Annotated in this window: 56 protein-coding genes and 1 tRNA gene (2 of these 57 only partly in view); 45 read left to right on the forward strand and 12 right to left on the reverse strand. The window is 65.9% G+C overall.

What is annotated here, in order from left to right; all coding sequences use genetic code 11:
• The 3 genes from ACY48M_RS02975 to ndk all read left to right on the forward strand — a co-directional run.
• Positions 1 to 679, forward strand: partial view of a bifunctional folylpolyglutamate synthase/dihydrofolate synthase gene (locus ACY48M_RS02975; RefSeq protein ID WP_462818751.1) — the 3' portion only. Its footprint begins 716 nt before the window's first position; 679 of the gene's 1395 nt are visible here — the last part of the coding sequence; the start codon falls outside the window, past its left edge; its stop codon occupies positions 677 to 679.
• Positions 676 to 1062: a DUF4233 domain-containing protein gene (locus tag ACY48M_RS02980; RefSeq protein WP_462818752.1), complete on the forward strand. Its 387-nt coding sequence runs from the start codon at positions 676 to 678 to the stop codon at positions 1060 to 1062. Before ACY48M_RS02975 ends, ACY48M_RS02980 begins: the two co-directional genes overlap by 4 nt.
• A 67-nt stretch (positions 1063 to 1129) precedes the next feature.
• A complete protein-coding gene (gene ndk, locus ACY48M_RS02985; protein WP_462819245.1) occupies positions 1130 to 1546 on the forward strand; it encodes a nucleoside-diphosphate kinase in 417 nt (138 codons plus the stop codon).
• Positions 1547 to 1576: 30 nt separating this feature from the next.
• Here the strand turns inward: ndk and ACY48M_RS02990 are convergent, their stop codons facing one another.
• Entirely contained in the window at positions 1577 to 2392 is an 816-nt protein-coding gene (locus tag ACY48M_RS02990) for a vitamin K epoxide reductase family protein (RefSeq protein WP_462818753.1), read from the reverse strand.
• A 460-nt stretch (positions 2393 to 2852) separates the two neighbouring features.
• Between ACY48M_RS02990 and ACY48M_RS02995 the strand changes: the two genes are divergently transcribed.
• The 4 genes from ACY48M_RS02995 to ACY48M_RS03010 all read left to right on the forward strand — a co-directional run bounded on the left by ACY48M_RS02995 (position 2853) and on the right by ACY48M_RS03010 (position 8887).
• Entirely contained in the window at positions 2853 to 5522 is a 2670-nt protein-coding gene (locus ACY48M_RS02995; RefSeq protein ID WP_462818754.1) for an Rne/Rng family ribonuclease, read from the forward strand.
• 65 nt (positions 5523 to 5587) lie between these two features.
• On the forward strand, positions 5588 to 6616 hold the full coding sequence (locus ACY48M_RS03000; RefSeq protein ID WP_462818755.1) for a permease: 1029 nt from the start codon (positions 5588 to 5590) through the stop codon (positions 6614 to 6616).
• Positions 6617 to 6704: 88 nt separating this feature from the next.
• Entirely contained in the window at positions 6705 to 7454 is a 750-nt protein-coding gene (locus ACY48M_RS03005) for a TIGR03943 family putative permease subunit (RefSeq protein WP_462818756.1), read from the forward strand.
• A complete protein-coding gene (locus ACY48M_RS03010) occupies positions 7451 to 8887 on the forward strand; it encodes a hypothetical protein (RefSeq protein ID WP_462818757.1) in 1437 nt (478 codons plus the stop codon). Before ACY48M_RS03005 ends, ACY48M_RS03010 begins: the two co-directional genes overlap by 4 nt.
• Positions 8888 to 8920: 33 nt before the next feature.
• Here ACY48M_RS03010 and ACY48M_RS03015 read toward each other — a convergent pair whose 3' ends face one another.
• Positions 8921 to 9196, reverse strand: a complete 276-nt coding sequence (locus tag ACY48M_RS03015) for a DUF4031 domain-containing protein (RefSeq protein WP_462818758.1) — start codon at positions 9194 to 9196, stop codon at positions 8921 to 8923.
• A gap of 240 nt (positions 9197 to 9436) precedes the next feature.
• Between ACY48M_RS03015 and rplU the strand changes: the two genes are divergently transcribed.
• The 13 genes from rplU to ACY48M_RS03080 all read left to right on the forward strand — a co-directional run bounded on the left by rplU (position 9437) and on the right by ACY48M_RS03080 (position 19516).
• Positions 9437 to 9745: a 50S ribosomal protein L21 gene (rplU, locus tag ACY48M_RS03020; RefSeq protein ID WP_462818759.1), complete on the forward strand. Its 309-nt coding sequence runs from the start codon at positions 9437 to 9439 to the stop codon at positions 9743 to 9745.
• A gap of 28 nt (positions 9746 to 9773) precedes the next feature.
• Positions 9774 to 10031, forward strand: a complete 258-nt coding sequence (rpmA, locus tag ACY48M_RS03025) for a 50S ribosomal protein L27 (protein WP_108516841.1) — start codon at positions 9774 to 9776, stop codon at positions 10029 to 10031.
• A 110-nt stretch (positions 10032 to 10141) separates the two neighbouring features.
• Complete coding sequence (gene obgE, locus ACY48M_RS03030; protein WP_462818760.1) at positions 10142 to 11698, forward strand: GTPase ObgE; 1557 nt, start codon at positions 10142 to 10144, stop codon at positions 11696 to 11698.
• Positions 11695 to 12528, forward strand: a complete 834-nt coding sequence (proB, locus tag ACY48M_RS03035) for a glutamate 5-kinase (RefSeq protein WP_462818761.1) — start codon at positions 11695 to 11697, stop codon at positions 12526 to 12528. The genes obgE and proB overlap by 4 nt, the downstream gene beginning before the upstream one ends.
• Before the next feature lie 22 nt (positions 12529 to 12550).
• Complete coding sequence (locus ACY48M_RS03040) at positions 12551 to 13819, forward strand: glutamate-5-semialdehyde dehydrogenase (RefSeq protein WP_462818762.1); 1269 nt, start codon at positions 12551 to 12553, stop codon at positions 13817 to 13819.
• Positions 13820 to 13864: 45 nt separating this feature from the next.
• Positions 13865 to 14065, forward strand: coding sequence for a hypothetical protein (locus tag ACY48M_RS03045; RefSeq protein WP_462818763.1), 201 nt, complete (start codon positions 13865 to 13867; stop codon positions 14063 to 14065).
• A gap of 14 nt (positions 14066 to 14079) precedes the next feature.
• A complete protein-coding gene (gene nadD / locus ACY48M_RS03050) occupies positions 14080 to 14688 on the forward strand; it encodes a nicotinate-nucleotide adenylyltransferase (protein ID WP_462818764.1) in 609 nt (202 codons plus the stop codon).
• Positions 14685 to 16310 carry a hypothetical protein gene (locus ACY48M_RS03055; protein ID WP_462818765.1) on the forward strand — a complete coding sequence of 542 codons (1626 nt, stop codon included), beginning with the start codon at positions 14685 to 14687 and terminating at the stop codon, positions 16308 to 16310. Before nadD ends, ACY48M_RS03055 begins: the two co-directional genes overlap by 4 nt.
• A 38-nt stretch (positions 16311 to 16348) precedes the next feature.
• Complete coding sequence (gene rsfS / locus ACY48M_RS03060) at positions 16349 to 16750, forward strand: ribosome silencing factor (protein ID WP_462818766.1); 402 nt, start codon at positions 16349 to 16351, stop codon at positions 16748 to 16750.
• Positions 16747 to 17724, forward strand: coding sequence for a hypothetical protein (locus ACY48M_RS03065; protein ID WP_462818767.1), 978 nt, complete (start codon positions 16747 to 16749; stop codon positions 17722 to 17724). The genes rsfS and ACY48M_RS03065 overlap by 4 nt, the downstream gene beginning before the upstream one ends.
• Positions 17725 to 17793: 69 nt before the next feature.
• Positions 17794 to 17867, forward strand: a tRNA-Ala gene (locus tag ACY48M_RS03070).
• 127 nt (positions 17868 to 17994) lie between these two features.
• Positions 17995 to 18792: a transglutaminase-like domain-containing protein gene (locus ACY48M_RS03075; protein WP_462818768.1), complete on the forward strand. Its 798-nt coding sequence runs from the start codon at positions 17995 to 17997 to the stop codon at positions 18790 to 18792.
• Positions 18793 to 18799: 7 nt separating this feature from the next.
• A complete protein-coding gene (locus ACY48M_RS03080) occupies positions 18800 to 19516 on the forward strand; it encodes a protein-L-isoaspartate(D-aspartate) O-methyltransferase (RefSeq protein ID WP_462818769.1) in 717 nt (238 codons plus the stop codon).
• A gap of 30 nt (positions 19517 to 19546) precedes the next feature.
• Here ACY48M_RS03080 and ACY48M_RS03085 read toward each other — a convergent pair whose 3' ends face one another.
• Complete coding sequence (locus ACY48M_RS03085; RefSeq protein WP_462818770.1) at positions 19547 to 21058, reverse strand: SDR family NAD(P)-dependent oxidoreductase; 1512 nt, start codon at positions 21056 to 21058, stop codon at positions 19547 to 19549.
• A 98-nt stretch (positions 21059 to 21156) separates the two neighbouring features.
• Here ACY48M_RS03085 and ACY48M_RS03090 point away from each other — a divergent pair, with 98 nt between their 5' ends.
• Positions 21157 to 23676, forward strand: coding sequence for a DEAD/DEAH box helicase (locus ACY48M_RS03090; RefSeq protein WP_462818771.1), 2520 nt, complete (start codon positions 21157 to 21159; stop codon positions 23674 to 23676).
• A gap of 85 nt (positions 23677 to 23761) precedes the next feature.
• Positions 23762 to 24232 (forward strand): hypothetical protein, encoded by a 471-nt coding sequence (locus tag ACY48M_RS03095; RefSeq protein ID WP_462818772.1) that lies wholly within the window; start codon positions 23762 to 23764, stop codon positions 24230 to 24232.
• Between the two features lie 15 nt (positions 24233 to 24247).
• Here the strand turns inward: ACY48M_RS03095 and ACY48M_RS03100 are convergent, their stop codons facing one another.
• A complete protein-coding gene (locus ACY48M_RS03100) occupies positions 24248 to 24631 on the reverse strand; it encodes a hypothetical protein (RefSeq protein ID WP_462818773.1) in 384 nt (127 codons plus the stop codon).
• 157 nt (positions 24632 to 24788) lie between these two features.
• Complete coding sequence (locus tag ACY48M_RS03105; protein WP_462818774.1) at positions 24789 to 26624, reverse strand: glycoside hydrolase family 15 protein; 1836 nt, start codon at positions 26622 to 26624, stop codon at positions 24789 to 24791.
• A 29-nt stretch (positions 26625 to 26653) separates the two neighbouring features.
• Between ACY48M_RS03105 and ACY48M_RS03110 the strand changes: the two genes are divergently transcribed.
• Positions 26654 to 28072 (forward strand): glucose-6-phosphate dehydrogenase, encoded by a 1419-nt coding sequence (locus tag ACY48M_RS03110; protein ID WP_462818775.1) that lies wholly within the window; start codon positions 26654 to 26656, stop codon positions 28070 to 28072.
• Here ACY48M_RS03110 and ACY48M_RS03115 read toward each other — a convergent pair.
• Positions 28040 to 29080 carry an App1 family protein gene (locus ACY48M_RS03115; RefSeq protein ID WP_462818776.1) on the reverse strand — a complete coding sequence of 347 codons (1041 nt, stop codon included), beginning with the start codon at positions 29078 to 29080 and terminating at the stop codon, positions 28040 to 28042. The genes ACY48M_RS03110 and ACY48M_RS03115 overlap by 33 nt on opposite strands.
• A 176-nt stretch (positions 29081 to 29256) precedes the next feature.
• Here ACY48M_RS03115 and ACY48M_RS03120 point away from each other — a divergent pair, with 176 nt between their 5' ends.
• Entirely contained in the window at positions 29257 to 29901 is a 645-nt protein-coding gene (locus tag ACY48M_RS03120; RefSeq protein ID WP_462818777.1) for a TetR family transcriptional regulator, read from the forward strand.
• 30 nt (positions 29902 to 29931) lie between these two features.
• Here ACY48M_RS03120 and ACY48M_RS03125 read toward each other — a convergent pair whose 3' ends face one another.
• Positions 29932 to 30612 (reverse strand): DedA family protein, encoded by a 681-nt coding sequence (locus tag ACY48M_RS03125; protein WP_462819246.1) that lies wholly within the window; start codon positions 30610 to 30612, stop codon positions 29932 to 29934.
• On the reverse strand, positions 30609 to 31436 hold the full coding sequence (locus tag ACY48M_RS03130; protein WP_462818778.1) for an aminotransferase class IV: 828 nt from the start codon (positions 31434 to 31436) through the stop codon (positions 30609 to 30611). Before ACY48M_RS03130 ends, ACY48M_RS03125 begins: the two co-directional genes overlap by 4 nt.
• Before the next feature lie 120 nt (positions 31437 to 31556).
• Here ACY48M_RS03130 and ACY48M_RS03135 point away from each other — a divergent pair, with 120 nt between their 5' ends.
• The 5 genes from ACY48M_RS03135 to holA all read left to right on the forward strand — a co-directional run bounded on the left by ACY48M_RS03135 (position 31557) and on the right by holA (position 39134).
• Positions 31557 to 32327, forward strand: coding sequence for an SGNH/GDSL hydrolase family protein (locus ACY48M_RS03135; RefSeq protein WP_462818779.1), 771 nt, complete (start codon positions 31557 to 31559; stop codon positions 32325 to 32327).
• A gap of 97 nt (positions 32328 to 32424) precedes the next feature.
• Positions 32425 to 34938, forward strand: a complete 2514-nt coding sequence (gene leuS, locus ACY48M_RS03140; RefSeq protein WP_462819247.1) for a leucine--tRNA ligase — start codon at positions 32425 to 32427, stop codon at positions 34936 to 34938.
• A gap of 89 nt (positions 34939 to 35027) precedes the next feature.
• On the forward strand, positions 35028 to 35657 hold the full coding sequence (locus ACY48M_RS03145; protein WP_462818780.1) for a ComEA family DNA-binding protein: 630 nt from the start codon (positions 35028 to 35030) through the stop codon (positions 35655 to 35657).
• Positions 35658 to 35662: 5 nt separating this feature from the next.
• Complete coding sequence (locus ACY48M_RS03150) at positions 35663 to 38050, forward strand: ComEC/Rec2 family competence protein (protein WP_462818781.1); 2388 nt, start codon at positions 35663 to 35665, stop codon at positions 38048 to 38050.
• A 49-nt stretch (positions 38051 to 38099) separates the two neighbouring features.
• Positions 38100 to 39134, forward strand: coding sequence for a DNA polymerase III subunit delta (holA, locus tag ACY48M_RS03155; protein ID WP_462818782.1), 1035 nt, complete (start codon positions 38100 to 38102; stop codon positions 39132 to 39134).
• 125 nt (positions 39135 to 39259) lie between these two features.
• Here holA and rpsT read toward each other — a convergent pair whose 3' ends face one another.
• The gene (gene rpsT / locus ACY48M_RS03160; RefSeq protein WP_462818783.1) at positions 39260 to 39520 is read right to left on the reverse strand and encodes a 30S ribosomal protein S20; all 261 of its coding nucleotides are present in this window, start codon (positions 39518 to 39520) and stop codon (positions 39260 to 39262) included.
• 284 nt (positions 39521 to 39804) lie between these two features.
• On the opposite strand from rpsT, the gene lepA reads away from it, so the two are divergent.
• The 3 genes from lepA to hemW are packed head-to-tail and all read left to right on the forward strand — an operon-like array spanning position 39805 to position 43552.
• Complete coding sequence (gene lepA, locus ACY48M_RS03165) at positions 39805 to 41655, forward strand: translation elongation factor 4 (RefSeq protein WP_462818784.1); 1851 nt, start codon at positions 39805 to 39807, stop codon at positions 41653 to 41655.
• Positions 41655 to 42308 carry a DUF1990 family protein gene (locus ACY48M_RS03170; protein ID WP_462818785.1) on the forward strand — a complete coding sequence of 218 codons (654 nt, stop codon included), beginning with the start codon at positions 41655 to 41657 and terminating at the stop codon, positions 42306 to 42308. Before lepA ends, ACY48M_RS03170 begins: the two co-directional genes overlap by 1 nt.
• A gap of 2 nt (positions 42309 to 42310) precedes the next feature.
• Positions 42311 to 43552, forward strand: a complete 1242-nt coding sequence (gene hemW / locus ACY48M_RS03175; protein WP_462818786.1) for a radical SAM family heme chaperone HemW — start codon at positions 42311 to 42313, stop codon at positions 43550 to 43552.
• Positions 43553 to 43561: 9 nt separating this feature from the next.
• On the opposite strand, the gene ACY48M_RS03180 is transcribed toward hemW, so the two are convergent.
• Both ACY48M_RS03180 and ACY48M_RS03185 read right to left on the reverse strand, forming a co-directional pair.
• Positions 43562 to 43966: a DUF4870 domain-containing protein gene (locus tag ACY48M_RS03180; protein WP_462818787.1), complete on the reverse strand. Its 405-nt coding sequence runs from the start codon at positions 43964 to 43966 to the stop codon at positions 43562 to 43564.
• A gap of 76 nt (positions 43967 to 44042) precedes the next feature.
• Positions 44043 to 44411, reverse strand: coding sequence for a DUF4870 domain-containing protein (locus ACY48M_RS03185; protein WP_462818788.1), 369 nt, complete (start codon positions 44409 to 44411; stop codon positions 44043 to 44045).
• Between the two features lie 186 nt (positions 44412 to 44597).
• Between ACY48M_RS03185 and hrcA the strand changes: the two genes are divergently transcribed.
• The 12 genes from hrcA to ACY48M_RS03245 all read left to right on the forward strand — a co-directional run bounded on the left by hrcA (position 44598) and on the right by ACY48M_RS03245 (position 55833).
• Positions 44598 to 45620: a heat-inducible transcriptional repressor HrcA gene (gene hrcA / locus ACY48M_RS03190; protein ID WP_462818789.1), complete on the forward strand. Its 1023-nt coding sequence runs from the start codon at positions 44598 to 44600 to the stop codon at positions 45618 to 45620.
• 75 nt (positions 45621 to 45695) lie between these two features.
• The gene (gene dnaJ, locus ACY48M_RS03195; RefSeq protein ID WP_462818790.1) at positions 45696 to 46799 is read left to right on the forward strand and encodes a molecular chaperone DnaJ; all 1104 of its coding nucleotides are present in this window, start codon (positions 45696 to 45698) and stop codon (positions 46797 to 46799) included.
• A 6-nt stretch (positions 46800 to 46805) separates the two neighbouring features.
• Positions 46806 to 47534, forward strand: coding sequence for a 16S rRNA (uracil(1498)-N(3))-methyltransferase (locus ACY48M_RS03200; RefSeq protein ID WP_462818791.1), 729 nt, complete (start codon positions 46806 to 46808; stop codon positions 47532 to 47534).
• Between the two features lie 37 nt (positions 47535 to 47571).
• On the forward strand, positions 47572 to 47928 hold the full coding sequence (locus ACY48M_RS03205) for an HIT domain-containing protein (protein ID WP_462818792.1): 357 nt from the start codon (positions 47572 to 47574) through the stop codon (positions 47926 to 47928).
• Between the two features lie 61 nt (positions 47929 to 47989).
• Positions 47990 to 48940, forward strand: a complete 951-nt coding sequence (locus tag ACY48M_RS03210; protein WP_462819248.1) for a PhoH family protein — start codon at positions 47990 to 47992, stop codon at positions 48938 to 48940.
• A complete protein-coding gene (ybeY, locus tag ACY48M_RS03215; RefSeq protein ID WP_462818793.1) occupies positions 48937 to 49401 on the forward strand; it encodes an rRNA maturation RNase YbeY in 465 nt (154 codons plus the stop codon). Before ACY48M_RS03210 ends, ybeY begins: the two co-directional genes overlap by 4 nt.
• Entirely contained in the window at positions 49398 to 50699 is a 1302-nt protein-coding gene (locus tag ACY48M_RS03220; protein ID WP_462818794.1) for a hemolysin family protein, read from the forward strand. Before ybeY ends, ACY48M_RS03220 begins: the two co-directional genes overlap by 4 nt.
• Positions 50696 to 51607, forward strand: a complete 912-nt coding sequence (gene era, locus ACY48M_RS03225) for a GTPase Era (RefSeq protein WP_462818795.1) — start codon at positions 50696 to 50698, stop codon at positions 51605 to 51607. Before ACY48M_RS03220 ends, era begins: the two co-directional genes overlap by 4 nt.
• Positions 51608 to 51727: 120 nt before the next feature.
• Complete coding sequence (locus tag ACY48M_RS03230) at positions 51728 to 52942, forward strand: sensor histidine kinase (protein ID WP_462818796.1); 1215 nt, start codon at positions 51728 to 51730, stop codon at positions 52940 to 52942.
• Positions 52935 to 53600, forward strand: coding sequence for a response regulator (locus ACY48M_RS03235; protein ID WP_462818797.1), 666 nt, complete (start codon positions 52935 to 52937; stop codon positions 53598 to 53600). Before ACY48M_RS03230 ends, ACY48M_RS03235 begins: the two co-directional genes overlap by 8 nt.
• Before the next feature lie 80 nt (positions 53601 to 53680).
• Entirely contained in the window at positions 53681 to 54442 is a 762-nt protein-coding gene (locus tag ACY48M_RS03240; protein WP_462818798.1) for an ABC transporter ATP-binding protein, read from the forward strand.
• Positions 54439 to 55833 (forward strand): ABC transporter permease, encoded by a 1395-nt coding sequence (locus tag ACY48M_RS03245; RefSeq protein ID WP_462818799.1) that lies wholly within the window; start codon positions 54439 to 54441, stop codon positions 55831 to 55833. Before ACY48M_RS03240 ends, ACY48M_RS03245 begins: the two co-directional genes overlap by 4 nt.
• 3 nt (positions 55834 to 55836) lie before the next feature.
• Here ACY48M_RS03245 and ACY48M_RS03250 read toward each other — a convergent pair whose 3' ends face one another.
• Complete coding sequence (locus ACY48M_RS03250) at positions 55837 to 56454, reverse strand: hypothetical protein (protein ID WP_462818800.1); 618 nt, start codon at positions 56452 to 56454, stop codon at positions 55837 to 55839.
• A 214-nt stretch (positions 56455 to 56668) separates the two neighbouring features.
• Here ACY48M_RS03250 and leuA point away from each other — a divergent pair, with 214 nt between their 5' ends.
• Positions 56669 to 56771, forward strand: the beginning of a protein-coding gene (gene leuA / locus ACY48M_RS03255; RefSeq protein ID WP_462818801.1) for a 2-isopropylmalate synthase. Its footprint extends 1667 nt past the window's final position; only the first 103 of its 1770 coding nucleotides appear in the window; the start codon lies at positions 56669 to 56671; its stop codon lies beyond the right edge, outside the window.

Below are 56771 nucleotides of genomic sequence, written 5' to 3' on the forward strand. Positions count from 1 at the left end.
CGGCGCTGAGCTCGTGCTGCAGGGCGGCGCCTTCGACGTCGCATCCTCGACCATGGCGGTCGGCGGGCAGCTCGTCTCGGTGCGTGGCCGCGTCACGACCTATGCCGAGGTGTTTTTGCCGCTCTACGGCGCGCACCAGGCGCAAAACGCCGCTGTGGCGATCGCGGCGGTCGAGTCGTTCCTGGGTGGCGGCAGCCAGGCGATTGTGAGCGATGTCGTCGAAGAGGGCCTCGCCGAGGCAACCTCGCCCGGCCGCCTCGAGCTTGTCGGCATCGAACCGACTGTGCTCGTCGATGCCGCACACAACCCTGCTGGTGCGGCGGCGCTCACGGCGGCGATGGCCGAGTTTTTCGACTTCGACGAGGTCGCGGTCGTGCTCGGGGTCCTCGAGGACAAAGATCTCGACGGCATCGTCGGGGCGCTCGCACCGCTCGCGGCCCGGTTCTATGTGACCCAGTCGGCATCGAGCCGCGCTGTCGCATCCGACGACCTCGCCTACGGGGTGCGCAACATTGCGGGGCCGGACTCGACCTGGGAGTACGACGCGCTCGCTGAGGCGGCGGATGCTGCGCGCAGTTGGGCGGGCGAGTCGGCGAAGCGGGCCGTCGTCGTGACGGGCTCGATCACCCTCGTCGGTGAGGCCATCGAGCTCGCGGCACAGCGGGGGTGGAAGGCATGACGGCCGAGCCGGCAGCACAGCCGCGCAGGGTTCGCTCGGTGAGCGAAACCCTGCTGTCGATTGTGCTCGGGCTCGAGGCAGCCCTCGTGTTCTTCATTGCCCTCACAGTCTTCGGCCTCGACCTGGTGCCGCCGCTTGTCGCGTTCGGCGGCGGCATTGCGTTCATGGCGGTGCTCTTGGTCGCCGCAGCATTCCTGCGCTTCGCCTGGGGCGAATGGCTTGGGTGGGGGCTCCAGGTCGCCCTGCTTGCGCTGGGGTTCTTGCTGCCGGCACTCTTCGTCAGCGGCGCAATCTTTGTCGCCATCTGGGTGTACTGCTTTGTCATGGGGCAGCGCATTGACCGGCGCAATGCCGCATTCGCCGCCGACGCGGCAGCATCCTGATCCGCCGTTCCACACACCTATTCATCCAGACCACACCAGCCCCCAGAAGTAAGGAGAACCCGTGTCTATCGACATCGAAGAAACGCTCGTCCTCGTCAAGCCTGACGGCGTTGCCCGCGGCCTCACCGGCCAGATCCTCGCCCGCATCGAGGCGAAGGGCTACCAGCTCGTCGACCTGCGACTCGTGCAACCCGACCGCGACCTGCTCGCTCAGCACTACGCGGAGCACGAGGGCAAGCCCTTCTACGAGCCGCTCGTCGAGTTTATGGAGAGTGGCCCGGTTGTTGCCGTTCGCATCGCGGGCAATCGCGTGATCGAGGGATTCCGCTCGCTCGCCGGCACCACCGACCCGACGACGGCGGCGCCCGGGACGATCCGTGGCGACCTCGGCCGCGATTGGGGTCTCCGCGTGCAGCAAAACCTTGTGCACGGCAGCGACTCTCCCGAGTCGGCCGCTCGCGAGCTTGCGCTCTGGTTTTCCTGACGCCACACCAGCGGCACCAGAGGCACGGCCTCAGAGGTAGGCGATCACGTCCAGCCGCAGCTGGGCGATGATCGCCACCGTGAGGTAGCTCAGCACGGTGATGAGGGGCAGCCAGCCGATCGTCTTCGCCCCGGCGGCGGCGATGCGCGCCGAACCGGAGCGCCGAGCGAGTTCGGCGATGCTGAACCAGAACAGTGGAATTGTGACTATCCAGGTGACCATGCACCACGGGCAGAGGGTGCCGAGCGTGAACACGCTCTGCGCGATGAGCCACGCGACGAACGCCATGGCGCCAACGACGCCCGTCGTGAATGCCGCCCACAGCCAGGTGGGAATTCGGATGCCTGCCGCGAGCGCCGCTCCGACGACGATTACCGCTGGCCATGCCGAGAGCCCGAGCAGCGGATTCGGGAAGCCGAAGACGGCCCCCTGCCACGACTCGAGGTTGGCCCCGCATTGCACGAGCAGACTGAAGTTGCATTCGAGTGATGCCTGTGGCTCGGTGAGGGTGATCACTTTGTCGGCGGTGAGCGCCCATGCCGCGCCGAGCCCGATCACTCCAGCGGTCACGGTGACGACGCCCGCCAGCAGCCGACGCGGTGCCCTTCCGGGCCGCCCACGGGCCGCCGAGAGCACACCGACGCCGATCCCCGCCGCCGAAATGGCGAGGCCGACAGCGCTCCACGGAATGCCGAGAAGCCCCAGCGTCGCGGGTGAGTCCGAGTTCATGCCGTCAAGGGCATACAGCGTCGCGATGAAGCATCCGATCCACACAGCGGTACCAATGACCGCAATCACGACCCCGAGCAGCGGTTGGCGATCTCGAGTGGACTGGTGTTGCACCATGGCACCATCCTCGCACTGTGCTGAGGTGGTGCTCCAACACAGATCGGCAGACATGCGTCCCCCGAATGCGGCACCGTTGCGGATGCGTGCGATAATTTATGAGAAGTCCGCTGCGAGCCGCGCTCACGGTGGCAAAGAAGAAGAGCTTTCCGGCCTGCCGGCCGCGTCGCACCGCGACAGGATGACGAGATTGTCGCCGGCATGACACGCCGGGCATGCAGTACCGAATGATTGACAGAAGACGAGCGAGACGGAGCCGATACCGCTACAGCAGCATCCGTGAGTTCACTACCGACCAGGCAAATGTCGCCGGTCGAACGGGAACCGCAGGGGCAACGCTGGAAGTATCCGCCCGTCACGAGTCGTAAGGATTAGCGGCCTCCCGCCACTGCGGGTACCGCGAGAGAGAATTCCGGATGGAACGCGCGGCGTTTCGCACCGGCTGAGGAGTGCACCAGCAATGGTGGAGACAAACGACAACACTGCAGACGGTGGAGCGCCGAAAGACGGATCGCGCAAGCGCGGTCGACTCTTTGGCGGCCGCAAAGCGAAGACTGAGGAGCAGGCTGCGCCAGCCGCGGCGACGGTGGAACCTGCGGCGACAGCCCCAGAGCCCGAGGCGGCGCCGGCAGCCGAGCCAGCCCCCGTGGTTGAGATGGCCCCCGTAGCGGAGCCAGCCCCGGCGGCTGAGGCGGCACCCGAGGTTCCGGCACCGGCAAAGCGCGCTCCGGCTCGGCGTGCCCCGGCGAAGAAGAAGCCAGCTGAATCCGAGGCAGAAGTCACACCGACTGAGCCGGAAGCAGAGACAGACGCCGAAGCGAAGGCTGAGCCTGAGGCATCCGAAGCCCCTTCGAAGGCCCCAGAGCCGCTCGTGGCGACCTCGACCACCTCGCTCCTCTTCCGCGCACCAGACCTGCCGACCATGCTGCCGCCCCGCGCCGACGAGATCGAGCAGGCCGACGATGAGCCGTCGACACCACGCCGCCGCACGCGTCGCCGTTCCGGTGACACCGACGAGCAGGGCGAGTCGGAGCGTTCGCAGCCGGCCGCCCGCCAGCCGCGTCAGCCGCGTGAACCACGCCAGCAGCCTGAGCCGTCGAATGAGCCGCAGAAGGTTCGGGGCTCCACCCGCCTCGAGGCCAAGAAGCAGCGTCGCCGCGACGGCCGCGATGCTGGACGCCGTCGCCCCGTCGTCACGGAGGCCGAGTTCCTCGCGCGCCGCGAGAGCGTTGACCGCACGATGGTGGTGCGCCAGAAGGACAACCGCATCCAGCTCGGCGTGCTCGAGGACGGCGTGCTCGTTGAGCACTATGTCGCACAGTCGTCTGAGGCATCCCTCATCGGCAACGTCTACCTGGGTCGGGTGCAGAACGTGCTCCCGAGCATGGAGGCAGCATTCGTCGACATCGGGCGCGGTCGCAACGCCGTGCTCTACTCGGGCGAGGTCGATTGGGAGGCTGCCGCCGAGAACTCTGCCGAGGGCAAGAACCAGGCACGCCGCATCGAGCTTGCGCTCAAGCCGGGCGACAAGGTGCTCGTGCAGGTCACAAAAGACCCGGTCGGGCACAAGGGTGCCCGCCTGACAAGCCAGGTTTCGCTGCCCGGCCGCTACCTCGTCTACGTGCCGAACGGCTCCATGAACGGCATCAGCCGCAAGCTGCCAGACACGGAGCGGGCTCGACTCAAGAAGATCCTCAAAGAGGTGCTTCCAGACAACACCGGTGTCATCGTGCGCACCGCCGCCGAGGGCGCAACCGAAGAGCAGTTGACGCTCGACGTGAATCGCCTCACCTCGCAGTGGTCCGCCATCAGCACGGCACTTGAGAGCGTCACCGCTCCAGCCCTGCTCCACAGCGAGCCCGATCTGTTGGTCAAGATCGTGCGCGATGTCTTTAACGAAGATTTCCACAAGCTTGTCATCGAGGGCACGGATGCTCGCGACACGATCACGAACTACCTCAGCCAGGTCGCGCCAGATCTCGTCGATCGCGTCGAGGCGCACCTCGGCGAGAAGGACTCGTTCGACGAGTACCGCATTAGCGAACAGATCGAGAAGGCGCTCGATCGCAAGGTGTGGCTGCCCTCGGGTGGTTCGCTTGTGATCGACCGCACCGAGGCGATGACGGTTGTGGATGTCAACACTGGCAAGTTCGTCGGTTCTGGCGGCAACCTCGAAGAGACCGTCACAAAGAACAACATCGAGGCGGCCGAAGAGATCGTGCGGCAGCTCCGCCTGCGCGACATCGGCGGCATCATTGTGGTCGACTTCATCGACATGGTGCTCGAGTCGAACCGTGACCTTGTACTCCGCCGTCTGGTCGAATGCCTGAGCCGTGACCGAACAAAGCACCAGGTCGCCGAAGTCACCTCCCTCGGCCTCGTGCAGATGACACGCAAGAAGCTGGGCCTCGGCCTGCTCGAGTCGTTCAGCGAACCGTGTGACACCTGCGCCGGTCGCGGCATCATCGTGCACCACGACCCCGTTACGAAGCATCGGCAGACCCCGCAGCCGGAGACCCGTCGTAGTCGTGGTGGCAAGGGCGGCAACGGTGGTAACGGCGGCGGCAATTCGGGCAACTCTGGCAACGGTGCTCACAGCGGCTCCGCGCCCAAGGTGCCGGCGACGCACGCGATTACCGAAGACGTCAAGAACGCGCTCGCCCAGATCGCGGCGAGCACGATCGTGGCGAACGGCGAGGCGAGCACCCCGGTGCACGCCGCTGCTCCCGAGCCCGAATCTCCCACGGCAGTCGTTGACACCGAAGTGGCACCGGCCAAGGCGACTCGCTCGCGCCGCTCGCGCTCGAAGTCGCCTCAGGCTGGAGAGCCGAGTGATGCCGGGGTTACGGCCGAAACTGCGGCATCGGCATCGAGCAGTGGCGACGGTGGTTCGGATGCTCCGGCCGCCCTCGATGACGTGCTTGAGATTCTCGACATCCCCGTTGCGAAGGCGCCCGCTGCACAGCGGCGCATCAGCACGCAGGATGCTGAGCAGATTCTCGGCTCGGTGCTCGACGCCCTGCCAGAGCCGAAGCAGCCAGGACAGGGCCGATCGCGCGGGTCGCGTCGCGCCTCGAGCGCCGGGGTAGTGCAGGCTGGGACAGCACAGTCGACCACCGTGGTGGACTGACCTGGGCGCGCAACCCGAAGGCGCGAGGAGCACCGATCAATCGTGAGGGAGTTGTGGACGAGCCGATGAGTGTTCAGTCGCGTGACCGCGTCACCTCTCGACGGATTGGCGTTCCGACGATCGTCGGCCTGACTATCGGGGTCGTCGGCATCGTTGCGCTGTTCGTCATCCGAGCCGTGACACCGGAGCTCGGCCTTCCAACGCTCCCGAATGCGGTGCAAGATCTCTTGACGCTGAGCATCAGCGTCATCGTCGAGTCGTTGCCGTTCGTCATTCTCGGCATCGTGCTCTCCACGGTCGTGCAGTTCTGGATTCCAGATCACTGGATCACCAAGATCATGCCCCGCAACGAGTGGGGTCGCCGAGCGGTCGTGTCGTTCCTTGGAATGTTCCTCCCGGTTTGCGAGTGCGGCAATGTCCCTCTCGCCCGAGGACTCGTGCTGCGCGGATTCACGGTCTCCGAAGCGATGACGTTCCTTCTCGCGGCTCCCATCCTCAACCCGATCACCATCATCACGACCCACCAGGCGTTCGGGTTCGACGACGGCATCCTTATTGCCCGTCTCGTCGGCGGGTTCCTCATCGCGAACCTCATCGGCTGGGTGTTCAGCAAGCATCCAGATCAGGAGAGCCTGCTTACCCCGAGCTTCGCTGCCGAGTGCGCGACGGAGGACGCGCAGACGCATGGGCGCGGCCGTGTCGGCAAGAGTGTCAACCTCTTCATCCGCGAGCTCGGCGTCATCATGCCGGCCCTGTTCGTCGGTTCGCTCATCGCCGGAGTCGTGCAGGTTGCGGTGCCACGCGAAGTGCTCGTGAGCCTCGGCAGCAACCCCTTGTGGTCGATTCTTGCGATGATGGTGCTCGCCTTTATCATCTCGGTCTGCTCCAACGTCGACGCATTCTTCATCCTGCCGTTCGCTTCGACATTCATGCCAGGGTCGATCGCCACCTTCTTGCTCTTCGGGCCCATCATCGACATCAAGATGCTTGCGCTGCTTCGCACGACCTTCACGACAGCGGTGCTGCTGAAGATCACCCTCATGGTTGCGCTCCTCAGCGGCGGAATCGGATTGGCGGTGAATTATCTCTACTGACGAACATCTCCACCGCGGCGGCGATCACGCGCATCACGACCATGCTCACCACGACCATGGGCATCACGACCATGCGGTGCCGGGAACCATGTCACGAACGTGGGCCACGTGGCGTCGGTGGCAGGGCATTGTGCTTGCCTCCGCAGTGCTCGTCTCGACCCTCTGGCTCGCCCTGACCGAGCAGCTCGTGCTCTACATCCACCCCCGCTACGTCGTGTTCACGGTGGCTATGGCGGCCATCGGCTTCGTCTTTGTGCTTGCGAGCTTTATAGTTCGCCGAGGCGACGACGCCGAGGAGGTGCCGGGCACGGTCGGACGCTGGGCGTCGCACAGCGGCTCGGTGCTCGCCTTGGGTCTCGCATTCGCCGTCATTGCGGTGCCGCCGGCGACCCTCACGACGGCGACAGCGTCGCAACGTGAGATCAACAGCACGGCGCTCGGGGATCCCGATTCCGGTGTGTCGGAGGCCGCGGCATCCGGTGCATTTGAGACCTTCACGGTGCTCGATTGGGCCTCACTGCTGCGCCAGTCGAGCGATCGAGCGTTCTACTCCGACAAGCCGGCAGACGTCATCGGGTTCGTAACGCCGGACGCTGACGACCCTGAAAACGTGTTCTACGTGTCTCGCTTCAAGGTGACGTGCTGCGCGGTCGATGCCCAGCCTGTCGGGGTGCCCGTGTATCTGGCTGACTGGCAGGAACAGTTCGCGGCTGACGAGTGGGTGCAGGTCGCGGGCACCTTCGACACAAACCCCAGCCGCAGCAGCACGCAGCCGCTCGCGCTCGTCCCTGCCGAGATCGAATCGGTGGAGCAACCCGAGGAGCCGTACCTCTATTGACTCCTCGCTCCACCCTTCGCATCGCGGGCTTTCGCCGTCGTCAGCGCCGCCCCGACGATGCCCAGTTCCGCAGCGCATTCGGCGGCACAGTCTCCGTGCTCGTCGTGCTGTGCCTTGTCTTCCTGGGGCTCACCACCTTCCAGGGGCCCAAGCTCGCCTCGGCGGTCGTTGACTCCACGCTTGTCGTGCAGGATGCCGGGCAGCAGTTGCGCCTGTTCGCCAACCAGCAGGTTGCCCAGGTCACGCCAGAACAGGTGTCGATCACACCGGACGCCGGATTCTCCGTCGATACGCAGGGGGATCTCATCACACTGACCTTCGATGCGCCGTTGCACTACGGCACTGACTACGTGGTGGAGATCGACGGAGTGACGAGTCTCTACCAAGACCAACCGGCGACGCTGCGACACGAGTTCACGACGGACGAGGCTGAGATCTACTACCTCGACCGTGCCGCGCCCGGCTCGGGGGAGGCTGACCACATCATGGCGGGATCGCTCGGCGCTGATGGGCTCGGTGCCACGGAGTCGGTGTATTCGGCCTCGCGCATTCTCGATTTCGCTGTCATCGGGCAGGCGCTGGCCGTGGTGACCGCGCCCGCCGACGATGATCATCGTCTCTCGCTCGTGAGCCTCTTCGATGGGGTTGTCGAAGAGATCGCCCTTCCCGCTCAGGGCACGATCGACACCCTTGAGGGGAGTTCGGCCTTCGCGGTCGGGTTTCGCTTTACAAGCGCTGGCGACTCGCTCACGCGTGAGTACTCGCAGACGCTCCTCTGGATGGATCTCGAAGGTGTGCACATCCCGGAGCCCGTGACTGGAGTCGGTGGAGGAGCGCTCACAGTCCTGGATTGGCAGTTCGTGCCTGGCGGGGACATAATCGCGGCACTCGGCATCGACCAGTCCTTGATCATGATCGATCCGCGGGGCGAGGTACCCACCGTGCCGCTCGGCACCTGGGAGGGGCTCGACGATATCTCGGCCGACGGAACGACGGCGATCGTGCGGGATCTCTACGACACCATCATCTACTCGTTTACCGATGGCGAGGAGCAACCGTTTGGGCCGACGCCCATCGACGGCAACTTCCCGTTCGGCGGCGACGTTGAGCTGCTCGGCAACGGCCCGTCGCGCGTGCAGAAGGTCAGCCTCTACGACGAGGCGACCGCGGTGTTCTCGAGCCTCGTCGTGGTCGACGACGGGCTTGCGTCACGCACGCTCTTCGCGTCCGAGGCGGGCACGAGCAGCGTTGACGACATCAGCGTGTCGCCCAATGGTCAGTTCGTCGCGGTAGAGGTTGTCCCGGATGTCGCGTCGGCTGAATCTGACGCCTACTACCCGAATGCGCGCGCCGGCAGCATCGTGACGCGCATCATCGACATCGAGTCCGGCTTTGTCGTCGCCGAAGTGACCGGGTTCGCTGTCGCCTGGTGACGCCGCGGCGGATGCCGTGAGCTATCGAGTCGCTCAGTCCAGGCCGCGCCGCTCCCGCTGACGAACGCGAAGGCCACTCGCCTGAAGTCGTCGCACAAGGTCCTGGTTGCTCACCGGTTCGGCGCCGAGCTCGACGAGTTCGTCGAAGCGCGTCGCCGGCACATCGTAGTGATCGAGGTCGAACGAGCGGCGGGGGAGCGCCGCGCGCTGCGCGAACGCGTGCAGCTCATCCAGGGATGCATCACTCACGAGGTGGGCCCAAACGGTGCCGTGCGCTGGCCACATAGGCTTGTCGATGAGAACGGCCATTGTTGAAGTCTAGACAACCCTTTGCTGGGCAGCATTGGATGCGTCGACAGCCCGCCGCCCTCGCTGAACCAGGTATGATTGACGAGGTTTGACCGGTCCCCAAGATTTCGAGTAGTATTGACCCTTGGCGTGCGCTGGCTGAGCCCGCATTCAACGCCGAGTTCTTACCGGGCCCAGGCTCCGGTGAAATCATGAAGCTTTCTTCGAGTAATACTTTCTTCAAGTAGTTAGGGTTCCCAAGTGGTTTACGCAATCGTGCGCGCCGGCGGTCGGCAAGAAAAGGTCGAGGTCGGTACGGTCGTCGTTCTTGACCGCATCGCTGCAAACAAAGACGGCAACATCGAGCTCGCCCCCGTGCTGCTGGTCGATGGCGACACCATCACGCACGACGCGAAGGCGCTTGCGAAGGTCACGGTCACGGCTGAGGTGCTGAACGACCTCCGCGGCCCGAAGATTGTCATCCAGAAGTTCAAGAACAAGACCGGGTACAAGAAGCGCCAGGGCCACCGCTCGGAGCTCACCCGCGTCAAGATCACCGGCATCAAGTAAGACATCCGAAAGCATTAGGGGCTGAGCAATGGCACATAAAAAGGGCGCATCGTCCACTCGTAACGGCCGCGACTCTAACGCGCAGCGCCTCGGCGTGAAGCGTTTCGGCGGCCAGGTCGTCAGCGCGGGCGAGATCATCGTCCGCCAGCGCGGCACCCACTTCCACCCCGGCGTCAACGTTGGCCGTGGGGGCGACGACACGCTGTTTGCACTTGCTGCGGGCTCGGTCGAGTTCGGTGCGAAGGGCGGCCGCAAGGTCGTCAACATCGTGGCGGCAGCCTCCTAGGCAGCACAGCACTTCACACGTGGGGCGGGCTTCGGCCCGCCCTTCCGTGTTTATTCGACCGGCCAGCAGCGCACTCGTGCGAGCGGCCCGATCAAGAAAGGATCACGGCTATGGCAACCTTCGTGGACCACGTGACCTTGCACTTGCGATCGGGGCATGGCGGCAACGGCTGCGTCTCGGTGAAGCGCGAGAAGTTCAAGCCCCTCGCAGGCCCGGATGGCGGCAACGGCGGTGACGGTGGCGACATCGTGCTTGTGAGTGACGCCCAGGTTACAACCCTGCTCGGCTACCATCGCTCGCCACACCGCACCTCCGACAACGGCCAGCCCGGCATGGGCGACCACCGCTCGGGCACCACGGGCGTCACCCTTGAGCTTCCGGTTCCCGTCGGCACCGTCGTCAAGGATGCTGACGGCACCGTGCTCGTCGACCTCACCGAGCCGGGCATGCGCATCGTCGTCGCCCCCGGTGGACAGGGTGGGCTCGGCAACGCCGCCCTCGCGAACACCAAGCGCAAGGCTCCCGGCTTCGCGCTCCTCGGAACACCAGGCTGGGACGGGGATATCCTCCTTGAGCTCAAGGTGGTTGCCGACGTCGCACTTGTCGGGTTCCCGTCGGCAGGCAAGTCGAGTCTCATCGCTGCCATGTCTGCAGCAAAGCCGAAGATCGCCGACTACCCGTTCACCACGCTGCATCCGAATCTCGGGGTCGTGCAGGCGGGCGAAAACCGGTACACGATTGCCGACGTGCCCGGACTCATTGAGGGCGCCAGCGAGGGCAAGGGTCTCGGGCTCGAGTTCTTGCGCCACGTCGAACGCTGCTCCGCACTCGTGCACGTGCTCGACTGTGCCACGCTCGAACCCGGCCGCGACCCGATGAGCGATCTTGACGTTATCCGGCACGAGCTTGAGTCATACGAGGTGCCCGAGGGGCAGCTTCCCTTGCTTGATCGCCCGCAGATTGTCGTGCTCAACAAAGTGGATGTTCCAGAGGCCCACGATCTCGCGGAGCTTGTCCGCCCCGATCTTGAGGCTCGTGGCTATCGGGTGTTCGAGGTGTCTGCCGTGAGCCGTGCCGGACTGCGCGAACTCTCGTATGCGCTCGGCGACCTGGTTGCCGAGCATCGCGTTGCCCTCGCGGCCGAACCTGTTCGCGAACGCATCGTGCTGCGCCCGCGTGCCGTCAACGAGTCGGACTTCGCCATTCGGGTCGAGGGTGGCAGCCACGGCAACATCTACCGCATCATCGGCGCCAAGCCGGAGCGCTGGGTGGCGCAAACCGACTTCACAAACGATGAGGCCGTCGGCTACCTCGCCGACCGGCTCGCAAAGCTCGGCGTCGAAAACTCGCTCTTCAAGTCTGGCGCGGTCGCGGGTTCCACCGTCATCATCGGCGCTGGCGAGGGTGTGATCTTCGATTGGGAGCCGACGCTGACGTCGGCCGCCGAACTCATCACGAGCCCCCGAGGCACGGATGTCCGGCTCAGCGACGACGAGCGCCCGACGCGCAACGCCCGACGCCAGGCGTACTTCGAGCGGATGGATGCGAAGGCCGCCGCGCGGGCGGAGCTCATCCGCGAGCGCGAGGCCGGTCTCTGGAATGATGATGAGGGTTTCGCGGTCGAACGCCGCGAAGAATCCGAACCAGACAACGCCCAGGAACAATGACCGCGCACCCCATCACCAGCAGCATCCCGACGCTCAGTGCCGTCGTGTCGCGCAGCGACATTCCGCGCGCGCGACGCGTCGTTGTCAAGGTGGGGTCGTCGTCGATTAGCGGCGAGAATGTCAGCCAGGTTGCATCCCTCATCGACGCGCTCGCTGGGGCCCACGCTCGCGGCACCGAGATCGTGCTCGTTTCGTCCGGGGCGATCGCCAACGGGTTGCCATTCCTGCAGCTCGAGGAGCGGCCGGCCGATCTCGCGACGCAGCAGGCCGCTGCCGCCGTCGGCCAGAACGTGCTCATCTATCGGTATCAGGAGAGCTTGGACCGCTATGGCATCGTTGCCGCCCAGGTGCTCCTCACCGCCGGTGACCTTGAAGCCAAAGTCAACCGGGCCAACGCGCGTCGAGCGATGGAGCGGCTGCTCGCCCTGCGCATCCTGCCGATCGTTAATGAGAACGACACTGTGGCGACGGCCGAGATCCGGTTCGGCGACAACGACGAACTCGCGGCGCGGGTTGCACGCCTGCTCAATGCTGACCTGCTTGTGCTGCTCTCCGATGTTGACAGCCTCTACACGAAGCCTCCGTGGCTTGAAGGGTCTGAGCGCATCGCTGAGGTGCCCTTCGGTGACCCGCTCGACTCGATCGAGTTTGGCGGCATCGGCGCCGCCGGTGTCGGCACGGGGGGAGCGCGCACAAAGGTCATGGCCGCGAGGCTCGCCGCCAGCGCTGGCACCCCCGTGCTGTTGACCTCTACCGGTCTGGTGGATGCTGCGCTCGCGGGTGCGTCCGTTGGCACCTGGTTTGCCGCGGGCATCGAGCCAAGCGCCTAACCACCGGCGGTACACTGGGGCCATGCCTGAGCACACTCTGACTGCGCCAACTCTGCAGGAGAAACTCGTCGCCTCGCGGGAGGCATCGCGAGCACTCGCGACCGCGACCGCCCAGACAAAGAACGACGCGCTCGAGGCGATCGCCAGCGCTGTTATTGCAGGATCCGAGCGCATTCTCATCGCCAACGAGGTCGACCTCGCGAATGGTCGTGACAACGGTCTGAGCGAAGGGTTGCAGGATCGGTTGCGGCTCGACGATGCGCGCCTGCACGCCCTCGCGGCCGCAGTGCGTGACATTGCGGCCCTCACTGACCCGATCGGTCAGGTGGTGAGAGGCTCGACGCTGCCCAACGGTCTCGCACTCAGCCAGGTCCGCGTGCCGTTCGGCGTCGTCGGCGCGATCTATGAAGCTCGGCCGAATGTGACGATCGATATCGCCTCCCTGGCGCTCAAAAGCGGGAATGCTGTCGTCCTGCGCGGCGGTTCGGCGGCGCTGCAATCCAACACGGCGCTCGTCGCCCTCATTCAGGAGGCCATCGCCTCGGTCGGCCTGCCGGCGGCCCTCGTGCAGAGCATCGACGAGTTCGGCCGCGACGGCGCGACCGAGCTCATGCGTGCCCGAGGCCTCATCGACGTGCTTATTCCCCGCGGCAGCGCCGATCTCATTCAGACGGTCGTGCGTGAATCTCAGGTGCCGGTGATCGAGACCGGTGCCGGGGTGGTGCATGTCTTTCTCGATGCGTCGGCGGAGGTCGACCAGTCTGTCGCGATCGTGCACAACGCCAAGACGCACCGTCCGAGCGTGTGCAATGCCCTCGAGACGCTGCTGGTGCACGCCGACGCGGCGGAGCGGCTCCTTCCGCCCGTGCTCAGCGCCCTGCGCGAGAGTGGTGTCACGATCCACGCTGACGACCGGGCTCTGGCGCTCTTCGGCGATGCGGTGCCCGCGACCGATGACGACTGGGGCACCGAATACATGAGTCTCGATATCGCTGTGCGCGTGGTCGACGATCTCGATGCCGCGCTCGACCACATCCGTCGCTATTCCACGCACCACACTGAGTCGATTGTGACAAAAGACCTCGCGAGCAGCGAGCGTTTCTTGGCCGAGGTCGATTCGGCGGTCGTCATGGTGAATGCGTCGACACGGTTTACCGATGGGGGAGAGTTCGGTTTCGGCGCTGAGGTGGGTATTTCGACGCAGAAGCTGCACGCTCGCGGCCCCATGGGCCTGCCGGAGCTCACGAGTACCAAGTGGATCGTGCGTGGCTCCGGGCAGGTGCGCGGGTGACCAGCCCGTTCACGATAGATTAGAACCGCGTCGAACGGAGAACACATGTCACTGCTTGCTGTCATCGCTGCTGAAGAGGGCCACCACGAGCTCGCTCCGATGATCATGGACCCCATCTGGTTCGCCGTCATCGCGTTCGGGTTCTTCGTAGCCCTCGGGCTCGTCACCTATAGCTTCCGTGATGTCGCGCACCGCAACCACCTCAAGACGGGTGCTGCGGCCCCCGACGCGGGCGACCACCACTAGTCGGTCACCGGGTCATGACCGCGGTCGATCCCGAGCGCCGGCGCCCCCGCGTCGGCATCATGGGCGGCACGTTTGACCCGATTCATCACGGTCACCTCGTTGCGGCGAGCGAGGTTGCACAGTATTTCGGTCTCGATGAGGTTGTGTTTGTGCCAACCGGCCAGCCGTATCAGAAGCCGGATGCCACGCAGAGCGAGCATCGATACATCATGACGGTGATCGCCACAGCGTCGAATCCCTCGTTCACTGTCAGCCGGGTCGACGTCGACCGCGACAGGCCCACATACACGATCGATACGCTTCGCGACATGCGCGACGCTCGGCCCGATGCCGAGCTCTTTTTCATCACAGGTGCTGACGCGATCGCCCAGATTCTCGACTGGAAAGACGTCGACGAGCTCTTCGACCTCGCGCACTTCGTCGCAGTTTCACGGCCAGGTCACACCTTGAACGTTTCCGGATTGCCGGAGCAAGACGTAAGCTTGCTAGAAGTGCCCGCTCTGGCGATCTCCTCGACCGATTGTCGCAGCCGGGTGGGCCGGGGGTTCCCGGTCTGGTATTTGGTTCCGGACGGGGTAGTGCAATACATCGCAAAGCACCATTTGTATCGGAGTACGTCATGACAGCCTGGGGTGACCAGCCACCGCTTTCGCGGCGGCAGGTCAGGATGAATCAGCGTGGCCCTGGGGCCGACGCCGAGTTCTCCGCAGCCCAGGAACAGGAGCGTTCCGGGCAAGTGCAGACTGAGCATGAGGCCTTCGACACCTTTACGAACCCCGCGAACGCTGCGGATGCCGAGCGCGCCGCGAGTGAAAGCGGAGCAGCAACCGGCAGTGTGTCGGGTGTGCGTCCGGGCAGCCGACGTGCGCAGCGCCTCGCAGAGACTGGCGGCATCACACTCGACAACACCCCACCGTTTGACGGAGCCGCCTTCCGCGTGCGTGACTTCCGGCCATCGGAGCCGACCGCACCACACGCCGGGGACGCAGCAGTCGAAGCCGGTCGACCGCTCACTCGCAGAGAACTGAGGGCGCTTGAGGCCGCGCGCGCGGCGGAGTCAGCCGGTGCCGCCGATGCAGAGACGGCTGCCGAGCCGCCATCGGAGCCGTCAGCACAGCCACACGATCAGCTACCGGCTCCCGTCGTGGCACCTGTCGACACCAGCTCGCACTCAGTCGAATTCTCGGCTCCTGCGGTCATCGACGAGCCCGTCGCATCCGAGATTCCTGCTGAGTCGCCCGTTTTCGAGGTTCCCGCGTACGAGTCGTCTGTCAGAGACACGCCAGCGTATGAGGTGCCGACATATGAGGTGCCTGCGTTCGAGGCTCCGTCGTATGAGGCTTCGCTTTCCGCAGCATCGACCGATGCGGTGCCGATCGACGCAGAGCCCATCGACGCAGTGCACCCCCTTGTCGAGCCGCCCCAGGCCTACAGCCCATCGTCGTTCGAGGCGCCAGTGGTCGCGCCAGAGCCAACGACGCCTGCGCCTGCCGACATCGACAGGTCCCCGGTCGAATCCGCACCCGACCCCTCCGCAGAGCAGGCTTCCCCGCTCTTCGACCTTGCGCCGCCGACCGGGATGCCGTTTGGCACATCGCCGACCGAGATTCCGACGCTTTCCGATCTCCCTGCGCCGCCAGCGCAAGACCCGAACTTCGTTCCCCAGTACTCGCTCGCGCAGTATCCTCCGCCCACAATGCTCCCCGACTTCTCCGAGTCGGCACGCGGCTTTGACAGCGCTCCGCAGCCGCAAACGGCTCCGGTTGGACACTGGTCTACACAAGAGGCGCTTGACGATGCGGCGCAGGCTGCAGCATCCGCCCCATCGCGTGATGTCGCGGCGGCGAGCGGACCCATTACGAGCAGCGCTCTCGTGCTGCCGGCAATTCCTTCCGGAGCCGATCTCTCGGTGCCGTTCACGACCTCGACCGGTGAAGTGCTCATCACGGGCACGATCAACCTGCCATCGACGCTCGGCACAACCGGCGCGCACCCAGCTCGATACGACCACTCAGATCTCGACGCCATCATTGATGCGGTTGACCGTGACGATGTCGAAGGTGATTCTGCGCCCGTCAGGGCCATCCGTGCTGTGAGCACGCACACCTCCCCCCGTGATGTCGTCGCGATGTCCCGGAACACGGGAGGCAACCGTCTGCCCATTGTGCTCGCCATCACGGCCGGCGCGATGATGGTGAGTGTTACTGTGCTCGTCGTTGTGGGATTCTATTTCGAGACGTTCTAGACTCGACCCACGACCAGCACTTCACCACTAAGGAATTTGTGACAGCCACCCAGCACGCCCACGATCTTCTCGCCATCGCCGCCACCGCGGCTGATTCGAAGCAGGCGACCGATCTGGTGGCGCTCGACGTCTCTGGGCCACTCCCCTTCGCCGACATTTTTTTGCTCGCCTCGGGACGCAATGAGCGCAACGTCATCTCGATCGCGAGCGAAATCGAGGAGAAGCTCATCGAGGCCGGGAGCAAACCCGTCCGACGCGAAGGGCGCGCCGAAGGGCGCTGGATTTTGCTCGACTTCGGCGACATCGTCGTCCACGTCTTCCATGAGGAAGAGCGCATCTACTACTCGCTCGAACGCCTCTGGAAAGACTGCCCCGCCATCCCCATCGACGTGGCGGATGCGCGAACTCACGCCGAATCGCACCCAACCGAATCGGAATGACCGCCTGGGTTCCCGCGTGGAATCCGGGGCCGAACGCTGCGGCGGAGGCCCGCGACGGCGTGACACAGTGGGTGCACGCTGAGCCGCTTTGGCGGCTCGTCGCCGAATTCGGTGGCACTCGACCCGTTGCTGAGACAGCGGGCGAGCTGCTCGAATGGCTTGATGCGTTTTCGGCAGAGCACTGGGACTTTCGGGCGGGCCGCGAACGCAACCTCGCGGCATCCGCTGTGCTTTCCGCTGCCCAGTCGGCTGCGGCGCTCGCGTGCTGCCCCGAGCTCGGACTCGCGCCGTCGTGGCCGCGAGCGACGAGCTACGACGCGATCGTCATGACGGGCGGCATGGTGCGCGCGGGGGTGGTGAAACCGAGGTTCGTGCGTTCCCTGCTCGAGGAAGGGGTCTCGTCGCCGTCAGTCGTCTTTCTCGGTGCACATCGAGCGTTCGCGGGTGACGAATCCCGGGTTGCTGAAGCGCTGGGCATTGTGGGTGACGACGAGGTCGACGGCATGGTGCAGGGGGTGAGTGCCGTGTTCCCGCCTTCGGGCGAGCCGCTGATCGAGGGTGGCGGCAGTGGCAATGCGAGGTGGAGCATCGCATCCTGGCAGTCGACCGACGGCATCACCGTCTCTGTCGTCGCCGCGCCCTCAAGCGCGCCGGAGAAAGGACGGGCGAACACGGCCGACACGTTCAAGTATTGGGGAGCGCGCGCGCACGCCACGACCAGCAGCGTGCTGATGGTGACAACACCCGTCTATGTGCCATACCAGGCGGCATGCGCCGTCGAGGTGCTCGGAGTCGAATACAACCTCGCGGTCGAGGCGGTGGGAGTGGATGCGGCAACGAACGACCTGGGGGAGCACACACAACAGTTCTTGCCGCAGCATCACCTGCAAGAATTGCGCTCGGCGGTGCGCGGCATCCGCTCGCTCGCGGCACGGCTGGAGACGGTCCCCCCGATCAGCAGATCTGGAGAGTGACGTTACCCATCGCCGGAATGTAGTAATCTTGAGAAGTTGCTTCGCGAGAAGCAACAGCATCACCACCGAGGGTCCATGGCGCAGCCCGGTAGCGCACCTGCATGGCATGCAGGGGGTCAGGGGTTCGAATCCCCTTGGATCCACAGATACCCCCGAGATCATCACGATCTCGGGGGTTTTCCGTTTCTGGGATGCGGTGCTCGTGTGTCGTGTTGCCGATCGGAAACCTGATCGACACGGCCCATACAGGGCCGTCGGAGAGAATGGGGCATGCTCCGAACCGTCACCGCCTCGATCGTCTGCACGATCGACGCCCCAGCCTCCCTCGAACTGCAGATCGCCGTCGCTGCTGGATACGAGGCAGAAGAGGCCTTGACGGTGTCAATCGACGGCGTCGAAGTCGACCCGAGTGAGCTCCGCGGAGAGGCCGGCTCACGCCTCCACCTCGCCGATGTGCCGCGAGGGCTGCTCGAAGTGCGGTACCGCGCAGCAGTGACGGGCGAGGCGCCGCTGGCTGCGGCATCCGCACTCGACCAGGTCGTGTATGCGCGGCCGAGCCGCTATGCCGAATCGGATCGTCTCGCAGCCTTTGCCGCTGCGGAATTCGGTGGCATCGGCCACCCCGCCGAGCTGCTCGCGAGTGTGTCATCGTGGGTCGGGTCGCGGCTCGACTACGTGCCTGGGTCGAGTGGCCCCATGGATGGCGCAGCGACGACCCTGCTGGCACGCGCGGGCGTGTGCCGTGACTACGCGCACCTCACGGTGGCGCTGCTTCGCGCACGGGACATCCCTGCCCGTCTCGTCGCCGTCTACGCTCCCGGGCTCGCCCCGATGGACTTCCACGCGGTTGCGGAGGCGCTCATCGATGGCGCCTGGCGGGTCGTCGATGCCACCCTGCTCGCGCCAAGGGAAAGCCTCGTGCGCATCGCGACTGGCCGCGACGCGGCAGACACGGCGTTTCTCACGAACCGCGGAGGGCACCTCACCCTCAACGCGATGGAGGTCACCGCCGTGGTTGATGGCAACCTGCCGTCAGACGACGTGGTGTCGCTCGCAAGCATCCGCTAGTGCTGTCATGGCCGACCCTCGTCGTCATCGTGAACGGATGCTCCAGCGCGACCTCCTCAGTCGTGGCATCACCGACGGCCGCGTGCTGGAGGCGATGGCGACGGTGCCGAGGGAGCACTTCGTTCCTGGGGGTCAGTTGGGCTATGCCTACGATGATCGGCCGCTCCCCATCGGCGAAGGTCAGACCATCTCGCAGCCGTACATCGTCGCGTTCATGGCACAGGCTGCGGCGATTCTGCCCACCGATCGGGCGCTCGAGATTGGGTCAGGCTCGGGGTATGGGGCTGCGGTGCTCGGAACGCTCGCGGTCCGGGTTGACACGATCGAGCGCCATCCTGGGCTCGCCGCTTCCGCGGCGGAGCGTTTGCGCGCGCTCGGCACAGAGAATGTGCACGTGCACGTTGGTGACGGCACGCTCGGTTGGCCCGAGACGGCGCCGTTTGATGTGATTGTCGTGACGGCGGCCGGTCCGGACGTGCCGCGACCCCTCCGTGATCAGCTCGCCGCCGGGGGCCGCCTCGTCATGCCGGTCGAGCGCCGGCGCGGTCATCAGCAGCTCGTTGTCGTGACGCGGCACGGTGAGCACAGCGGCGATCTGAACCACAGCGGCGATCTGAACCACAGCGGCGATCTGAACCACAGCGGCGACGAGGGCTTTAGTGAGCGCTCGCTCCTCGGCGTCGTCTTCGTCCCGCTCATCGGCGAGCATGGGCACGCCGAGTGAGCGGTCTGCCGAGGTGTGGGTGCCGCGGGGCTACCAGGCGGCGGGCTTGTAGTCCTTGAGAAAGACACCGAAGAGGTCGGTGCCTTCTTCCCCGACGACGATCGGGTCATACACGCGGGCTGCCCCATCGACGAGGTCAAGGGGCGCATGAAAGCCCTCTTCGGCGAGGCGTACTTTGGTGTGGTGGGGGCGCTCGTCGGTGATCCACCCGGTGTCGACGGCGGTCATGAGAATCCCGTCGGTCTCAAGCATCTCGCCCGCGCTCGTCCTTGTGAGCATGTTTAGCGCAGCCTTCGCCATGTTGGTGTGGGGATGCCCCGGGCCTTTGTATCGCCGCGCGAACTGCCCCTCCATCGCCGAAACGTTGACGACGTATTTGCGCCTCGCGGTCGACGCCGCCATCGCTGGGCGGAGCCGGCTGATGAGCAAGAAGGGCGCGGTTGCGTTCGCGAGCTGCACTTCGAGCATCTCGAGGGGTTCGACCTGATGCACGTGCTGCGTCCAACTGTTGATGTGGTCTTCGTCGGGGATGAGCCCGCCCGCGTCGATCGCGGTGCCGGCGGCGAGCCGCTCAAGCGATGACGACCCGGCCATCATCGCTTCGGCGGCGAGGGTTTCGGCGGCGGTGCGCCGATCGGCATCGACCGCCGTGCGTGCGAGCAGCGGATGCGCCGTGACCGATGCGGCGATTGCGAGCGGATGCTGGTCGTTCGTGTGGCCGAAGGTCACGAGTTCTGGCTGGGGGCCGTCTGGCAGCGGGGTGTTCTCGGCGTCGACGAGGGCACTGTAGGCACCGGGGGAGCGGCGTACGGTTTGTGCCGCGTTGTTGATGAGGATGTCGAGTGGCCCTTGTTCTGCGACGGAGTCGGCGAGCCCGATGACCTGGGCCGGGTCGCGCAGATCGATGCCGACGACGCGGAGCCGGTGGATCCATTCGGCCGAGTCCTCGAGTGAGCTGAACCTCCGCACGGCGTCGCGAGGGAATCTGGTCGTGATGGTCGTGTGTGCGCCGTCCCGGAGCAAACGGAGGGCGATGTGCATGCCGATCTTCGCGCGTCCGCCCGTGAGCAGCGCGCGTTTGCCGGTGAGGTCGGCTCGCGCAGTGCGCTTGGCGTGGCTGAACGCGGCGCAGTCGGGGCAGAGCTGGTGGTAGAAGGCGTCAACCTGCGTGTAGTGCTGTTTGCAGATGTAGCAGGCGCGAGACTTGATGAGGTGCCCGGCGACGGGTGCGGCCGTGCCAGATGCGAGCGGCACCCCGCGTGTTTCATCGTCGATGCGATCGGGAGCGCCGGTCGCGGTGGCGGCGACGACGGCACGGTCTGCTTCGGCGATCGCTGATCGCTTCTCGACCCTGCGATTGCGTTTGACCGCTTTGAACATGCGCGCTGTCGCCTGGCGCACGGCGACGAAGTCTGGGTGTTCTTCATCGAGGGCGTCGAGCTCCGCGAGCACTCTGAGCGTGGTCTCGAGATCGGTGCGGTCGATACCCGCATCGAGGCCCTCTGGTGTGGGCTCGGACGACGATTCAGGTGCGGCGGTCATTGGGCCGATTCTACCGGTCGAATGCGGGGCCGGTCTGGCGTGCATCACCACGCTCGTCGACCGAACTCGCGACGCCGGGAGTGTGAAAAGCTTCAGGAGTGCCTGATCCGACCCTTGCTGCGCTGCTCGCGGACGCCGACAACCCCGATGCGGTGTTCGACCGCTTTGAGGAGTGGGCGAGAGGTCGTGGGCTGACGCTCTACCCCGCGCAAGAAGAGGCGGTGCTCGAGATCGTCACGGGCGCGAATGTTGTCCTCAGTACCCCGACGGGCAGCGGCAAGTCCCTCGTCGCGATCGGGGCTCATGCCGCCGCGATCGCCGCGGGCCGACGCAGCTTCTACACCGCACCCATCAAGGCGCTCGTCTCCGAGAAATTCTTCGCGCTCGTCGACATCTTCGGCGCCGCCAACGTCGGCATGGTGACGGGTGATTCGAGCGTGAACCCCGATGCGCCGATCGTGTGCTGCACGGCGGAGATCCTCGCCAATCTTGCACTGCGGCAGGGCGCCGACGCCGACGTGGGGCTTGTGGTCATGGACGAGTTCCACTTCTATGCCGACCCGGAACGCGGCTGGGCATGGCAGGTGCCACTCTTGACGCTGCGGCACGCGCAGTTCTTGCTCATGTCGGCGACGCTCGGCGATGTCGAGTGGCTCGCTGACGACCTCTCCCGACGCACCGGACGCGCCACCGCCACGGTCACCGGTGTCGAACGCCCCGTGCCCCTCCACTTCGAGTACGTCACGACGCCCGTCCACGAGACCGTCGAGCAGCTGCTCGAGACCCACCGGGCACCCATCTACATCGTCCACTTTTCGCAGCTCGCCGCCCTTGAGCGGGCGCAAGCGCTCACGAGCATCCGAGTCGCGACACGGGAGCAGCGCGACCGTATCGCCGACGCGATCGGCGACTTCCGGTTCACCACGAATTTCGGCCGCACTCTCTCGCGGCTGGTCCGCTCTGGCATCGGCGTGCATCACGCCGGCATGCTGCCGAAATACCGTCGGCTTGTCGAGCAGCTCGCCCAGCAGGGTCTCCTTCGCGTGATCTGCGGCACCGACACGCTCGGCGTCGGCATCAACGTGCCGATCCGCACCGTGCTGCTCACGGGTCTCACCAAGTTCGACGGCGTGCGGATGCGGCAGCTCTCGGCCAGGGAATTCCACCAGGTCGCGGGGCGGGCCGGGCGTGCGGGGTTCGACACCGCCGGCTCAGTCGTCGTGCAGTCGCCGGAGCATGAATCCGACAACGCCAAAGCCGTCGCTAAGGCAGGGGACGACCCCAAGAAGCTGAAGAAGCTGGTGCGAAAGCGCGCGCCTGAGGGCTTCGTGTCGTGGGGCCAGCCGAGCTTTGAGCGGCTCATTTCCGCCCAGCCCGAGAAGCTCACCTCGGCGATGGCGGTGAGTCATTCGATGCTCCTCAATGTCATCGCGCGGGGAGGCGACGCATTCGCCGAGGTGCGCGAGCTGCTCGAAGACAACCACGAACCGCGTCCGAAGCAGCGCTCGCTTCTGCGCCAGGCACTCGCCATCTATCGCACGCTGCGCACCGCCGGGGTAGTCGAGGAGGTGGACGGCAGCATCCGTCTCACGGTCGACCTGCAGCCGAACTTCGCGCTCAACCAGCCGCTCTCGCCCTTTGCCCTCGCAGTGTTCGACCTCATCAGTCCGCCAGAAGACAATGTGAGCGAACCGACCCCAGGGCTCGCCCTCGACATCATTTCGGTGCTTGAATCGACGCTCGAAAACCCGCGGCCGGTGCTCTCGGCGCAGGAGTCGAAGGCGCGCGGCGAGGCGGTCGCCGCGATGAAGGCCGAAGGCATCGAGTATGAGCAGCGCATGGAGTTGCTCGAGAGCATCACCTACCCGAAGCCGCTCGCCGAATTATTGGGGGAGGCGTTCGACACCTATCGTGCGTCGCAGCCGTGGGTCGGTGACTTCGAGCTCAAGCCGAAGTCGGTCGTGCGCGACCTGTACGAGCGGTCGATGACGTTCAACGAGTACATCGGCTTCTACTCGCTCGCGCGGAGCGAGGGGCTCGTCTTGCGTTACCTCTCCGACGCCTACCGCGCTGCCCGTCAGACGATCCCTGACGAGCTGAAGTCCGAGGAGCTCCACGATCTCATTGAGTGGCTCGGCGAACTCGTGCGGCAGGTCGACTCGAGCCTGCTCGACGAGTGGGAGGAGCTGACGAATCCCGACCCAGAGACGCACCACGATGGCCCTGTCGTGCCGTCAGCACCCCGCGGGGTCACGGCAAACGAGCGCGCGTTCTTCGTGCTCGTGCGCAACGCCATGTTCCGCCGGGTGCAGCTTGCGGCCCTCGAACGCTACGACGATCTTGGCGAACTCGATTCGGATGCCGGCTTCACGGCAGAGCGCTGGGTCGATGCGCTCGACCCATACTGGCGCGACCACGACGAGATCCTCACAGGCCCGGATGCGCGTGGCAGCGCCATGCTCACAATCGAGCGGCGCGCGGGGGAGTGGGGCGTGCGGCAGACGATCGCAGACCCGGCCGGCGACCATGATTGGAGGATCACCGCGGTGGTGGATCTTGCGGCGTCGGACGAGTCCGGGAACGCTGCGATCACCGTGACCGGATTCGTGCGGCTCTAGCCGGCGGACCACACAGTGGACAGTCTGCGACACTCCCGGACTGGGGGTCGCGGCGCGCGTGGTGAGCGTCAGTAGGGTGGGTGTCATGCGCGCGACGCCTTCAGCCCATCGGCTTGTCGAAGTGCTCCCTGGCGCCTGGGGCCTTGGCGCGAGCAATCTGCTCTTCTGGCTCGACCAGCGACACGGCGAACCACGATTTGTCTTTGATGTCTCGACCCCCAACCCGCTCTTGCTCACCGAAACGATCGAGTTCGACGGCACGGATGGTCGCCGGCGCACCGTGCACGGCAAAGCGAAGCTTGTGCGGGGCGAAATGGTGTGGCGTGGGCAGGGTATTCGACGCGCGGTCACACGGCGCTGGAGCGTGCTCGGTCTCGCCGATGATGCCAACATCCTCGTAATCAGTTACCGCGCGTCCCGGCTCATCCCCGGCGGTGTGAGTCTGCTCGTGCGTGAGGGCGTCGAGATCGAAGAGCTCCGCGCGCGCGCCTCGGCGACCGCAACCGAGCTCGGCCTCTCGCCTGAGGACTTCGCCAGCCTCACCTGGATGCGCTGAACCCGGTCGACGGTATTAGTCGGCAGGTAGTGTCGGCAACTGCACGCCAGCGAGCGGATCGTCGGCATCCGAATTCTCGGCGTCGGTGACGGTCGATTCACGCACAGTCGACTCGGGCACGGTCGATTCAGCGGGTGCGCTGTAGGTTGGCACCTGGGCGAGGCTCACGGTGAAGGTGATCGTGAGCGCAATAACCGTCGCGGCGAGCACCACGCCCGTAATGCCGTGGGTGAGCGTCATGCGCGAGGCGCGGCGGAGCCGGCGCACATCGAGCCCGACAACGAGCAGCACGACGCACGCCGCGGCGATCACGAGGATCGCTGGTGCGCTCACGAGCCCCGCGAGGTCAACGGTGGTCGACAGCTCGGTGCTCGCCAGCGCGCTGCTGCGCTCTGGCATGGCGGGTAAGGCCTTCAGTTCGGGTTCTGCTTCGGGAAAAGCTCGGGTGGTGAACGCGGGTCTGCATTGATGATGCCCAATGATCGGTGCATCTGGATGCCCCGACGCTATCAGCGACGTATCGGGCGGTCAATCACCCAGACGGGTGGCGCGAGAATCAGTCGGCGTCTCGCCGCCCCCGACCCTGCGAGACCGAGGCGAGCTCCGGGCGGTCTGGCCGCATGCTGGCAAATTCGATCGCCCCGGCGGCGCGCACGAGCCCGAGGTGCGAGAGCGCCTGCGGGGTGTTTCCCGCCTGACGCTCGGTATCGACGTCGTACTCCTCCGAGAGCAGTCCCACGTCGTTGCTGAACCCGATGAGCCGGTCCATGAGCACCCTGGCGTCGTCAAGGCGGCCGCTGAGCGCATACTGCTCCACGAGCCAAAACGAGCACACGAGAAACGGATGCTCGCCCGGGGGCAGCCCGTCGACGCCCTCCTCCGTGCGATACCGCAGCACCAGGCCGCCGCGCAGCAGTTGCGCTTCGATCTGCGCAACGGTGCCAAGCATCCGCTCGTCGTCGTAGGCGAGGTAGCCGACCTGCGCGAGCTGGAGGAGCGACGCGTCAACCTCGGTGCCGCCGTAGTACTGCGTGTACGAGCCGAGCTCGGAGTTGAACCCCTCGGTCTCGATCTCGGTGCTGACGGCGTCGCGGAGCTGCTCCCAGCGTTCCACGGGGCCGTCGAGTCCGAAGTCCCGCACCGCACGAATCGCACAATCGAACGCTGCCCACAGCATGACCCGTGAGTGCGTGAAATGACGCAGCGGCCCGCGGATCTCCCAGATGCCGTTGTCGGCTCGCTGCCAGTTCTCCTCGACGAACCCCATGATGGTGCGCTGGAGCGGCCACGAGAAGCGCCCCTCCTCGACCCCAATCTCACGTGCCTTTTGCAGTGCGAGCATGACTTCGCCGAACACATCGCCCTGGTATTGATCGAATGCACCGTTCCCTTTGCGCACCGGAGCCGCACCCTCATACCCGGGAAGGCTCTCGATCGTCGATTCGTGCAGCTGCCGCTCCCCAGAGAGGCCGTACATGATCTGGATGTCGGCCGGGTCACCCGCGATGGCTCGCAGCAGCCAGCCCCGCCATGGCAACACCTCGTCGCGCAGCCCTCGGCTGACGAGCACCTCGAGTGTTTGCGATGCATCGCGAAGCCACACGAAGCGGTAGTCCCAGTTGCGCACCCCGCCCCAGTGCTCAGGCAGGCTCGTGGTCGCTGCGGCGACGATGCCGCCTGTCTGCTCGTGCGTGAGGGCCTTCAAGACGAGGAGTGAGCGGGTCACAGCGTCGGAGTATTCGCCGGCCACCTCGGCGCGCGATGCCCACGCCGTCCACCATTCGCGCGTCGCCGCGAGGGCGTGATCGACGTCGATTGCGGCGGGGGTGTCTCGGTGGGACGGGAACCACGTGAGGCTCAGATCGACCACGTCACCCTCCGCAACCGTGAACTCGCTCTCGTGGAGGTGATCCCGCTTCGTGAGCTTTGGCCCACGGATGATGACGGCATCCGGCCCGGCGACCGCAATGAGGGCGTTGTTCCCGTGCTCGGGGCGCTGGCGCACCCACGGCATGGCACTGGCATAGCCGAAGCGCACCCGCACCTCGTCACGCAGTGTGACGGAGCCGCTGATTCCACGGACGCGACGCACCACATCCGCCCGATTGTTGCCGTGCGGCATGAAGTCGGTCACCTCGACCTCGCCCCCTGCCGTGCGCCAGCGCGTCACGAGGATGAAGGTGTTGCCGTCGTAGCGTCGTGTCATGTCGATCACCGCGTCTGCTGGGCTGAGCAGCCAGCGCCCGTGATCTTCGCTGCCGAGGAGGGCGCCGAAGAGCGACTCGGAATCGAAGCGGGGAAAGCACAGCCAGTCGATGCTGCCGTCGCTTCCGACGAGGGCAGCCGTGTGGCAGTCGCCGATGAGTGCGTAGTCTTCGATCTTCAGAGGCATCGTCCAATCGTTGCACCTAGCGTGTGTGCATGACCTCAACACCCGATGTGCTCGTAATCTTCGGCGCCGGGGGAGACCTCACTCGCAGACTCCTTCTGCCCGGACTTGGCCAACTGCTCGATTCTGCGGATGCGCCGCCGCTCACGCTGCTCGGCGTCGGCTTCGACGCCATGACCGAGACGGAGTGGCGAGCGAGCGTTGCGGCGTCGTTCGCGGCGGGTGGTGCGACGGGGGATGCCGCGGCGCGTGTGGCCGCGACATCCCGATACGTGCGAGCGGATGTCACTTCCCGCGACGACCTCGAGACGGTGCTTGCCGCGATCGACGGCACGCCGGCGTTTTACTTCGCGCTCCCACCGGCGGTGACCGAGCGAGCCATTGCAGCGCTGCAGCGGGTTTCGCTGCCGGAGGGGACGGTGTTCGCGCTTGAGAAGCCGTTCGGCACCGATCTTGCGAGCGCGGTCGCGCTCAACAAACTTGTCACGGCCGTCCTCCCGGAGCGCAGCATCCACCGCGTCGATCACTTTCTTGGCAAGTCGACCATCTTGAACCTCCTTGGCCTCCGCTTCGCGAATCGGCTCTTCGAAGACTCGTGGAATCGGGATGCCATCGCCTCGGTTGACATCGTTTTCGATGAGACACTCGCGCTCGAGGGGCGTGCCGGGTATTACGACACCGCGGGAGCGCTTGTCGACATGATCCAGAGCCACCTCTTGCAGGTGCTCGCTCTCATCGCGATGGAGCCTCCGTCGAGCGTGACGGCCGACGATCTTCGCGGCGGGATCGCGCAGGTGTTGCGGGCGACGCGGGTCGGGCCGGGTGGCCCAGCCGAGGCGAGCCGGCGCGCCCGCTATCGTGCCGGCAACATCGGTGAGCGGAGTGTGCCCTCGTACGTCGACGAGCCCGGTGTCGACCCCGCGCGCGAGACCGAGACGCTCGCAGAGATGACCGTCACGGTCGAGAACTGGCGCTGGGCCGGGGTGCCGTTCCGTTTGCGTTCTGGCAAGGGTCTCGGCACGGCGCGCAAAGAGATCGTTGTCACGTTTCGCGACGTGCCCCATCTCCCTGACGGGCTGATTGGCGTGCGGGAGCCGAGCCAGTTGCGCATAGCGATGGGGCCGGAGGAGGTGCAGCTCGATGTGATGATGAACGGTGGCGGTGACGTGTTCGATCTCGATCGGGTGACGTTCACCGCAACCTTGGGAACAGCAGACCTTGGGCCATACGGCGAAGTCCTTTCGGGCATCCTCGCGAGTGATCCGACACTCTCACTTCGCGGGGACGTGATCGAGGAGTGCTGGCGCATTGTCGAACCGGTGCTCACGGCATGGTCGGAGGGTCAAGTGCCTCTTGAGTCGTATGCTGCGGGCACGGCCGGACCAGACGGGTGGAGTGGTCCGATCGCTGAGGATCGTTCAGCGCGGGTCGGGCCCCAAGAGCTGCTCTGAGAGCCCTGCGCCGTCGGCCGCGTGGTACCAGCGGGTGTCGTCTTTTGCGGGTCGCTCGTCGTCAGATTTGCGACCACCAGCGAGCACCGCTTCACCGGTCGACAGTTGGCGGATCGCGATGGCCTCGACCTGCTCTGGATGCTGTTCGGCGAACTCTCCGTAGATGTCGGGGTCGTGCTGGCCGTCGTCACCGACGAGCAGCCAGCGCATTTCGGGGAACTCCGCTGCGAGCCTGCGCAGCGTCTCCTCTTTGTGCAGTCGCCCGCTGCGGAACCAGCGGTCGTGGGTGGGGCCCCAATCGGTGAGCAGCAGTGGCCCGCTCGGGTAGAGGTGGCGCATGAGAAAGCGTGTGAGGGTTGGGGCGACATTCCATGCGCCCGTCGACAGGTAGAAGCAGGGCGCGCCAGGATGATCGTGGAGCAGCCGTTCATAGAGCACCGCCATGCCGGGCACGGGTCGTCGCGCGTGCTCATCGAGCACGAAGGTGTTCCATGCGGCGAGAAAGGGTCGCGGCAGTGCCGTGACCATGACGGTGTCATCGACGTCGGAGATGAGGCCGAAGCGCACGTTCGGGTCGATGATGAAGACGGGTGCCTCGATGTCCTCCGACCCTTCCGTTCGCACGAGCACGGTGTTCCAGCCGGGCGAGAGGTTCACGCTGATGACGGCATCGATGACGCCGCCGCGGTCGGCCGTCACGGTGTGTTCTTTGCCATCGATTGTGATGGTGACAGCGACATCGTTCAGCGGCACGCTCGTGAAGCTGCGCCAGCCGCGAATCTTCTTGTAGCGATTTGCCGTGCCTGGCTTCGACAGCAGCACACGACCGAGCACGCGAATCCACTCGGGTGAGCCGTAGCCCGCATAGGGAATGACGGTGGGGGTGAGCCCTCGACGCCGCGCTCGGCGTTCCCTGAAGTTGTGGAACTTGTCTTCGAGGCGAGCCGCGAAGTGGGGAATGGAGGTTGCCTCGACAGCGCGAGCGGCGGCGCTCCGGGACTTTGCCATTCCCCCAGTCTGGCATGCTCCGGCGTGCGCTCGTCGGTCATCATTCCTTGCCGCTGCAGCGAACGCGACATTCTGGCAGTTTGCCCTGACATAGCGCCCGAGCGCCGCCCTCACGCCCCCGGAGCGGGGGCGGCGCGTAGTATGACTAGCTGATCTTTCGTTAAAAGGAGCCCCCCTTGCACCACCCTGATCTGGACGCGACACTGCAGGCATCGACCGCCACGCTGCGGAACGAACCTGTCCAGGCGAGGAGTGCTGCGCGGCTCACACGGCTGCTCGACTCCGCGGCCGAAGTCATCGACGAGATTGGCTACGAACGCCTCACTACCGCGATGGTGGCGGAGCGGGCTGGCGCCTCGATCGGCACCGTGTACCGCTATTTTCCCGACCGCATCGCCGTGCTACAGAGCCTCAGCGTTCGCTTTCTCAACGACTTCGTCGCCGAGGTCGAAACTGCGCTCCAATCAGATGCGCTTGACGGCTCGACCGCCGCGGTTGATGCTGTGATTGATATCGCCGTGCATTCGTTCGCGACGAAGCCTGGCTTCCGGTCGCTCCGCTTCGGCGACGTCATCGATGTGCGGCCACGCGAGGAATCCCGCACCCACACCGCGGTCGTCGCCACGGTGATCGCCGAAGCGCTGTCCGAGCGGTTCGGCAGCACGGGCGATGCGATCGAACTGCGCGTTGAGGTCGCCCTCGAACTCGTCGACGCTGTGCTCGCTCGCGCCTTCACCTTCGAAGCCAAGGGTGATGCCCGCCTGATCGGTGAGGCTCGCAACGTCGTGCACTCCTACCTCGACGGCGCCTTCACCCGCTAAAGGCCGCCTTCACTGGCTAGCGGCTCAGCATCAACTCTCGACGCGATCGATCGTCGTAGCGTCACGGTCGCCGGGGTGATCCATGTATCGCGCCTCGGCCCGATGCAGCAGGCGTTTGCCGAGTACGACGAGCAGCAAGAACCCGACGATGATGCCGACGAAGATGTAGCCAGCGGAGTGCAGGCCGTCTGCCAACTCGCGATATGAGCCGGCGGCGAGCCACCCCACCGTGACATAGGCGCCTGCCCAGAGGATGCACGCCGGCACCGTCCACGCCATGAACGTGCGATATCGCATTGAGCTCATCCCCGCCGTGAGGGGCACGAGTGAATGCAGCACCGGCAAAAATCGTGAGATGAACACCGCAATCCCGGCCCGCCGATCGGTGTAGTTCTCAGCACGCACCCACTGCTTCTCCCCGATGCGACGCCCGATTCGGCTGGCGCGGATGCGAGGGCCGAAGAGGCGACCAAGCAAGAACCCGATGCTCTCGCCGCAGAGGGCGCCGATCACGATGGCGGCGAGCATCCAGAGATACTCTGTGAGGCTGCCGATCGCCGTCGAGGCGACGATCACAATGGTGTCGCCCGGCACGATGAGCCCGATGAGCACGGACGTTTCGAGCAGAATGCCGACCCCGGCGAGCAGCGTTCTCAGCACAGGGTCGACCGACTGCACGACGTCGAGGATCCAGGTGAGCACCTCGTTCATGGCGTCGGTGCTCCAATCGAGGCTGTGAGCGGAACCCGCAGCGCCGTGAGTCGTGCGCGCCATGATGCGAGTCGACCCGGCTGCTCCGCTGTCGCCGGCCCGTCGACCCATCGTGTCACGATGCGGGGGCCGTGCAGCGCGTTGAGCGCCCACACCTCAAGGCCGTCAAGTTCGAGTGGCGTTGTGGTCTCCCACGAGAGCGGCACGCCAGTTGCGGTAGCGAGCGCGAGCATGGCCCGCGCCGTCACACTGTCGACACGCTCGAGCTCGACCGCCGGGAGGCAGAGGATGTCGCCGCGCCACCAGACAAGCGACGTCGCGGCCCCCTCGACGATGTGTCCGAGCTCGTCGAGGATGACAAGGTCATCGACACCGTCGGCGCGGGCCGCCGCCCGCAGGCGTTCAAGCATCTCAAGCGATGGCCCCTTGATGGTTGGCGAGGTTCGCGGGTCTGCGCCGGAGAGCTCGGCGAGCGTCAGCGTGCGAAGCGCGGGCGGCGCCTCCCGAATGCGGAGGATGAGTTCGCAGCTGGCGGCGGCTGCGCCATCCTCGCCTGTCGCGTGACGTCGCACCTCCACCCGCGGAAACCATGACCCAGACCGGGGGAGAGCGGCGATTGCGGCATCCCAGAATGCGGCGGCATCATGGGGCATTGCGGCATCGTTCGCCGTCGTGAGAAAGCGTGTGCGGTGCAGGTCGAGTGCGAGCGCCGCACCATCTTCTACGCGCCAGGAGTCTGCGACGGCGATCTCGCCGTGGTGTTCAGCCCCGTCGGCTGGGCTGAGGCCGTTGTCGGTCCACCGCAGGATGACTGGAGCACGCATACGATCAGCGTAGGCGTCGCGGTGGGGAAGAGTCTGCGCTGCGACTGTGGGTCGGCCTACAGTCAGTGTCTTCCTCGCCCCGCACAGGGTGGCCGCGCAGCATCCGCGTAGGGTGTCTGCGTGACGATTCGATTTGTGGCGCTCGGCGACTCGTTCACCGAGGGTGTCGGCGACCCTGACGCCGCACTGCCGAACGGCGTTCGCGGCTGGGCCGATCGGGCGGCCGTGCTCCTCGCGCGCACCGATCCAGACACGAGCTACGCCAATCTCGCGATCCGGGGGCGCAAGCTGCTCCAGGTCGTCGACGAGCAGGTAGAACCGGCTATCGCACTGCGACCGACCATCGTCACCGTCTATGCGGGCGGCAACGACATCCTGCGACCGTCGGTCGACATCGACGCCCTCATGGCGGTCTACGACAATGCGGTTGAGCGGCTGCGGGCCTCCGGCGCGGAGGTCGTCTTGTTCACGGGATTCGACACGGTGCAGTCGGCCATCTTCCGCCGCACGCGTCCGCGGACGGCAATCTACAACGAACTCCTCCGCGAGATCGCCGATGAGCGCGGGGCCCACATCGTCGACTATTGGCGGTTCGACGAATACAACGATCCGCGGATGTGGGACATCGATCGGCTCCACATGTCAAGCCTCGGGCACGCCAACATGGCCAATCGGGTGATCGCTCGGCTTCGCCACGATCACGTTGTTGCTGCCGAACCGCTCGAGCCTCTTGCCCCGCGCCGGCGCATCGATGCCATGCGCGCCGACGCGACCTGGGCGCGCGAGTACTTCGGTCCATGGGTCGGGCGCCGCCTCACCGGCCGCTCTTCGGGCGACGGGCTGTCGGCACGGTGGCCAGAGCTTCGCCCCGTGAGCCCTGAGCAGCCGTAGTTCGCTAATCTGGGAAGTCTGCACGCAATAACGCAACGAATTGAGAGCACCTGTGGCCCAGCAGCACGATGACGGACCCGAATACGACTTCCACACCATGCAGGAGAAGTGGCAGGCGGTCTGGGACGAGACGAAGCCGTTCAGCACCGCCAATGGCGACGACTCACGGCCGCGCAAGTACGTGCTCGATATGTTCCCGTACCCTTCGGGCGACCTCCACATGGGCCACGCGGAGGCCTACGCCCTCGGTGACGTGATTGCACGCTACTGGCGACAGCAGGGCTTCAACGTGCTGCACCCTATCGGCTGGGACTCGTTCGGCCTTCCGGCCGAGAACGCCGCTATTAAGCGTGGCATCGACCCGCGGGCGTGGACCTACGAGAACATCGACCAGCAGAAGCGGAGCATGAAGCTCTATGCGGCGTCATTCGACTGGGACCGCGTGCTCCACACAAGCGACCCCGAGTACTACAAGTGGAACCAGTGGCTGTTTCTCAAGATGTACGAGAAGGGTCTCGCCTATCGCAAAGCCTCGTGGGTCAACTGGTGCCCCAACGACCAGACGGTGCTCGCCAACGAGCAGGTCGTCGATGGCGCCTGTGAGCGCTGCGGCGCGATCGCCGAGAAGAAGAAGCTCACGCAGTGGTACCTCAAGATCACCGACTACGCTGATCGCCTGCTCGATGACCTGAACCAGCTCGAGGGCAGCTGGCCGAGCAAGGTGCTGGCGATGCAGCGCAACTGGATCGGCCGCTCCATCGGCGCCGAGGTCGACTTCGAGATCGAGGGCCGCAGCGAGCGGGTCTCGGTGTTCACCACGCGCCCAGACACCCTCTACGGCGCGACCTTCATGGTCGTCGCTCCGGATTCGGAGCTCGCGGCCGAGCTGGTCGCCGGGTCGACGGATGCCGTCAAGACCGAGTTCGCCACCTACCTCACGGCGGTGCAGAAGAAGACCGAGATCGATCGGCAGGATGCCTCGCGCGAGAAGACCGGCGTATTCCTCGACCGATACGCGATCAACCCCGTCAATGGCGAGCGTCTCCCCATTTGGGCGGCGGACTACGTGCTCTCCGACTATGGCACCGGCGCCATCATGGCTGTTCCGGCTCACGACCAGCGCGACCTCGATTTCGCCCTGAAGTTCGCGCTGCCGGTGCGCGTCGTCGTCGACACGAACGCGCCCGTTACTGGCGCGATCCCCATCATCGAAACGGATGAGCAGGGGGTTCCGATTCTTCCCGATCTGCCCTCCATCGACCCGGCAGTGACGGGCGAAGCGCTGGGCGGCGAGGGCCGCATGATGAACTCGGGACCGCTCGATGGTTTGAGCAAGTCGAACGCCATCAAGCGCGTCATCGAGCAGCTCGAGACTGCCGGCACTGGCCGTGCTGCCCGAAGCTATCGACTCCGCGACTGGCTTATCTCCCGTCAGCGTTACTGGGGCACCCCCATCCCGATCATCCACGGCGAAGACGGCTCAATGGTGCCGGTGCCGGAGGACCAGCTCCCCGTCGTACTGCCGCCGTCGGAGGGGCTCGACCTCAAGCCGAAGGGTTCGTCGCCGCTCGGCGCGGCCGAAGACTGGGTGAATGTGCCGCATCCGATCGACGGTTCGCCGGCGAAGCGTGACGCCGACACCATGGACACGTTCGTCGACAGCTCGTGGTATTTCTTGCGCTTCCTCAACCCGAACGATGACACGAAGGCCTTTGACCCGCGCGAGGCCGACAAGTGGGCGCCGGTCGATCAGTATGTGGGCGGCGTGACCCACGCGATCCTGCACCTGCTCTATGCGCGCTTCATCACGAAGGTGCTCTACGACCTCGGGTACATCACATTCACGGAGCCGTTCTCCGCCCTGCTAAACCAGGGCATGGTGCTCATGGACGGTTCGGCGATGAGCAAGTCCAAGGGCAACATCGTGCAGTTGAGCGAGCAGCTCGACGAGCACGGTGTTGATGCGGTTCGCCTCACGATGGCGTTCGCCGGCCCGCCCGAAGATGACATCGACTGGGCGGATGTTTCGCCAGCGGGTTCCGCGAAGTTCCTCGCTCGCGCCTGGCGGCTCGCCGGCGATGTGACGAGTGCGCCCGAGGTCGAATGGAAGTCGGGCGACGACTCCCTGCGTCGTGTGACCCACCGCTACCTTGCCGACGCGCCTGGCCTTATCGAGTCGTTCAAGTTCAACGTCGTCGTGGCCCGCCTCATGGAGCTCGTGAATGCGACCCGCAAGGCGATCGACAGTGGCCCGGGTGGCGGAGACGCCGCCGTTCGTGAGGCGACGGAGGCGGTCGCGCTCGGCCTCAGCCTGTTTGCGCCATACACGGCGGAGGACATGTGGGAGCGGCTCGGCTACACGGGCTCGATCGCACACTTCGGCTGGCGCAAGGCCGACCCCGTGCTGCTCGTCGAGCAGTCGGTGGTCTCGGTCGTGCAGGTCGATGGCAAGGTGCGCGACAAGTTCGAGGTGAACCCGAAGATCGACCCGGCGGAGCTCGAGCGCCTCGCACTCGACTCTGCTGGTGCGAAGCGGGCGATCGGCGACCGCGAGGTGGTGAAGGTCATCGTGCGTGCCCCCAAGATCGTGAGCATCAGCACAAAGGGCTAGCCTCCTCCACTGCCTCGCGGCGGCGCGGCACCCAACAGTCGGCGGCGACGGTTCGTCATCGACTCCGCGGCGCGACCTAGCGTTCGCGTATGGCGTCTCACGGGTCCACATCGCTCTCGGAGGCCGCGGCAGGGCTCCTGGCGCGGTCAGGCCAAGGGCGGCTCCGGGTCGGGGTCGGTGCGGCGATCGTGCTCGTGCTGCTTGGCCTCGCAATCGCAGTCCTCGTGTCGGCGCTCAGCGATCGTGGTGACACCACCACGATCGAGTCACCCGCCGCCGCCGCATCGTCGGCTCCAGCCGCGGGCATCTATGTGCACCTCCTCGGTGCCGTCGTGAACCCAGGGCTCTACGAGCTCCCAGAGGGCTCGCGCGCGGTCGACGCCGTCGCAGCCGCCGGCGGTTTCACGGCCGACGCAGACCGGGGCGCTGTCAACCTTGCCCGCTTCATCTCCGATGGTGAACAGATCGCGGTGCCGGTCGTCGGCGCCGATCCCGACCCGGTCGGTGCCGCCGGTGCACCGGCAGACGGCCTCGTGAACATCAACACGGCCGATGCCGCGACGCTCGAAACCCTGCCGCGAGTCGGCCCAGCGCTGTCAACGCGCATCATCGAGTGGCGCGAGACCAATGGCCGCTTCACGACCATCGACGACCTGCTCGCCGTCTCCGGCATCGGCGAGAAGACGCTCGAGGGCTTTCGCGCGCTCATCACGGTATGAGCGGCATGACCCCTGGCCAGGCCCAGGTCGCTGACGAGCCGGATGTCACGCCACCCGTCGCATCCCACGACCTCCGACTCGCGGTGCCGGTCGCCGCCGCGTGGGCGATTCTCGGGGCCGCCATCGGAATCGACGGGGCGCTTGTCGTGGGGGCGTTCACGTCGGGGTCACTCGCGGTCGTCGCGGTCGTGGCGGCGCTCGTGCGTCGTCGGCGTCACCCGCGGGGCGGCAGGGTCGTCGCGGTCGTCGCGCTCGGCTTCGCAGCATCCGCCCTGCTGCTCGGCGCCGCGGCAGCCGCGATCGACGAACGCCGACCGCCGGCGCTGCTTGAGGCGGCGGCGGAGTCGCGGCATCTGACGGTCGAGGCGACCCTGACGCAGGCGGTCGTCACTCCGGGCGACGCAGCGATCAGGGTTCGCGCCGACATCGACACGGTGCGCTTCGCGGGGAGCGAGCTCGACGTCGACGTGCCGGTGACCATGTTCGCGCAGTTCGACGGCGTCGCCGAGGTCGGCGATCGGGTGAGCGCGTCGGGGTCGCTGTCGGCGACCGCTCCGGATGATGCATCCGCGTTTCTGTTGTTCACGAGCGGGGAGATTGAGGTTTCGGAGGGAGCGCAGGGGCCGGTGGCGTGGGCGGGGGAGCTGCGCGCCGGGTTCCGAGATCTCGTGGAGGTGCTGCCGGGGCAGGGCGCCGGTCTGCTGCCCGGACTCGCAATCGGTGACACCAGCGCCGTCGACAGCGCGCTCGACGAGTCCATGAAGGGTGCCTCGCTCACCCATCTCACCGCCGTGTCCGGGGCGAACTGTGCCATTGTGGTCGGGCTCATTCTCGCCCTCGGCGCCATGCTCGGTCTTGCCCGATGGCAGCGGACGGTCGCCGCACTTTTCGCGCTGACGGTGTTCGTCTTCATCGTCACGCCAGAGCCGAGCGTGCTGCGCGCAACCGTCATGGCGGTCGCCGTGCTCGTCGCACGCCTGATGGGCAGGGGAGCGGCTGGCGTGCCCGTGCTCGCCCTCGCGGTGCTCATCCTGCTCGCGATCGACCCCTGGCTCGCCCGCAGCTACGGGTTCATCCTCTCGGTCTTCGCTACAGCGGGCCTCCTTGTGCTCGCCGGGCCACTCGCAGCTCGCCTTCACCGATTCATGCCGATGCCCATCGCGCTCGTGATCGCGGTGCCCTTGGCGGCGCAACTCGCGTGCCAACCGGTGCTCATCCTGCTCGAGCCGTCGATTCCCGTCTACGGCGTGATCGCCAACATCCTCGCCGCGCCCGCCGCACCACTCGCGACCGTGCTGGGGCTCGTGGCCTGTCTGCTCGCGCCAATCATGCCGTGGCTCGCGCAAGCGGTGGCATGGATCGCCTGGCTGCCCTCGGCGTGGATTGCGGCGGTCGCGACAATGTTCGCCGCGCTTCCCGGCAGCCGCCTGGAGTGGCGAGAGGGCGTTGTGGGTCTCATTCTCGCCGCCGTGCTCACACTCTTCGCACTCGGTGTCGTTCTCGCGCGGCGGCGGCGCTGGTGGGGCCTCGCGCTCTGCGCCGTACTCGTCGTGGTCGGGGGTGTCTCGGCTGGCGAGCGGCTCAGCACCGTGCTGCACCGGCCGGCCGAGTGGGAGTTCGCGGCGTGCGATGTCGGGCAGGGCGATGCGGTCGTCATTCGGAACGGGGCATCCGTCATGCTCATCGACACGGGACCAGAGCCGGAGGCACTCGATTCGTGTCTCGGCTCGCTCGCGATCGATCACATCGACACGCTCGTGATCACGCATTTCGATCTCGACCATGTTGGTGGCCTTGAGGCGGTGCACGGACGGGTTGACCGCGTCGTCGCGGGGACCCCCGACACTGAGGCCGATGAGCAGCTGCTCGCCGAGCTCGCGCGCTCGGGCGCCGAGATCGTCGACGCGACGAGGGGCCTCCGAGGCTCCGTCGGCGAACTCACGTGGACGGTGCTTTGGCCCGCCCGCACTGCCGCAGGTGTGTCGGGCAACGACGCGAGCGTGGTCCTCGCGGTGACGGGCGGCCCCGACTGCGGGTGTCTCTCGAGTGTGTTGCTCGGTGACCTTGGGGCCGAAGCGCAGGTGCGGATGCTGGCGCAGGCGCGGGCGGATGTCGCGGCGCTCGGCGCGCTCGATGTCGTCAAGGTCGCCCACCATGGCTCCGGAGACCAGCACGACGAGCTCTATGCGGCGCTGAATGCGTCGCTCGGCGTGATCGGGGTCGGTGCTGACAACACCTACGGCCATCCGGCCGAGAGCATCCTGACGGTGCTCGACCGCGTCGGCACCAGCGTGGCCCGCAGTGACGAACACGGTTTGGTGCTCGCCTGGAAGCGGCCGGACGGCTCCATTGGGCTCTGGACGGAGCGAGAGCGCGTCGGTGCTCCACAGTAGGCTTGGATCGTCGCCGGGTTCGCCGGGTCGTGCAAGCAGGAGGGGCGTCGTGGCAGCCAGGCCAGCAGCGAAGGGCTCGTCGAAGTCGGCGGTGTCGATTCCGCAGCTCGACTGGTCGAAGGTGCGTCCAGCGCCCATCGTGCTCGTCTCCGGCACCGAGACGTTTCTCGCTGAGCGCGCCGTTCGCATGCTCCGCGACACGCTGAAGCTCGAAGACCCGAGCCTTGAGGTGAGTGACATCGAGGCCGATTCGTACGCTCCCGGCCAGTTGCTCACGGTCGCGAGCCCGTCACTCTTTGGCGAACCCCGCATGATCAGGGTCACCAACGTCGAGAAGTGCACCGACGCGTTCATCACAGAGGTGCTCGGCTATCTCGAACAGCCGGCGGAGGGCACCTACCTCGTGCTGCGTCACGGCGGGGGAGTGCGCGGCAAGAAGCTGCTCGACGCCATTCGTGGCGGACTTGGACAGGGCATCGAGGTGCTCTGCACTGAGCTCAAGCGCGATACCGACAAGATCGACTTCGCGACCGCTGAGTTCCGCGCGGCCGAGCGGCGCGCGACCCCCGGGGCGATTAGGGCGCTCGTGTCCGCGTTCGCGGATGATGTCGCCGAGCTCGCCTCGGCCTGCCAACAGCTCATCTCCGACGCGAGCGCCGAAATCACCGAGGTCACGGTCGAGAAATACTATTCCGGCCGGGTCGAGACGACGGCGTTCAAGGTGGCGGATGTCGCGATCGCGGGCCGCCACGGCGAAGCCCTCGTGATGCTCCGCCACGCGCTCGCGTCGGGAGCCGACCCCGTGCCCATCGTCGCCGCGTTCGCCATGAAGGTGCGCACCATGGCAAAGGTTTCGGGTGCGCGTGGCGGGTCTGGTCAGCTCGCAGGCCAGCTGGGTCTCGCCCCGTGGCAGATCGACCGCGCCAAGCGTGACCTGCAGGGCTGGAGCGGCACGGGGCTCGGCCGTTGCATCGAGGTGCTCGCCGAGACTGATGCTGCGGTGAAGGGCGCCGAGCGTGACCCGGTGTTCGCGCTCGAGCGCATGGTGGGCGTCATCGCCGAGCGCGGCGAGACACAGCGCTAACCAGCCGCTCGTTCCCGCTGGTTGAGTAGGCCCGCCAGGGCTGTATCGAAACCCGCCGTAGCGCACCAAATGCAGAACACCCCGCCTCGCACTGCGAGACGGGGTGTTCGATGCGGTGCTGCTGCCTAGAGGGCTGCGACCTGCTTGGCGATCGCCGACTTCTTGTTGGCGGCCTGGTTCTGGTGGATGACGCCCTTGCTCACGGCCTTGTCGAGCTTCTTGGTGGCGACGACGAGTGCCGAGGCGGCAGCATCCTTGTCGCCGGCGGCGATGGCGGTGCGCGTGGCGCGAACGGCCGTGCGGAGCTCGCTCTTGACGGCCTTGTTGCGCTCCGTCGCCTTCTTGTTGGTGAGGATGCGCTTTAGCTGCGACTTGATATTTGCCAAGGTGTTTCTTTCTGTTGTGTCCGACGGTGTGTGGCAGCCATGCCAACGGCGTTGTAGAGGGCAACGAGTGTTGGTGGGGCTGCAGTTCGCACCGGGTGATCGTGGGGGATGAACGCGGTGCGCAAGCCAACAGGCAACATTACCAGTCTGCGGGGCGTTTCGACAATTCTTCTCTTCGCTCGCGAGGTGGTGGATTCGGGCGCAGCGACATGCCGTGGGAGAATCGCTGTGTCCATCCACGGCGTTGCTTGCTGACGTCACCCCACCATGTCCCTGAGGAACGCGTGAGCCCCAAAGCACAGAAGGCCCTCGAGCCGGCGTCGACCGACCCCGCCTTCATTCGCAACTTCTGCATCATCGCGCACATCGACCACGGCAAGTCGACCCTGGCCGACCGCATGCTGCAGGAGACGGGCGTCGTTTCGGACCGCGATATGCGCGCCCAATATCTCGACCGCATGGACATCGAGCGGGAGCGCGGCATCACGATCAAGAGCCAGGCGGTGCGCATGCCCTGGTCGCTTGACGGGCAGACGGTGGCGCTGAACATGATCGACACCCCTGGGCATGTGGACTTCACCTACGAGGTTTCGCGCAGCCTTGCGGCGTGCGAGGGGGCAATCTTGCTGGTGGATGCCGCCCAGGGCATCGAGGCGCAGACCCTCGCGAACCTCTATCTTGCGCTCGAGAATGACCTCACGATCATCCCCGTGCTCAACAAGATCGACCTTCCGGCGGCCGACCCGGACAAGTATGCGCGCGAGCTCGCCGGTCTCATCGGCGGCTCTCCCGACGAGGTTCTGCGAGTCTCGGGCAAGACGGGGCTCGGTGTTCCGGCTCTGCTCGATCGGGTGACGCAGCTCATCCCGCCGCCCGTCGGCGATGCGGATGCCCCGGCTCGCGCCATGATCTTCGACTCCGTATACGACAGCTATCGCGGCGTCGTCACCTATGTGCGCATGATCGACGGCAAGTTGAACCCGCGCGAGAAGATCCAGATGATGTCGACCCGTGCGACGCACGAGATCCTTGAGATCGGGGTGAGCTCGCCTGAGCCGACCCAGAGCAAGGGGCTTGGCGTCGGCGAGGTTGGCTACCTCATCACCGGTGTGAAGGATGTTCGCCAGTCGAAGGTGGGTGACACCGTGACGACGGCGGCCAAGCCCGCGACGAAGGCGCTGCCCGGCTACACCGAGCCGCTGCCGATGGTGTTCTCGGGGCTCTACCCGATCGATGGCAGTGACTACCCGGTGCTCCGTGAGGCGCTCGACAAGCTGAAACTGTCGGATGCTGCGCTCAACTACGAGCCCGAAACCTCCGTTGCCCTCGGTTTCGGTTTTCGCTGCGGGTTTCTCGGACTCCTCCACCTCGAGATTGTCACGGAGCGGCTCCGCCGCGAGTTTGATCTCGACATCATCACGACGGCACCGAGCGTCATCTATGAGGTCACGACCGATGACAAGCGCACCATCACGGTGACGAACCCGAGCGAGTTCCCAGTCGGCAAGATTCAGAGCGTGAGCGAGCCCATCGTCAAGGCCGCCATCCTCGCGCCGAAGGACTATGTCGGCGTCATCATGGAGCTGTGCCAGGGGCGCCGCGGCACCCTTCTCGGCATGGACTATTTGGGCGAGGACCGCGTCGAGATTAAGTACACGATGCCGCTCGGCGAGATTGTGTTCGACTTCTTCGACCACCTCAAGAGCAAGACGGCCGGCTATGCGAGCCTCGACTACGAGCCCGCAGGCGAGCAGGAGGCCGATCTTGTGAAGGTCGACATCCTGCTGCAGGGTGAGCAGGTCGACGCGTTCAGTGCGATTGTGCACCGAGACAAGGCCTACGCCTATGGCGTGCTCATGACGGGCCGCCTGCGCGAGCTCATCCCGCGCCAGCAGTTCGAGGTGCCCATCCAGGCGGCGATCGGCGCCCGCATTATCGCGCGCGAGAGCATCCGCGCCATGCGCAAGGATGTCTTGGCGAAGTGTTACGGCGGTGACATCACCCGCAAGCGCAAGCTCCTCGAGAAGCAGAAGGAGGGCAAGAAGCGCATGAAGATGGTGGGTCGCGTCGAGGTGCCGCAGGAGGCGTTCATCGCGGCGCTCAGCGGTGACGTGGAGAAGAAGGACAAGAAGTAGTGTCGCGCAAAGCGCTCTGGAACCTCCCCGTCAACTACGCGGCGGTGGGGGCAACTCAGACGCAGGAGGCGATGGCGTTCCCCCCGGCCGGCTATCACCCGTTCGAGAAGCGCGTCCGTGTCGGCACTGGCCCGGCACGGTGGGATTTCGCGTGGCATGCGACCCTCGCGTGGGGCATCCCCATTCGCAGCGGCTTCACGGTCAAGCTGACTGAGACCCCGCCGGAGGTGTCGGAGGGCAGCTACTCGCCGGTCACCTTCGATACGGGCGGTGTGCCGGTAGGGCCAGCATCAACCCCGAGCGACGAGGCAGTGTACGGCCCGGACGGTCTGCCCTTCGTCAAGGCGGGCGATTCGGTCTGGCTCCAGGCGCGGTTCGGCCCATTCCGATTCGATTCTCCGGTCCGCGTCATCTATGTCATCGATGAGCCGACGCGCAAGGGCTTTGCGTGTGGCACGCTGCCGGGGCATCCGATCAGCGGCGAGGAGGCGTTCATTGTCGACACCGAGCCGGATGGTTCGGTGTGGTTGACCCTCCGCGTGCTGTGGCGCCCCGCGACCGTGTGGGGGCGCATCGGGTATCCCGTGCTCGTCGGCCTGCAACGGATGATTCGGGCACGGTATCTCAAGGCGCTCACTGGTCCGGTCGACTGACGATGCCCTCCGCTCTGCCGCTCGCCGATCCCGCGCCGAGTGACGGCGCCCTTCCGCTGACGGTTGCCGCGGGGTCCGACACCAGGGACTTCGGCGTGTACCTCCATGTGCCGTTCTGCCGGGTGCGCTGCGGCTACTGCGACTTCAACACCTACACGGCGGAGGAGCTGAGGGGAGTGCACCGCAGCGACTACGCGGGGCAGGCCGCCCGCGAGGTCGCCTTCGGCGCTCGGGTACTTGAGGCTGCCGGGGTCGCCGAGCGCGCGGTCTCGACGGTGTTCTTCGGTGGGGGCACGCCGACGCTGCTGCCGGCAACCGATCTCGTGTCGATGCTCGACGCGGTGCGCGCGGCCTGGCCGCTCGCGGCGGATGCTGAGGTGACGACAGAGGCGAACCCAGACTCGGTCGATCTCGCCTACCTGCAGCAGCTAAAGGATGCCGGCTTCACTCGGGTCTCGTTCGGCATGCAGTCGGCGGTGCCGCACGTGCTTGCAACACTTGAGCGCACCCACGATCCAGCGCGTGTGCCGCACGTCGTCGGGTGGGCTCGGGACGTCGGGCTCGATGTGAGTCTCGACCTCATCTATGGCACGCCGGGCGAGTCGCTCGGCGATTGGCGTCAATCGCTTGAGCACGCGATCGCCTTGGCTCCGGACCATATTTCGGCCTACGCCCTCATCGTGGAGGACGGCACGAAGCTCGCCCGGCAGATCCGACGCGGCGAGGTCGCCCAGCCGGACGACGACCTGCAGGCCGACATGTACGAGCTCGCCGACGCGATGCTCGCGGCGGCGGGCTACGAATGGTACGAGGTCAGCAACTGGGCCAGGGGGGCGAGCGTCGATGGCGCCGCGCAGCACCGCAGTCGTCACAATCTCGCCTACTGGCGAGGCCATGACTGGTGGGGTGTCGGCCCCGGTGCGCACAGCCATGTGGGTGGCGTGCGGTGGTGGAACGTGAAGCATCCGGCCGCCTATGCCGGGCGGATCCTCGCCGGGGCGTCACCGGCAGCGGGCCGCGAAACGCTTGACGCCGAGACGCAGGGCGTCGAACGTGTCTTGCTCACCGCGCGACTCCGCGACGGCATCCCGCTCGACGCGCTCTCTGCTGGCGGCAGGATTGCGGTCGCCGGCCTCATCGCCGACGGGCTTGCAGACGCAGCAGCCGCTCTGCGCGGGGCCGTAGTGCTGACCCTGCGCGGGCGGCTGTTAGCGGATGCCGTCGTGCGACGGCTCCTCGACTGAACGCTCTCGCTACTTGATGAACTCGATCGTGAGCGGGTACTTGTAGTACAGGCCCTGGTTCGCCTTGACGGCGGCCATGATCATGAAGACGAGCGCGGCAATACCAACCGCGAAGAGCAGCGGGTAGAAGAGGATGAGCCCGATGCCGAGGGTCACAATGCCGATGATGATCGTGAGAATCACGAGAGCGATCACGTAGATCGTGTACGAGATCTGAAAGTTCAGCGCAGAACGCGTGTGCTCGCGCACGAACGGGCCGCGATCTTTGAGCACGAGGTACCCGATCAGGGCGGGGATGAAGCCGAAGAAGATGCCGCCGAGGTGGATGAGGGTCGACCACAGCTTCTCGTCGGCTGGGCTCATGGGCTGATTGGGCTGGTACTGGCCGGGGGGTGGCGGGGCTGCATTCGTCATGGGCCCATTAAAGCGCTACGACCGGCGAAACGCACAAAGGCCGGGAAAATCCCCCGGCCTTTGTGCGAGTGCTGCCCTACTTGATGAGGCGCAGCGCAAACGGGTAGCGGTAGGCGACGCCATCTTTTGCCTTGGTGAAGGCGAGGATCGAGAAGATGATGCGCACCACCCAGATGGCGAAGGTCAGCAGCACGCCAATGAGCACGAACCACAGGAGGTACGCGATGATGTCGGCGATGAGGAGGGTGATCTGAAAGTTCAGAGCCTCTTTGCCCTCTTGATTGGTGAACGTGCCGCGGTCTTTGAAAATCAGCCAGATGACGAGCGGCGGAACCCAGCCGAGGATGCCACCGAGGTGTGCGAACGAAGCCCACTGCCGGTCTTCGGTCTCGGTGAGCGGGACTGCCGGCTGCGGAGCAGCGGGGGGCGGGGTCTGGTCGGTCATGTCGTGCCTTTCGAGTGGCGAACTCCCACGCTGTGGGAATCGGGATGCCGGTCAACGGTGAGGGTTCGTGAGCATTGCATAACCTAGTGGCACCGTGCCGCATGCCGCAATCACTTGGGATCGCACTCGTGACGGTAGAATTGGCAGTCAGCGTGTCGGAGTGCCAAGGGCGAAGGGGTGATGTGGATGGTCTCGGATCGTGGTCTCGAAGTCCTCCGCGTCATCGTGCAGGACTACGTCGCGTCGCGTGAACCTGTCGGATCGAAGTCGATCGTCGACCGGCACTCCTTCGGTGTCTCGGCTGCGACCATCCGAAGCGACATGGCGCAGCTCGAAGAGGAGGAGCTCATCGCGGCCCCGCACACCTCCTCGGGTCGCGTTCCGACCGACAAGGGCTACCGCCTCTTCGTCAATCAACTCGCGGATCTTCGCCCACTTTCGGCCGCACAGCGGCATGCGATCGAAGCGTTCCTCGGCGAGTCGAGCGATCTCGACGATGTGCTCGCCCGCACCGTGCGATTGCTCTCCCAGCTCACCCATCAGGTGGCGCTCGTGCAGTACCCGACGCTCGGGCGTTCGCGCATCCGCCATGTCGAGCTGGTGTCGCTCAGCGAAACCCGGCTTATGACCGTGCTCATCACCGACACCGGCCGGGTTGAACAACGCATTCTCGAGGTGCCGTCTGGCCTTGACCCCGAGTTTCTTGGCGAGCTGCGGGCTCGCATCAATGCCGAGCTCTCGGGCACAGGACTGCAGGATGCCGCGACCCGACTCGAGGCGCTCACCGAATCGTTTGAACCGAAGCACCGCGCCTTCGTTGATGTTGTGGCACGGAGCCTTGGCGAGCAAGTGCTCGCAAGCCGACACGACAAGCTGGTGATGGCGGGTGCCGCGAACCTTGCCCGCACGGAGGACGACTTTCGTGGCAGCATTTATCCTGTCCTGGAGGCCATCGAGGAGCAGGTTACGCTGCTGCGCCTCTTTGGAGAGATGGAGCAGGAGATGGGCGCCATCGCCGTGCGCATCGGGCGAGAAAACGAGCCCTACGGTCTCGGTGAGGCGTCAGTCCTGAGTTCCGGCTACACCGGGTCAGGCGGCGAAATCGCCCGCCTCGGGGTGCTCGGCCCCACCCGCATGGACTACTCGAGCAACATGACGGCGGTGCGAGCCGTCGCGCGGTACCTGTCACGACTGCTCAGTGAAAACTAACTGCAGCGGCCCCAAGACCATCAGGCATGAACCCCCGCACCGCCTGAGCCCAGAATCACGATTGAAGGAACCGCATTGGCTGACCATTACGAAGTGCTCGGTGTCGACCGCAGCGCGACGCCCGACGAGATCAAGAAGGCGTATCGACGTCTCGCGCGCGAGCTGCATCCCGATGTGAACTCGGGTGCCGACGCGGCAGATCGCTTCAAGGATGTGACGCACGCCTACGACGTGCTCTCCGATCCCAAGCGCAAGCAGGAGTACGACCTCGGCGACCAGCCAGGCTTCGGCGGCGGGTTCGGTGGCGGCTTCGGCGACATCTTCGAGACCTTCTTCGGCGGTGGCGGTGGAGGCACCCGCCCGCCACGATCGCGCACCGAGCGCGGCCAGGATGCGCTCGTGCGCATCGAGGTGGAGCTTGCCGACGTGATCTTCGGCACGCAGCACGAGATCGAGGTCGATACGGCGGTGGTCTGCAAGACGTGCAGCGGTTCGTGCTGTGCGCCAGGCACCGATCTCGCAACGTGTGATATTTGTGGCGGTTCCGGCCTCATTCAGCGCCAGGTGCGCAGCCTGCTCGGCAACGTCATGACCTCGAGCCCCTGTGGCACCTGCCGCGGCTATGGCACGACCATCCCGCATCCGTGCTCCACCTGCTCTGGCCAGGGGCGCGTCCGCGCGCGCCGCAAGATCCCCGTCGACATCCCCGCCGGTGTCGACACGGGGCTCCGACTCCAGATGCCGAGCCAGGGCGAGGTCGGCCAGGGTGGCGGCCCGAGCGGCGACCTCTACCTCGAGATCAAGGTGCGTCATCACGATGTCTTCAGTCGCAACGGCGACGACCTGCTCGCGACACTCGAAGTGCAGATGACGGATGCCGTGCTCGGCACGACCGCGATGTTCGAGTCGCTTGACGGCCCCGTTGAGGTGGAGCTCAAGCCGGGCACGCAGAGCGCCGAGGTCATCACGGTCAAAGATCGCGGCATCACGCACCTGCGGGGCGCGGGGCGCGGCGATCTCAAGGTCGGTGTGCAGGTGCTCACGCCGACGAAGCTCAACGGTCGCGCAAAGGAGCTCATTCAGGAGCTGTCCCGAGTGCAAAACGCGGTGCCGCCGCACCTGTCGCAGTTTCAGCAGGGGCTCTTTCAGAAGCTGCGCGATCGCTTCTTGAACCTTTAGTCGTCGATGGCGCACTTCTATCTCGCCAAGGCGCTCGTTGATGCCGAGCCGGGCTCGACCGTGTCGATCGAGGGTGCGGAGGCGAAGCATGCGGTTGCGGTGAGCCGCATTCGCGTCGGCGAGACACTGTCGATCGGCAACGGCGACGGTCTCGTCGTTGCGGGTGTTGTGGTGCTCGCCGAGCCTTCGAAGCTCAGCATCACGGTGAGCGAGGTGGTGCGGCATCCGCTGCCGAGTCCGACGATCACGCTCGTGCAGGCGCTCGCGAAGGGCGGGCGCGACGAGTCGGCCGTGCAGGCCGCCACCGAACTCGGGGTCGATGCCGTCGTGCCGTGGGCGGCTCGACGGTCGATCGTGCGCTGGGATGCCGCGAAGAGTGCGAAGGGCGTCGAACGTTGGCGCGCCATCGTGCGGGAGGCGACGAAACAGTCGATGCAGGCGCGAGTGCCGTCGGTGCACGAGGTCGAATCGACCGCTCAGCTCGCGCGCCGCGCCGCTGATTGCCACGTTGTGGTGCTTGAGCCGACCGCGACGACGGCCGTGTCTGCGCTCGCCCTCGACGACCGGGACCTCGTGCTTGTCATCGGCCCGGAGGGCGGCATCGACGGTGACGAACTCGAGCTACTTGAGCGCGCTGGCGCCAGCGCCGTGCGGCTCGGCGACGGCATCCTCCGCACCAGCACCGCCGGCCCCGCCGCGATCGCGGTGCTCAACGCTCGACTTGGTCGTTGGTGACGAAGCGCTCTCCAGGGTTTGCGCTTAAGCTGGACCCATGTCTGGCGTAGCCGAACCATCGATTTTCACCCGCATCATCAACCGCGAGATCCCGGCCGAGATCCTCTTCGAGAGCGACTCGCTCATCGCGATTCGTGACATCGCGCCGCAAGCTCCGGTGCACCTGCTCGTCGTGCCGAAAACCCAGGCCCACCGTGATGTCACGGAGCTCGCGGCATCCGACCCCTCCCTGCTCGCCGAGATTGTTGCGACAGCGAAGTTACTCGCCGAACAGCACTGCGATGGGGAGTTCCGGCTCGTCTTCAACACGGGCGAGAAGGCGGGGCAGACCGTATTCCATGTTCACGCGCACGTCCTCGGCGGCACCCTGACGGAAGAGACCCTTGCCAACTGACCACTCTGCAGACCCCGCCTCATCGGTGCGGCGCGACGTCATCCAGATCGACGGTGTCGCGATGGTGCGGCTGCTCGGCCCCAACGACAGGCTCCTTCGCACGATTGAGGCACAGCACCCGCTCGTCGATCTCCATGTGCGTGGCAACGAGGTCACGCTAGAGGGCCCGGACGATGACGTGCGGGCCGCGCGCTCGCTCGTCGAAGAACTCGTCACCCTCATCCGCGATGACCGCGAGCTCGGCGCGGGAGATGTGACCGAATCCGCACGCATCCTCGCGGGAGATTCTGGTCTCAGGCCGACGGATGTCCTCGGTCAGGTCATCCTCACGAGCCGCGGCAAATCGGTGCACCCCAAGACGGCGGGGCAGCGGGCCTATGTCGACGCGATCGATGAGCACACCGTCGTCTTCGGCATCGGCCCGGCCGGCACCGGCAAGACGTACCTCGCGATGGCGAAGGCGGTGCAGGCCCTTCAGCGCAAAGAGGTCGAGCGCATCATCCTCACCCGCCCGGCGGTCGAGGCAGGCGAGCGGCTCGGGTTTTTGCCCGGCACCCTCACCGACAAGATCGATCCCTACCTGCGGCCCCTGTATGACGCCCTCAACGAGATGATGGACCCAGAGGTCGTCGTCAAGTTGCTCGCAATCGGTACGATCGAGGTCGCGCCACTCGCGTATATGCGCGGGCGCACGCTGAACAACTCCTTCGTGATCCTCGATGAGGCGCAAAACACGACGCCGGAGCAGATGAAGATGTTCCTCACCAGGCTCGGCTTCGGCTCGAGAATGGTTGTGACCGGCGACATCACACAGATGGACCTCCCGACGGGGTCGAGCGGGCTCAAGCTCGTCACGACCGTGCTCGACGACATCGACGAGATCTACTTCGCGACGCTGTCGAGCGATGACGTTGTGCGACACACCCTCGTCGGCCGCATTGTCGACGCCTACACCCGCTACGACGCGGAACTGCAGCGCGACGAATACGAACGCAGAGGACGCACAAGGTGAGCATCGAAATCAACAACGAGTCGGTCGTGACGGTCGACGAAACCGCGCTGCAACGTCTCGCCGCGTACGCGCTCGACGAGCTGCACGTGCACGGCGACGCCGACCTTTCGATCGTGCTCGTCGATGAGGCCGCCATGGAACAGCTCCATGTGCAATGGATGGACGAGCCGGGGCCCACCGATGTGCTGAGCTTTCCCATGGATGAGTTGCGCCCCGGCACGGAAGACGCGGTGACCCCAGCCGGGCTGCTCGGCGACGTCGTGCTCTGCCCGCAGGTCGCGCAATCGCAGGCCGACGCGGCCGGTCACGGATTGCTCGACGAGCTTCTCTTGCTCACGACGCACGGCATCCTCCACCTGCTCGGGTTCGATCATGCGGAGCCGGAGGAGGAGCGAGAGATGTTCGGCATCCAGCGCGACATCCTCGTCGGGTTTTCACTGCAGGAGCGGCGGCGCAAGTGACCGTCATCTTCGTCGTCGCTGCGATCACGCTCGTGGGCTTCGGCGGACTCCTCGCCGCAGCCGACGCCGCTCTCGGGGTGCTCTCGCGCAACGACCTCCAAGAAATGGCGAATCGTTCGCGGTCTCGTGCGTCGCTCCTTGCGATCGCCGCGGATGTCGGAGCGCACGTCAACGCCGTTAACTTCATGCGCGTCACGGCCGAGACAACGGCGGCGGTGTTGGTGACCATGAGCTTCGCCACGGTGTTCGAAGAGTGGTGGTGGGCGCTGCTGTGCTCGGCGCTCGTCATGATCGTCACATCGTTCGTGCTCGTGGGGTCGAGCCCTCGCTCTGTTGGCCGAGAACATGCCCGCACCATCATCCAGATGTTCGCGTGGCTCCTTCACGCCATTCGGGTGCTGCTCGGCCCGCTTGCCTCGGCGCTCGTCGCCGTTGGCAACCGTGTCACGCCGGGCCGCTCACGCACGGTCACCTTCAGCTCGGAGCAGCAGTTGCTCAGCATGGTCGACGAAGCCACGGCGCTCGACGTGCTCGAGGAGCAAGACCGCGAGCTCATCCACTCTATTTTTGAGTTCAATCAAACGGTGATCCGCGAGGTCATGGTGCCGCGCACCGACATGGTCACGATCGAGGGTGAGGCGGGGGTGCTCGAGGCCCTCGCACTCTTCTTCGGCAAGGGCGTCTCGCGTATTCCGGTGATCGGTGACGACGTCGACGAGGTGCTCGGGGTGCTCTACCTGCGCGATGTCGCCAGGCTGAGCCACGAACAACCGCTCGGGTTCGACACGATCACCATGGCGGAGATCGCGCGGCCCGCGCTCTTTGTTCCCGAATCGCAGAAGGCCGATGACCTGCTTCGGCAGATGCAGCTCGAGTCGAACCATCTCGCGATGGTCGTCGACGAATACGGTGGCATCGCTGGTCTCGTCTCGCTCGAAGACCTCATGGAGGAGCTCGTCGGTGACATCTCCGACGAATACGACCGCACGCTCGAAGAGATCAAAGATCTTGGGGGCGGCCGCTACCGCGTCGTCGCGCGTCTCCCCGTCGACGAGCTCGGTGAAATCTTTGGCCTCGACCTCGATGATGACGACGTTGACTCGGTCGGCGGTCTGCTCACAAAGGGGCTCGACCGGCTCCCGAGCACGGGCGACACCACGACGGTATCTGGGCTCATTCTCACGGCTGACCGCATCGAGGGCCGACACAAACGGCTCGCCACCGTGATCGTGGAGCGTGATGAGGCGCTCATCAATGTGCAGGATGCCTTCGCCGACGACGGAAAGCAGCAATCGTGACCGAATCATCGCCTCTAGCGGCCGAGTATCGTTCAGGGTTCGTCACCTTCGTTGGCCGCCCGAACGTCGGCAAGTCCACCCTCACGAATGCGCTCGTCGGCGAGAAGGTCGCGATCACGAGCAGCAAGCCGCAAACGACCCGCCGCGCCATCCGGGGCATTGTGCATCGCCCCGACGGTCAGTTGGTGCTCGTCGACACGCCTGGCATGCACCGGCCACGCACCCTGCTCGGCGAGCGCCTCAACTCGGTCGTGCAAGACACTCTCGGTGAGGTCGATGTGATCTGCTTCTGCGTGCCCGCCGACGAAAAGATCGGTCCAGGCGACAAATACATCAACGAGCAGCTCGACGCGTTTCCGCGCGCCAAGAAGGTTGCGCTTGTGACCAAGCTCGATACGACCTCAAAGACCGCGGTTGCCGAGCAGCTGCTCGCCGTCTCCGAGCTTCGCGACTGGCAAACGATCATCCCGGTGTCGGCGCTCACGAATGTGCAGCTCGACGTGCTCACTGCCGAGCTCATCGCCCTCATGCCCGTTTCGCCCCCGCTCTACCCGGCGGAGGCGGTCACGGAGGAGCAGCTCGAGGATCGCGTTGCAGAGCTCATCCGCGAGGCCGTGCTTGAGGGTGTGCAAGATGAGCTGCCCCATTCGATCGCGGTGACGATCGATGACATCGTCGAGCGCGACGACAAGGACCTCGTTGAGATTTTCGCCAACCTGTTCGTCGAGCGTGACAGCCAGAAGGGCATCATCATCGGGCACAAAGGCTCCCGACTCGCGGATGTCGGTGCGAGGGCCCGTGCCCAGATCGAACCGCTCATCGGCTCGCCCGTGTACCTCTCGCTGCGCGTGAAGGTCGCCAAGGAGTGGCAGCGCGACCCCAAGCAGCTGGGGCGCCTGGGGTTCTGACGCCCTGACGCTCGCCGCCGATGCATCCCGGCGGCGGCGGCGTACATCCGGAGGATGATCTTGCCTGCCACTGGGGGGAGATGCGCCGGATCGTCGCCGGCGACACCGTAGCGTTGGGGGATGCTCCGCAAGCCGACCGCGCGCCAACTCACCCTCGACATCGTCGTTGCGGTGCTTTGCGTGCTTCTGCGCTTCGCGATCGGGTTCTCGGCTGAGCTCTCGGTGGCTGCCGAGATCTTCATGATCCTCGCGATGGGGACGGCACTCGCAGTCCGGCGCCTGTCGCCGGGGATTGCGCTCGCGATTGCCTGGGTCGGAGCTGTCGTGCAGATGGCGGCCGGCCTTTCTCCCGACGCCGCGAACCTCGCGATTCTGCCGGTGCTCTATGCGACGGCCGCCTACGGTTCGACCCGGATGAAGTGGATCGGCCTCATCTCCGCGGGCGGAGGCGCGCTCGTTGCGACGGCGTATATGGTCTTCATCCTCTTCTTCTCGAGCCTGGTCGACCCCCTCAATAGCCCGGTCGTCGAACGGATGCCCGACCTCATGTTTGCCCTCGTGGCATGCCTCGTCGGGTTCCTCGCGCTCTTCGGCATTAGCTGGACGCTCGGTCTGCTCGCCCGCACCCGCTTGGCGGCGCGCCTGAGCCGCGAGGCCCAGGTCCGCGCCGAGCTCGAGGAGCAGCAGGCGCGTCGCATTGCGATTGTCGAGCAGGAGCGCAACCGCATCGCCAGAGACATGCACGACGTGGTCGCGCACTCGCTCGCCGTTGTGATCGCCCAGGCCGATGGTGCGCGCTACGCGATCGATACGGAGCCGCAGGCTGCGGCGGCCGCACTCTCGACCATCTCGACCACCGCGCGTGAAGCGCTCGGGGATGTGCGCATCCTGCTCGGGCAGTTGCGACACAGCCAGAGTGAGGGTCCGCAGCCAACCCTTGCCGACCTCGATCGACTCATCGACCAGGTGCGCTCGTCTGGGCTGCAGGTCGACTTTGATACGGAGGGCGACGCCGTGCCGTTGGGAACACCGCAGCAACTCGCCGTGTATCGCATCGTGCAGGAGGCGCTGACGAATGCGCTGCGCCACGGCGACACCGAGCTTCCCGTCACGGTGGCGCTGGAGTGGGGCGTCGATGAGCTCACTCTCCGGATCGACAGCGCGCTCTCACCAGAGCGACCACCGTCGGCAGACACCCTGGGGCATGGGCTCGCCGGGATGCGGGAACGCGCGTCGCTCGTCGGGGGTTGGCTCACCGCCGAACCAAGGCGGGGGCAGTTTCAGGTGCTCGCAGGGATACCCATCAGGATTGAAGCAGGAGGACCCAATGTCTGAGCGAATCACCGTCGGACTCGTCGATGATCAGGCGCTCTTTCGTGCCGGCATCTGCATGCTGGTCGAGTCGCAGCCAGACCTAGAGTTCATCGGCGAGGCCGCGAACGGTGTCGAGGGGGTTGCGTTGGCCGCCGAACGCCGTCCCGACGTCATGCTGATGGATATCCGGATGCCCGTCATGGACGGCATCGAGGCGACAAAACTCATCGTCGCGGCGGCGGAGGAGCGCGGCGACGCGGTGCCGCGCGTCATCGTGCTCACGACCTTCGATCTCGATGAGGCGGCGACCCGGGCGATCCGCGGCGGGGCGAGCGGGTTCTTGCTCAAGGATGCTGAGCCGGAGTTCTTGCTCGCTGCCATCCGCACCGTGCACGCGGGGAGCGCCGTCATCGCGGCCTCAGCGACCCGCGAACTTTTCGAGCACTTCGGCACCGAATCGCGGCCGGCGCAGCCGGCGACGTTCGATGCGCTCACCGAGCGGGAGCGCGAGATTTTTCAGCTCGCCGCTCGGGGGCTCAGCAATGCGGAGATCGCGCGGCAGGAGTTTCTCAGCGAAGCGACCGTGAAGACGCACGTGAGCCGCATCCTCGCAAAGTTGTCACTGCGCGACCGTGTGCAGCTCGTCGTGTTTGCCTACGAGAATGGCCTCGCGGCGTAGGCCCGATCATCCTCGCGATGTAGCGGGTCGAGACGTGCGAGCGACGCGTCGACATGGCCTCGATCCTTAGCGTCGAAGGCATGACATTTCTCAATACCGACGCCGGCCTCGTCGCCCGCGTCGCCACCCTCACGAAGTCCTACGGCGCGGGTTCGAGCCTCGTCACCGCGCTCGACGCCGTCTCGATCGGCATCCGGGCTGGCGAGTTCACCGCCATCATGGGTCCAAGCGGCTCTGGCAAGTCGACACTGATGCACATCATGGCCGGGCTCGACACCCCGACCTCTGGCCGCGCGTGGCTCGGCGACACCGAGATCACCTCCCTCGGCGACTCCGAGCTCACAGTGCTGCGGCGTCGGCGGGTTGGCTTCGTTTTCCAGGCCTTCAATCTGGTGCCGACGCTCGACATCGCCGGCAACATCCACCTGCCGTTCGAGCTCGACGGGCGCACCCCGACGCCTGAGCAGCGCGCGTGGATCAGTGAGCTCGTCGACTCGCTCGGCCTCGCGTCGCGCCTCACCCACAGGCCACACGAGCTCAGTGGCGGCCAGCAACAGCGCGTCGCGATCGCCCGCGCGCTCGCGACCCGTCCCGATCTCGTCTTCGCGGATGAGCCGACCGGCAACCTCGACTCCCGCACGAGTCGTGAGGTGCTCGCGCTGCTCGCGGCGGCGAGCAGCGATTACGGCCAGAGCATCGCGATGGTGACGCACGACCCCATCGCAGCGAGCCACGCAGATCGCATCCTCTTTCTCGCCGACGGTCGTGTTGTCGAAGAGCGCGGCCGTTCGACGGCCGAAGAGATCAGCACGTTCATGTTGGAAATGGAGCGTGCGGCATGACCGGCAACAAGCGGGACCATGTCGCAAGCCTGATCGTCACCGCACTGAGCGCGGCGTTCGGGGCCGCACTCATCCAGGGCACCGCGGTGCTCGCCGCTGTGATCGCCGATGACGATGTCAGCTCGCGTGCGTCGGTGCAGTTGCTGCTCTCGATGGTGGCGAGTGTGTTCATCATCATCGCGGTGTATGTCGCCTCGATCATCACCGCCAATACGTTCGCGACCATCATCGCTGGCCGCACGCGATCGATCGCACTCATGAGGCTCATCGGCTCGACGGCGACGGCCCAGCGTCGCGCCGTCGCGAAGGAGGGGCTGCTTGTCGGGCTCGCGGGCTCCGCGGTCGGCACCCTCCTCGGGGTGGTGTTCGTCTCTGGGGGGACCCAGATCGCCGCCGCCACTGGTGCGCTCCCCGCCATCGAGTACGAGCTCCTCGACCCGCTCGTGCTGCTGCCGGCCATCATGGTCGTCTGTTCGACCTGGATTGCATCGTGGGTGGGGTCACGCCGCGTGATCGACGTCTCGCCGATGCAGGCGACGGGCGCCGCGGTCGAGCCTTCGCGTGAGGCGGTCGTGCGACGGCCCGTACGCAACACGTTCGCGGGCATCTTCTTCTTCGGCGGAATGCTCATCCTCGCTGGCGGGGTCGCGATCGGCTTCATCTCGCCGGCCGGATTCCTCGTCGCGTTCTTCGGCGGGCTCGTCTCGTTTACGGGGGTCGTGATGGGGGCGCACATGATCGTGCCGCCAGTGCTCCGTCTCACCGGGCGGATGCTCGGCCGAACCGCACCCGCCCGGCTCGCCGCCGAGGGGGGAATGCGATACCCGGAACGCAGCACGCGCACGACGATCGGCCTGGTGATCGGTGTCACGCTCATCACGACCTTCGCGGTCGCCGCGCAGGGGTACATCGACATGATCAGGGAGGCGCAGCAGCGAGACCCTCAGACCTACGGGGGCGTCGATGAGATCCTCATCATCACCGTTGGAGTCTTCAGCGTCCTGATCGGGTTTTCCGCGGTCATCGCCGCGTTCGGCATGATCAACACGCTCTCCCTGAGCGTGCTCCAGCGTTCGCGCGAGCTCGGGCTCCTGCGTGCCCTCGGGTTCACCGCCGGGCAGGTCCGCGGCATGATCGTGGCCGAGAGCGTGCAGCTCACGGTCACGGGGCTCGGCATCGGAATGGTGCTGGGTATCGGCTACGGCTGGGCGGGCGCGCAGTCGCTGCTCGGCGCCACGCTCGAGAGCCCCGGTCTCACCCCGCCGTCCGTGCCATGGGTGCTCGTGGTGGTCGTCATCGGCGGGGCGGCGCTCATCACCCTGCTCGCCGCTCAGTTCCCCGCACGGCGTGCCACACGGGTGAGCCCCGTCGCGGCACTCGCGGTGGACTGACGGTCATTCCACTGAGACGAGCTGGCTCTTCACGACAACGACCTCGGGGCCGTAGCTCGTGTCGAGCCGGCTCTGCAGGGTGCCGTCGTCGTGGATGACCTCGACGAAGAGGTATCCGTTCTGCGAGTACGAACCGAGTATGCCGGGCTCGTTTTTGGTGAGTTCCGTCTGGATGGCGAGCAGTTCGGCCTCGCTTGAGGTGCCGGCGTTCGCGGGGTCGACATAGGGATCGTCGACCACCATGGGGTCATAGAGCGCGAGCATGATGGGGGGCTGCGTCACGGTGAGGCGGTCGCCATCCCAGGTGCCCTGCACCGCATAGGTTCCCCAGGTGGTGGTGCCTTCGGTGTCGTCGCCATCGACGCTGTCCCAGTTCCAACCGACAATCTCGGGGCCACCGCAGTCGGGTGGGTAGATCATGGTGATGGCGCCGAGACAGAATTCGACGGCCCCCTCGCCCTTCTGGATCACGGTGCCCTGCCCGAGCACCTCCGAGCTTGTCGGGGCTGCTGCAGGCACGTCCATGATGGTCTCCGGTTCGTCGCTCGATGCGCACGCCGTGAACAGGAGTGCGGCGCCGACGATGAGCGCCGAGGCGCCCGCTCGCATGCTGATTCTCATGTCCCCAGTCTCGCGAGGGGTCGCGGCATCCGCCACCCAACGTTTTGCGAGGGTCGAGCGTCAGCGACCGGGCGCGCGGAGGGTGCTACCCTGAAAGGGTGTTGTTCGGTCTGCTTCTCCTTAGCTGCCGCGACGAGTCCTAGTCTCCAGGCCTCCCTCGTCGCGGTGTTTGTTGTCGGCTGATCCGAACCAAGCGAGAGAGAACCCCAGGACCATGAAGAACACCCAGGCTCCATCAGGAATGCCGATTCAGAAGTATCGCCCATTCCACGAGCTCATCACCGTTGACCTGTCAGATCGCACCTGGCCATCGAAGC

The sequence above is a fragment of the Homoserinimonas flava genome, from assembly GCF_054969005.1.

Bases quoted from the DNA above. Each gene is read 5' to 3' on its own strand.
- ACY48M_RS02980 (WP_462818752.1), top strand. From the start codon at position 676: ATGACGGCCGAGCCGGCAGCACAGCCGCGCAGGGTTCGCTCGGTGAGC.
- ACY48M_RS02990 (WP_462818753.1), bottom strand. From the start codon at position 2,392: ATGGTGCAACACCAGTCCACTCGAGATCGCCAACCGCTGCTCGGGGTC.
- ACY48M_RS02995 (WP_462818754.1), top strand. From the start codon at position 2,853: ATGGTGGAGACAAACGACAACACTGCAGACGGTGGAGCGCCGAAAGAC.
- ACY48M_RS03000 (WP_462818755.1), top strand. From the start codon at position 5,588: ATGAGTGTTCAGTCGCGTGACCGCGTCACCTCTCGACGGATTGGCGTT.
- ACY48M_RS03005 (WP_462818756.1), top strand. From the start codon at position 6,705: ATGTCACGAACGTGGGCCACGTGGCGTCGGTGGCAGGGCATTGTGCTT.
- ACY48M_RS03015 (WP_462818758.1), bottom strand. From the start codon at position 9,196: ATGGCCGTTCTCATCGACAAGCCTATGTGGCCAGCGCACGGCACCGTT.
- rpmA (WP_108516841.1), top strand. From the start codon at position 9,774: ATGGCACATAAAAAGGGCGCATCGTCCACTCGTAACGGCCGCGACTCT.
- obgE (WP_462818760.1), top strand. From the start codon at position 10,142: ATGGCAACCTTCGTGGACCACGTGACCTTGCACTTGCGATCGGGGCAT.
- proB (WP_462818761.1), top strand. From the start codon at position 11,695: ATGACCGCGCACCCCATCACCAGCAGCATCCCGACGCTCAGTGCCGTC.
- ACY48M_RS03040 (WP_462818762.1), top strand. From the start codon at position 12,551: ATGCCTGAGCACACTCTGACTGCGCCAACTCTGCAGGAGAAACTCGTC.
- ACY48M_RS03045 (WP_462818763.1), top strand. From the start codon at position 13,865: ATGTCACTGCTTGCTGTCATCGCTGCTGAAGAGGGCCACCACGAGCTC.
- nadD (WP_462818764.1), top strand. From the start codon at position 14,080: ATGACCGCGGTCGATCCCGAGCGCCGGCGCCCCCGCGTCGGCATCATG.
- ACY48M_RS03055 (WP_462818765.1), top strand. From the start codon at position 14,685: ATGACAGCCTGGGGTGACCAGCCACCGCTTTCGCGGCGGCAGGTCAGG.
- ACY48M_RS03065 (WP_462818767.1), top strand. From the start codon at position 16,747: ATGACCGCCTGGGTTCCCGCGTGGAATCCGGGGCCGAACGCTGCGGCG.
- ACY48M_RS03075 (WP_462818768.1), top strand. From the start codon at position 17,995: ATGCTCCGAACCGTCACCGCCTCGATCGTCTGCACGATCGACGCCCCA.
- ACY48M_RS03080 (WP_462818769.1), top strand. From the start codon at position 18,800: ATGGCCGACCCTCGTCGTCATCGTGAACGGATGCTCCAGCGCGACCTC.
- ACY48M_RS03085 (WP_462818770.1), bottom strand. From the start codon at position 21,058: ATGACCGCCGCACCTGAATCGTCGTCCGAGCCCACACCAGAGGGCCTC.
- ACY48M_RS03095 (WP_462818772.1), top strand. From the start codon at position 23,762: ATGCGCGCGACGCCTTCAGCCCATCGGCTTGTCGAAGTGCTCCCTGGC.
- ACY48M_RS03100 (WP_462818773.1), bottom strand. From the start codon at position 24,631: ATGCCAGAGCGCAGCAGCGCGCTGGCGAGCACCGAGCTGTCGACCACC.
- ACY48M_RS03105 (WP_462818774.1), bottom strand. From the start codon at position 26,624: ATGCCTCTGAAGATCGAAGACTACGCACTCATCGGCGACTGCCACACG.
- ACY48M_RS03110 (WP_462818775.1), top strand. From the start codon at position 26,654: ATGACCTCAACACCCGATGTGCTCGTAATCTTCGGCGCCGGGGGAGAC.
- ACY48M_RS03115 (WP_462818776.1), bottom strand. From the start codon at position 29,080: ATGGCAAAGTCCCGGAGCGCCGCCGCTCGCGCTGTCGAGGCAACCTCC.
- ACY48M_RS03125 (WP_462819246.1), bottom strand. From the start codon at position 30,612: ATGAACGAGGTGCTCACCTGGATCCTCGACGTCGTGCAGTCGGTCGAC.
- ACY48M_RS03130 (WP_462818778.1), bottom strand. From the start codon at position 31,436: ATGCGTGCTCCAGTCATCCTGCGGTGGACCGACAACGGCCTCAGCCCA.
- leuS (WP_462819247.1), top strand. From the start codon at position 32,425: ATGCAGGAGAAGTGGCAGGCGGTCTGGGACGAGACGAAGCCGTTCAGC.
- ACY48M_RS03145 (WP_462818780.1), top strand. From the start codon at position 35,028: ATGGCGTCTCACGGGTCCACATCGCTCTCGGAGGCCGCGGCAGGGCTC.
- ACY48M_RS03150 (WP_462818781.1), top strand. From the start codon at position 35,663: ATGACCCCTGGCCAGGCCCAGGTCGCTGACGAGCCGGATGTCACGCCA.
- hemW (WP_462818786.1), top strand. From the start codon at position 42,311: ATGCCCTCCGCTCTGCCGCTCGCCGATCCCGCGCCGAGTGACGGCGCC.
- ACY48M_RS03180 (WP_462818787.1), bottom strand. From the start codon at position 43,966: ATGACGAATGCAGCCCCGCCACCCCCCGGCCAGTACCAGCCCAATCAG.
- ACY48M_RS03185 (WP_462818788.1), bottom strand. From the start codon at position 44,411: ATGACCGACCAGACCCCGCCCCCCGCTGCTCCGCAGCCGGCAGTCCCG.
- hrcA (WP_462818789.1), top strand. From the start codon at position 44,598: ATGGTCTCGGATCGTGGTCTCGAAGTCCTCCGCGTCATCGTGCAGGAC.
- ACY48M_RS03200 (WP_462818791.1), top strand. From the start codon at position 46,806: ATGGCGCACTTCTATCTCGCCAAGGCGCTCGTTGATGCCGAGCCGGGC.
- ACY48M_RS03205 (WP_462818792.1), top strand. From the start codon at position 47,572: ATGTCTGGCGTAGCCGAACCATCGATTTTCACCCGCATCATCAACCGC.
- ACY48M_RS03210 (WP_462819248.1), top strand. From the start codon at position 47,990: ATGGTGCGGCTGCTCGGCCCCAACGACAGGCTCCTTCGCACGATTGAG.
- ACY48M_RS03230 (WP_462818796.1), top strand. From the start codon at position 51,728: ATGCTCCGCAAGCCGACCGCGCGCCAACTCACCCTCGACATCGTCGTT.
- ACY48M_RS03235 (WP_462818797.1), top strand. From the start codon at position 52,935: ATGTCTGAGCGAATCACCGTCGGACTCGTCGATGATCAGGCGCTCTTT.
- ACY48M_RS03240 (WP_462818798.1), top strand. From the start codon at position 53,681: ATGACATTTCTCAATACCGACGCCGGCCTCGTCGCCCGCGTCGCCACC.
- ACY48M_RS03245 (WP_462818799.1), top strand. From the start codon at position 54,439: ATGACCGGCAACAAGCGGGACCATGTCGCAAGCCTGATCGTCACCGCA.
- ACY48M_RS03250 (WP_462818800.1), bottom strand. From the start codon at position 56,454: ATGAGAATCAGCATGCGAGCGGGCGCCTCGGCGCTCATCGTCGGCGCC.